This is a genomic window from Yinghuangia aomiensis, assembly GCF_039542225.1.
Lineage (GTDB): Bacteria > Actinomycetota > Actinomycetes > Streptomycetales > Streptomycetaceae > Yinghuangia > Yinghuangia aomiensis.
The window spans coordinates 55,803-106,151 of the sequence record NZ_BAABHS010000028.1; the positions used below are offsets into that span (position 1 = coordinate 55,803).

Consider the following 50,349-nt stretch of genomic DNA (forward strand, 5'->3'; position numbering starts at 1 on the left):
GGCCCGCCGCCGCACGGGCGGCAGGTCCTCACACGCCGCCCGCCGCCCACCCGTCTCCCGCTATTGCCCCACGCGGCCGTCGATGCACTCGCGCAGCAGGTCGGCATGGCCGCAGTGCCGGGCGTACTCCTCGATCCGGTGGACCATCAGTTCCCGCACCACGACCTGGTCCCGGCCCACCTTCGCACCCAGGTCGGCGAACCCGGCCACCGCGGCATCGGTCGCGGCCTGCTCCCGCGCGAGATCGCGGAACGCACCGTCCACCATGCCCTGGTCGGCCTCGGCAACGCCGTCGAAGTCCGCGCCCCGGGCGCCGTACAGCTTCGGCAGCGGGTCCCCGCCCTCGGTGATCCAATTCCGCCAGTCCACCTCGACCTCGGCGAGATGCCGCAGCAAACCGAGCAACGACATCGTCGACGGCGGCACCGACCGCCGCGCCAACTGCTCCGGGCCGAGGCCGTCGCACTTGAGGAGCAGCGTCATCCGGAAGTTCGCGAGATAGTCCAGCAGCGTGGCCCGCTCGCCCTCGGGGGCGGTCTCACTGCGGGGGTCGTCGTCCGGATCCATCCACATGTCGGGGTAGACAGTGGCCTGGGTCCATCGCTCGGGCTCTTGGCTCATGCCCGCCATCCTTCGCCGCGGGCTTTGCGGACGCCAGCGGAATATCCGCTCTCGACCGGTATGGCGGACGGTGGTTCTTGTGTCGGCGGCTACGTCGCGGACGAGCGGTAGTCCGCCACCATCAGGAGCATGATGCGCTGGATTCGGGCTCCGGCCCACGGGCGCCCCTGCCCGATCGTCCGGTAGCCCCACGCACGATAGGCGGCTTGGGCAGGCTCCGCGTCGGGGCGGGCGTTGAGGATGACGCGTCCCTGCTCGCCGAGGTCGGCGAGCAGGGACGCGCGCTGCCTTCGGGGGAGAACGGGGCACCGATGCCGGTGACGGTCTTGGCGGACGGCATCGGGGCGGATCGTCGGCACGGCGATGGTGTACCTGCGGAGGCAGACCCGGTCGTACATGTCGGACCGGGAGCACGTGCGGACGGAACCCCGCCCCTGCGCCTCTCATCCCTCCTGCGCGGCACTTCCGCGGTAACAGCTCTCCCGTCCGTCGCACCCCCGCCGCACCCACCACACTGGAGTCAACAACTACGCGCGCGAAGGAATCGGCCATGTCCGACACACCGCCACCCCCCGAAGGCCTCCAGCGGTGGACTCGGGCCCTGGCAGCCAGGTCGGCGGTCGTCGAGGGTGTTCCCGTCGCCGCCGACGGCTGGTGGTACCTCGGCCTTCGCCTGCCCGAATGGGAGAAGACCCGGATTGTCCGCATCCGCCCCGAAGCGGGCCTCGACGACGTCGAAACCGTCGTGGACCCGGCCGACTTCGTGCGTGGCGGCACCATCTCCGACTGGAGAATGGTCGGGTCGAAGGTCCTCGCCGGGATAGCCGACGGTACCGAGTTCGGCCCCTGGGTCATCGTCGATCCGGAGACCCGCCGCCCGGTGGGCGGCGGCCGCTTCGGCGAGTGCCGCGCGAGCGGTACCGCCTACGACCAACCCGAGGGCGACCGCCCAGGCCGCCTATACCACGTCGCCCACGAGAACCGACAGCTGCGCGGCGCGCTCCGGGTCATGCTGCGCGAGAACCCCCTCGCCGACACCCCCGCGCGCGACGTCCCGGTGGAGCTGGCGCCGCCCCGCTGGGGCTCGGACACGTTCATCCCGGAAATGTCCGTGCAGAAGGACGGCAAGAACCGCTGGCTGGTGGTGTCGGAGACCTCCGGCACCGGGCAGCAGCACCGCGCCGCGGTCTACGACCTCACCACCGACCCACGCCGCCCGACGCGGGTCGCGTTCGTCGACACCACCAGCGCCGGATCCAAGTCCCTCCAGATCCGCAACGGTTGGGCGTACTTCCTCACCACCGAAAGCGGCCGCCGCCCGTACGGCGCCTTGGTCCGTGCCCCGTTGCACAAGCTCGGTACCCCGCGCAGCCGCCAGACGCTCGCGACCGGCGACGCGGCAAGCGGCATCCACCTCCGTGCCTTCGCCGTCCACGACGACGGCCGCATCTCGCTGACCAGAACCCGCCACGGCCGGGACTCCCTCGTCCTGCACGGCCTCCGCGAAACCGATCGCGGCCCGCGCCTCACCCGGATCCGGGAGTTCACCTCGCCCGGCACCCCGTTCGCCTCCATCGTCGCCGCCTCGGAAGTGACGGACAGCCGCACCGGCTCCCGGCAGCTCGTCATCGCCTGGGACGACATCGGAGGCCGACGTCTCACCGCCTACCCGAACGCCGCATCCACCGCCCACGAGCTGCGCCTGACCAAAGACTTGCGCGCCCGCGGCCCGAAACCGGTCCCCACCGTCACCCGCGACATCCCGTTCCGCTTCGGCAGCCGGCCGCACCAAACCGGAGTCGTGCGCCTGACCACGCCGGTGAAGGCCCGCACCAACGGCCGGACTCCCACCGTCGTGATGCGCGACGCGTATCCGTTGTACGGGGAGGTCCAGTTCGGACGGACACCCGAACAGCACATGGTGGACGACGCCGTCCACGCGGCGGGCGGTGCGACCGCCGTCGTCTACCACGACCATCCGCGCCAGGGCGGCAGCGGCGTCGCCGAGCTGCCCCACCTCCTGATCGGCGCCGGAGAAGCCCTGGCCGAACGCGGCGCGGCGAAGCCCGGACGGATGTTCCTGATGGGCGGCTCGGGCCAAGCGGTTTCGGCCGCCGAGGCCCTGCGGTTGCGTTCCGACTTGTTCCACGGGGCCGCGCTGCGCTCGGCGTTCCTGCGCGTGGACGCCCAAGGCCTCGCCAGGGGGGTCGGCTTCTGCAATGCCGGCGCCAACTCGTTCGGTCCCGAACTGTCCGCGGCCTCCGCCTACGGGCACATGCGAGACCATGGGATCGTCCGACACCCCGGGGCGCGGCGGCCCGTCCTGCTGATGAGCTTCGGGATGCAGGACACGCGGACGTACGCCCAGGACCAGACCTTCCCGTACGCCCGTGTCGCGGCGCGCGCAGGTGCCGACGTCCGCCTCATGGAGTTCCCCGGCGGCCACTTCATGCAGTGGGCCGGAGCCCACGGCGGCGCCGAAGCCTTCGCGACCCAGATCGCCCAGGTGGAAGCCGTCCAAGGCGGATTCGCCGGGCCGCTCCCGCCCCGGCACCTGGCATCCGCGGTCGCCGTCACCGCCGGCCGGGGCATGGCCACCCCGCTCGCGCCGCCGACGCACCCGCGCACGTCGACGTTGCCGACCTTGGCAACACCAACCGGCGCACTCGACAACCGGAGCCCGGCACACACCCGCACCAAGGCCCTCGAGCACGCCTGACCGACAGCCTTGCCGCGGGCACCTCCGCCCACGCCCCGCTCGCGAACCCGACGGCCAGCAGCCGCCCGCCCCGCGCCAACGCCCCGGCGGCGTCCTCGGCCGCGGTGCCGCCCACCGGGTCGTAGATCGCGTCGACGCCCCGTCCGCCGGTGAGTTCCCGTAGCGCGGGACCGTGCCGCAGAACGCAACGGAGTTCCTCGACCGGCTCGCCCTCGGCACCTACGCGCTGGAGCCGTTCGACCGAGAGCAGTTGGCGGAACTCGCCGGACGGTGGTTCGGGGATACGCCCAGTGGGCGACTACGCGCGCAGTCGTTCCTGCACCAGAGCGCCCACACGGGCGTACGCGAGCTGAGCCGCGGCCGCGGCGCTCACCCTGGTGAGCCCCCGTTTGACCGTGGAAGCCACGGACCTCCTCCGCGCCATCCGCTCCCCCGACGACCGCGACATCGCCGCCGTCCACGTGGCCATACCCTCCGCGCCCTCAGCCCCGCCTATCCCGCCGAAGCCGCCACTCGCCTCCGCACCCTCGCGCTCGACCCCCGAACCCCACCACGCGCCCGCGTCAAAGCCGCGCACGGGCTCAGCAACTGTTCCCGCCACGCCCGCCGCGGCATCCCTGACGTCCTCCGCGCCCTCGTCGCCGACCCCGCCACCCCACCCTGCCGCCGCCGCGAAGCAGCTCGTGCCCTCGGCAAGTTCGGCTCCGACAATGCCCGCGAAGCCGCCGGCGTCCTCTTCGCCCTGGCCGACGCCGCAGGCCCCCGTACCTACGCCCGCCGCGCCGCGCTCCGTACCGCGACCCATCTCGGGCTCGGCTTCGCGCGCCAGGCGCCGGTCAGGTTCGACGCGCCGGCGTCCTCGTCCGAATGCCTTACAGAACCCTGACGTCCCGCCCTGCCTCCGCACGCGGCGGCCGATTCGGGCCTAGCGTCGCGTCCATGAAGGTTCTGGTCACCGGCGGTGCCGGGTTCATCGGATCGCACGTCTGCGAGGCCTTGCTGGCAGCAGGCCATGAGGTGCGGGTGCTCGACGCGTTGCTGCCCGCGGTCCATCGGGGCCGGCCGGCGGTGCCGGGGGACGTGGAGTTCCGGGAGGGGGACGTCCGCGATCCCGAGACCGTCGCGGCGGCGCTGCGTGGTGTGGATGCGGTCAGCCACCAGGCGGCGATGGTCGGTCTCGGGCTCGACCTCGACGACGCGCCGGACTACGTCGGCTGCAACGACCTCGCCACCGCGGTCCTCCTTGCCGCGATGGCTCGCGCCGGAGTGGACCGGCTCGTGCTCGCCGGGTCGATGGTCGTGTACGGGGAAGGCCGCTACACCTGCGGCGAGCACGGTGCCGTCGTGCCCGGTCCGCGGCCGGCCGCGGATCTGTCCGCGGGTCGGTTCGAGCCGCGTTGTCCGCGCTGCGGGGCGGAGTTGGCACCGGGACAGGTCGGCGAGGACGCGGCGCCGGACCCGCGCAACGTGTATGCCGCGACCAAGCTGGCGCAGGAGCACCTGGCCGCGGCGTGGGCGCGTACCGTCGGCGGTACGGCGACTTCGCTGCGCTATCACAACGTGTACGGGCCGCGGATGCCCCGCGATACGCCGTACTCCGGTGTCGCGTCGACCTTCCGGTCGGCGCTCGCCGCGGGCATCGCCCCGCGGGTGTTCGAAGACGGCGGTCAGCGGCGCGACTTCATCCATGTGTCGGACATCGCCGCGGCCAACGTCGCCGCGCTCACCCGCGAAGGCGACGGGACGGCAGGCTTCCGCGCCTACAACGCCGGCACCGGACGCCCGCACACCGTCGGGCAGATGGCCGCGGCCCTCGCCGAGGCGCACGGCGGCCCCACCCCGGTCGTCACCGGCCAGTTCCGGCTCGGCGACGTCCGGCACATCACCGCGTCACCCGCCCGTCTGGAAACCGAGCTGGGCTGGCGGCCGCGGGTGGCCTTCGAGGACGGCATGCGGGAGTTCGCCGCCGCACCGCTCCGCTGAACCGGACCACGACCCCGACCACGACCCCGACCATGACCCCGACCACCGGTCACGCCGGCAACCGCATCTCGAACCGGCACCCGCCCCCGACATTCACCACGTCGACCGTCCCGCGATGCGCCTCGACGATCCCGCGCACGATGGCCAGTCCGAGTCCCGCGCCGCCGTCCGGTCCCGGTGTGCGTGCGTGCGAGCCGCGCCAGCCGGTGTCGAAGACGCGCGGCAGGTCGTCTTCCGGGATGCCGCCGCACGCGTCGGTGACGGTCACCAGGACATGGTCGTCCGCGAGGCGTTCCACGCCCACGGCGACCGTGCCGTCCGACGGGGTGTGCCGGATCGCGTTCACCAGCAGGTTGGTCAGCGCCCGCGACATCTCCTTGCTGTCCACGTGCACCGGGACGGCGGCGATGCCGCTGTCCTCCAGGCGTACCGCCCGGGACCGGGCCAGGACCTCGGTCCCCGCGAGCGCGTCGCCGACCAGGTCGTAGAGCGACACCCGGGACACCGACAGCTGCAGGGCGCCCGCCTGGATGCGGGACAGTTCGAACAGGTCGTCGACCATGCCGCTGAGCCGGTCCACTTCCACGCGGATCCGCCGGTGGTAGCGCGCCGGGTCGGCGGCCACGCCGTCTTCCAGCGACTCGGCCATCGCGCGCAGTCCGGCGAGTGGGGTACGCAGGTCGTGGGAGATCCAGGCGATGAGTTCGCGGCGGGACTGCTCGACGGCGCGTTCCCGGGCCCGGGCTTCCCGCAAGCGAGCCGAGGTTCGTTCCAACTCGAAACTCAGATCGGCGAGTTCGGCTATCGCGGAGGGACGCGGCGGTGGCCGGTACGCGTCGTCGTCGTCGGCCGAGGCCGAGCCGAGGCCGTGGGCGGCCTGCTGGAGCGCGCGGACGTCGGCGACCACCGGCCGCCCCAGGACCGCAGCGGCGCCGATCGCCAGGACCGCGGCCACCGCGCAGACCGCCATCATCACCGTGAGGTCGTGCGCGGACAGGAACATGGCCTGGGCGACGCCGAGGGTGCCGGCGGCCATGGCCGCGACCGTCACCACCGACGATGCCCCGAGCGCGACGGCCACCGGGCGGCGCCCCGCGCACCGCAGCGCGACCATGCCCGCGGCAGTGACCGCAAGGCCGCACAGCCCCGCGATGAGGCAGACCAGCAGAAAGTCCTTCAGCGGCACGGCGGGTCACCCACTCGCCGCGTCGGCGGAAGCGCCGGGCCCCGCATCCCACCGGTACCCGACCCCCCACACCGTCGCCAGATGCCGCGGCACCGCCGGATCGTCCTCGACCTTCTCCCGCAGCCGCCGCACGTGCACCGTCACCGTCGACCGGTCGCCGAACTGCCAGCCCCACACCTCGTGCATCAGTTCGTCGCGGGAGAACACCCGGCCGGGATGCCGCAGGAAGAAGCACAGGAGGTCGAATTCGCGGGCGGTGAGCGACAGCTCGCTGCCGTTCCGGGTCACCCGGTGGGCGGTCACGTCCACTTCGATGCCGTCGCCGCGCAGCATGCCGGGCCCGGGCTCGGGGGGCGTTCCGGCACGACGCAGCACGGATTGGATGCGCAGGACGAGTTCGCGGGGGCTGAAGGGTTTGGTGACGTAGTCGTCGGCGCCCAGTTCCAGGCCCATGATGCGGTCGCTTTCCTCGCCGAGCGCGGTCAGCATCACCACGGGGACCGGGCCGCGGGCGCGGAGCCGGCGGCAGACCTCCAGGCCGTCCATTTCGGGCAGCATGAGGTCGAGGACGACGAGATCGGGGGCGATCTCGTCGGCCGCGGCCAGCGCGGCGGGGCCGTCCGCGGCGTGGGTGGTGCGGAATCCGGCCTGGCGGAGGTAGTCGACGACGACTTCCGCGACGGTCGGGTCGTCGTCGACCACGAGTACGGTGCCTGACATGCGGCGAGTGTACGGAGCCGGGAAGGCGCGCCGGGATCGCACGCGAGGCCCGTTCGCAATCCGTAAGACTCCCGGGCCGCGGGACGGGCGACCGGCCGGAGACCACCCGGACGTACGAATTCCGTAAGCACGCCGCAGCCCGGAATCCGCCGTCGCGCTCCGTAGCGTTGCGGTCATGGACAAGCCCCTCCAGGCCGCCCCGGCGGCCGCATCGCCCACCGCCGCGGTCGACGTGGTGCTTCCGTGCCTGGACGAGGCGGACGCGCTGCCATGGGTCCTGGACCGCATGCCGCCCGGCTACCGCGCGATCGTCGTGGACAACGGGTCGTCGGACGGCTCCGGCGACCTGGCCCGCCGGCTCGGCGCGCTGGTCGTCGACCAGCCGGTGCGCGGCTTCGGCGCCGCATGCCACGCCGGGCTGGTCGCGGCCACCGCACCGGTGGTGTGCTTCTGCGACTGCGACGCGTCCCTCGACCCGCGCGAACTCCCCTACGTCGCCGACCCGGTCCGGGACGGCGAGGCCGACCTGGTGCTGGGCCGGCGGCGTCCCGCGACGTTCGGCGCGTGGCCGCCGCACGCCCGGGTCGCCAACCGGGTGCTGGCCGGGAAACTGCGGTCGCGGACCGGCGTACGCCTGCACGATCTCGGCCCGATGCGCGCCGCCCGCCGCGAGGCGCTCCTCGCGCTCGGGCTGGCCGACCGCCGGTCCGGGTACCCGCTGGAGATGGTGGTGCGGGCCGCCGCGGCGGACTGGCGCATCCGCGAAACCGACGTGCGGTACCTGCCGCGCACCGGGCGTTCCAAAGTGACCGGCACCGTGCGCGGCACGCTGCACGCGGTCCGCGACATGAGCGCGGTGCTCGCCCGTGTCTGACCGTCCCTCCCCCGCTTCAGCCTCCGCCGCCGCCCCCACAGCCACCGGGACGACGCTGCTGGTCATCGCGAAGACCCCCGTACCCGGCCGGGTCAAGACCCGGCTCACCCCGGACCTGACGCCCGATCAGGCCGCGGACGTGGCCGAAGCCGCGCTCGCCGACACGTTCGACGCCGTCCTCGCCGCACCCGCCGCGCGCCGTGTGCTGGTCCTCGACGGGCCGCCGCGGCCGTGGTTCCCGTGCGGCCTGGAGGTCGTGCCGCAGACGGGCGGCGGGCTCGACGTGCGCCTCGCCGCCGCGTTCGCGCTGTGCACCGGGCCCGCGCTGCTGGTCGGCATGGACACGCCGCAACTGCGGCCCGACCTGCTCGCCGTCGACTGGACGGACACCGACGCGTGGTTCGGGCCCGCCGCGGACGGCGGGTTCTGGGCCCTCGGCCTCCGCCGGCCGGATCCGGCGCTGCTGCTCGGCGTCCCGATGTCCACCCCGCGGACCGGCGCCGCACAACTGGCCCGCCTCACCGGCGCGGGGCTGCGCGTCGGCCTGCTCCCCGAACTCACCGACATCGACCACGTCGCCGACCTCGCCGCCGTCGCCGCCGCCGCACCGGGCACCCGGACCGCCCGGCTGGCACGACACCTCCTGCCCGGCACTGCGGTCCCGCAGCCGCACCGCGCCCCCGCCCGGGCAACGGCGACAGCGACCGCCACGGCGACGGCATGACGAGCCCCGCCGAGCACGGCCTCCGGATTCCCGAAGGCCGACTGCCCGCACGCCGTCACCCCGCCACGGACGAACTCGCCGGCCCGGAGGACGCATCCGCGGCTCCCTACGAAGCCGCCCTGCGCACCGGCGGCGACCTCTACGTCCGCCGCGCCGACGGCACCCGCGCTCCGGTCGACGTCGCCCGCTGGAAGGCCGCCGCCGATGCCGCCGACGCGTCGCTGCTGGCACGCTGCACCGGGCCGACGCTCGACATCGGCTGCGGGCCCGGCCGGTTGGCCGCCGCGCTGGTGCGCCGCGGGATCCCGGTGCTGGGCGTCGACGTCTCCCGGGAAGCCGTCCGGCTGACCATCGCCGCGGGCGCGGCCTGCCTCCACCGTTCGGTGTTCGAGCCGCTGCCCGGCGAGGGCCGCTGGTCCGGGGCGCTGCTCGCGGACGGCAACGTCGGGATCGGCGGCGACCCCGCGGCACTGCTCGACCGGGTCGCGGCGCTGCTGCGCCGCGGCGGCGTCCTGCTCGCCGAAACCGATCCGGACGACGCGGACGTCCACGAACGGTTCGCGGTGCGCGTCGAGGACGCGCGCGGCCGGCGCGGACACCCGTTCCGCTGGGCCCGCATCGGCTCCGCGGCCCTCAGTCGACTCGCCCCCGCGCACGGGTTCACCGCCGACGAGACGTGGCGGCACAGCGGGCGGACGTTCGTGGCGCTGCACCGGAACTGACCGGGGCCGGAACCGACCGGACCGGGAACGACCAAGGCCCGGGGCCCGGGGCCCGGGGGCCGGGGGCCGGGGGCCGGGGCCCGAGGGCCGAGGGCCGAGGGCCGAGGGCCGAGGGCCGAGGGCCGAGGGCAGCGCGCCTCCAGACGCCCAGCCGCCTCCTCCCTACCGGTGCCCGGCACCCTCGCGGCGCCGCATCGCCCACTTCCGGATCACGATGACCATCCCCGTCCCGGCCGCCACCACGCCCCACACGACGGCGAGGTTGCGGCCGTAGGCCAGCGGCAGCGCGGACGGGTTGGGCGGCGGCCAAGGCCGCACGAACACGGGCAGGGCCACGAGCGTGGCCGCGACGCCGGCCGCCAGTCCGCCGAGCAGGGTGCGGCGTACCCACGGTTCGGGTCCACGGCCGCGGCCGACGCGCATCACCAGCCAGCCGGTGCCGAACACGAGTGCGGCGAAGACGACGTCGTGGGCGAGCAGGCCGCCCAGGAGCCAGCGGCCGACGCCCCACTTGTCGACGTACGAAGGCTCGTCGAGCAATCCGGCCGTGCCATAGCCGATCGCCGCCAGCCCGGCCGCGCCCAGGACGAGCCGGGACACCGTCATGGCGCGCGACACGGGGACGCGGGCCGTCTCGTCCACGGCCCGATCGGGGCCCGCCTGCTCGGTCATGCCAGCACCTCCATCCGGTCGACCCACTTCGTCTGCAGCACGCCGGGCCGGTTGGGGGCGATGATCCGGGCCGGGTAGCCGTGGTCTTCGTTCAACGTCTCTCCGTTGACCGTCAGGGCGAGCAAGGTGAGCGGATCGCGGGTGTACTCCTTGCGCATCTCCATGACCGCGTAGGCGCCGAACTTCTCGAGCGAGACCACGCGCAGCGTCGCGTCGTGCGGTGCCCCGGCGCGGTCGAGCAGGTCGCGGACGCGGACTCCCGACCAGGTCGCCGACGCGCTCCAGCCCTCGACGCACGCGATCGGCAGCTTCACCGTGTGCTGCGGCATCGCCAGCAACTCGCCGCGGGAGAGCGAGAGTTCCTGCGGTCCGAGGACGGTCAGCCGCCATTCGGGGTCGTGGATGACCGGCAGGACGCCGGCCGCGGCCGCCGTGCGGTTGACCGGCAGATGCTGCGAGCCCACCCGCGGGCGTCGGAACGCCAGCGGCGACACCTCCGCCAGCGGCGCCACCGTCTCCCCGACCGTCGCAAGCGTCACCACTCCGACGGACGCCGCCAGCCCGGCCAACAACCCGCGCCGCGACGGCCCGTCCGCGGCCGGCAACGCCTCCGGTCCGCGCCGCCAGTGCGCGGCGATCACCGGCAGCTGCACCGCGATGTGCAGCACCACCGACCCGGTCGCCACCCAGCCGATCCAGAAATGCACCGGCACGAACGGGAACGGCCACGGGTACCACTCGACGATGTTGATCAGTCCGGTGATCAGCTCGAACAGCGCCGCGGCGACCAGCACCGCGACCGTCAGCCGCTCCACGGCATGCCGGACCGACCGCGCCGGCGGCCACACATACAACCGCGGGTAGACCACCCACAGCTTCACCAGCAGCAGCGGAATCGCCGCAATACCGGTCGCCACGTGCAGGCCTTGGGTGACCCGATAGCCCCACACCGGGCGGCTCGGGATGGAAAGCCAGCTCGGCTGGTGCTGCATGTAGTGGCTGATCAGCCCGGTCACGAAGCACACCGCGAACGCGGGGCCCAGCCAACGCCCCACCACCACCGCCGTACGCGGATCGTGCAGCGCCTTGCCGAACGCGCCCTCGCGCAGCGGTCCGCGGCGCAGCGCCTCCGGAGGCTCGGGCAGCGGCACGTCACCGGGGATGCGATTCCTGCTCATGACCGCACTCAACCCCGGAAAGCACCGCCGCGTACCTCCGGCGCGCATTACCGAATCCTGACAAACGCCAAACGGAGCATCGGCAGACGCCCATCTGCTTACGAATCGCTGACGTACCTCCGCGCACGCCGATCCGGCGGCGTCGAAGTGCCAAGGTCGGACCATGCACATCAGCACGCCCGGCACCGGGACCGGGCGCACCGCCCCGCGGCCCCCCGCCGACCGCCGAAGCGCCGGGAGCCGCACCGCGTGGACCTGCGCCGCCGCGGCCTGCGCCACCGCACTCGGCGCGGTCCTCGCGTACGCCGTCCACGGCCCCTACACGCGGCCCGGCACGCCGGGCACGTACGCCGTGTACGGCGTCGCCTGGGCGCTGTTCGCGCTCGCCGCGCTCGCGGTGATCCGCCGCGTCCCGGCGCGGCGTGCCCTGTGGCTCGTGTGGATCGGCGCCGTCGCGTTCCAGATCATCGCCGTGTCGGCACCGCCGCAGACCAGCGACGACGCCTACCGCTACGCGTGGGACGGCCGCGTGCAAGCCGCCGGAATCTCCCCCTACCAGTACGCGCCGCAGGACCCGGCCGTCGCGCACCTGCGCGACGACTGGCTGTTCCCCCCGGGAGCCTGCCGCGGCTGGTTCGAACACCCGCTCCCCGACGGCGGCTGCACCCTCATCAACCGCCCCAATGTGCACACCATCTACCCGCCCGTCGCGCAAGCCTGGTACCTCGGCATCCACGCGGCCACCCCGCCCGGCCACCGCGAGCCCGTGCAGATCGCCGCCGCACTCACCGGGCTCGCCGTCACCGGCCTCCTGCTGCGGATACTGCGCCGCATCGGACGCGACCCGCGCTACGTCGTGCTGTGGGCGTGGTGCCCGATGGTGCCGCTCGAACTCGGCAACAGCGCCCACGTCGACGGACTCGGGGTGTTCCTCATGCTGCTCGGGCTGGCCGCGGTCGCCGCGCGCCGGGCGACCGCGGGCGGCGTGCTGCTCGGCGCGGCGATCGCGGTGAAGATGTTCCCGGCGGCGGCGCTGGTCGGCGCGAGCAAGCGCAAGCCGTGGCACACCTGGGGCGCGGCGGTGCTGACGGTCGCGGGCGCGTACGTCCCCTACCTCCTCGCCTCCGGCTCCGCCGTCGTCGGCTACCTGCCCGGCTACCTGCGCGAGGAACGCTACGACGACGGCGCCCGGTTCGGCCTCCTCGACCTCGCCCTGCCGGAAGCCGTCGCCCCGTTCGCCGCCGTCGCCGTCCTGGCCGCCACCGCGGCCCTGGTCGCCCGGCGCTCCGACCCCGACCGGCCCTGGAGCGCCGCGCTGACGATGACCGGCGTCCTGCTGCTCGTGATGGCCCCCAACTACCCGTGGTACGCGCTGCTGCTCGTCGCCCTGGTCGTCCTCGACGGCCGCGTCGAATGGCTCGCCGTCGGCCTCGCCGGATACGCGCTCTACTTCACGTGGCTGCTCTACCTCACCGAAGGCCAGATCCGCGCCGTCCACCAAGGCGCCTACGGACTGGCCACCGCCGCGGTCGTCGGCGCCGCCTGGCTGCGGCGCCGACGGGCCCGCGCCGGGACCTTCGCACCGCGGACGTCGGCGGACGCTGGTTCACTGGTGCCGTGACCACCGATCAATGGCAAGCCGACCGCCTCGACCTCGACGGCTACCTCGCACGCGTCGGCCTCGAACCGCAGGAGCCGACCCGGGCAGGCCTGGACGCGCTGCACGAAGCCCACGTCCGCACGTTCACCTTCGACAACATCGACGTGCTGCTCGGGCAGCACCCGGGCGTCGGCCTCGACGCCGTCCAAGGCAAGTTCGTGGGCCGCGGCCGCGGCGGCTACTGCTTCGAACACTCGACGGTCTTCGCCGCCGTGCTGGAACGCCTCGGCTACACCGTCCGCCGCCACCTCGGCCGGGTCGGCGACCCCGCCGACGGCAGCCAACAGGGCCGGACGCACATGGTCGTCGAAGTCGCCCTCGACGGACAGCGGCTGCTGTGCGACACCGGCTTCGGCATGAGCCTGCTCCGGCCGATCGCCCTCGCCGACGGCGCGGAAGACGACCACCTCGGGTGGCGCTACCGGATGGAACGGCACGACGAGCCCGCGAAGGACACCGAAGACGCCTGCACGAACACCACGTGGCGCATGCGCCGTTGGCGCGACAACGGCTGGCTCGTGATGCACGCCACCGACGAACTGCCCGTCACCCCGATGGACGTCGCCATCGGCCACCACTACACCGGCACCCACCCCGACTCGCACTTCACCCGCACCCTGGTCGTCGCCCGGCACCTGCCCGACCGGCACGTCACCGTCACCCACGACACCGTCACGGTACGGCGCGCCGGCGAACCGACCGAGCACCGCCCGCTGGCGGCGGGCGAACTCGCCGACTGGCTCGAAGTGCTCGACGTGCCGCTGACCATCGACGAGGAGCAGAACCTGCTGCGCCGGGCCGCGGACCTCGCGGCCTCCGGCTCCTGAGGACGGCCTGGCGCGGCCGGCGAGAGGTGGGGGCCCTCGCCGGCCGCGGGAGGGCCGCGCTTCATCGGCGGGAAGCACGGCCTGCTCTCAGGTCGCTCCTACCCGCACGTAACGCTCCCACAACTCGTCCCATTCGGCGTCGCTGAGGTCGCGGCCCGCCGCGGAGATCTCCGCGAGTTCGCGGAAGTACGCCTCGCGGGGTGCGCCCGGCATGACGAGGACCAGCATCGCCGCCGGTTCGTCGCCGTCGTTGCGGAACCCGTGGTCGCGGCCCTCCGGCACGTGCCGGAAGTCGCCCGCGGGCGCGGGACTCCAGCGTTCCCCGTCGTACACCTGCACGGTGCCGAAGACGACGTGGAACGACTCGGAGAACAACGTGTGGCTGTGCGGCGCCACCAAACCGCCGTGCGGCGGCAGCAGCCATTCGTGCAGGCCGAACCGGCCCTGCGTGACGTGGCCGGGCACCGCCGGCCGGGCCGAAGCTCCGCCGAACAACGCGGCGGCCGACCCGGATCCGGTCCGGGCGTGCCGTGTGTCGAGGGCGGCACGCGCTCCCGCGTACGTCATCGCCCCACCCCGAACTGCATGGTTCCCCCCAGCAGTCGCGGCGTCCTGTATCGGACGCCGAACGTCCATTACGGACGCGGAACCGCGGATGCCGGCCCGGCGACGACGGCAGACGGGGGCTGCCACACGCCGGGCCCGCACCGCGGACCGGTGGTCCTCCCCAGGCACCGGCCCTTCCGCGCGGGGATTTCTCCCCCCACCGCGCAAGGTAGCCGATCCCGGCGCAGAGGTCTACGCGCGGTGAAAGATCCTTTCCGCGCGGTCGGCGGGCCGGCCCTCGGCCCCTCCGCCCCTTGATCCCGCCACCCAATCCGGATAGGACACAAGGGATCTGACTTCCCGTCATGTGTCCGGCCCGATGGGGCCGGAGATCGGACCGTGCCATGAGCCTTGTGCAGCCGTTTCGGATCGATGTGCCGGACGCGGTTCTCGACGACCTGCGCGACCGACTCGCCCGAACTCGCTGGCCCGAGCCGGTGCCGGGCACCGGGTGGGACGCCGGGACGGACACCGAGTACCTGCGCGAGCTGTGCGCGTACTGGCGGGACGGCTACGACTGGCGCGTGCACGAGGCCGCGCTGAACGCGCACCCGAACCACGTCACCGAGATCGACAGCCAGCGCATCCACTTCGTGCACGCACGGTCCGCCGATCCGGACGCGCTGCCGCTGGTGATCAGCCACGGCTGGCCGGGGTCGGTCGCCGAGTTCGCGAAGATCGTCGGGCCGCTGACCGAGCCGGGCCCGGACGCCTTCCACGTGGTGTGCCCGTCGCTGCCGGGGTACGGCTGGTCGAGCCCGGTCCGCGAAGCCGGCTGGGGCCCGGTGCGGATGGCCGCGGCCGTCGCCGAGCTGATGGCGCGGCTCGGCTACGACCGGTACGGGGCGCAGGGCGGCGACTGGGGTTCGGTGGTGTCGACCGAGCTGGCGCTGGCGCGGCCGGAAAACGTCGTCGGACTGCACATCAACCTGCTGATCGCCGGCCCGGGTCCGGACGACGATCCGGCCGGGTTCACCGATGCCGAGCGGGCGTCGCTCGCGCGCATGCGGGACCTGGGGCGCGACGAGGCGGGCTACCTGCGACTGCAGGCGACCAAGCCGTACACGCTCGGGCACGGCCTCACCGATTCACCGGCCGGCCTGGCGTCGTGGATCGTGGAGAAGTTCCGCGGCTGGAGCGACTGCGGCGGCGACGTCGAGGCGTCGTTCACCCGGGACGAGCTGCTCACGAACATCACCCTGTACTGGGTGACGGCGACCGCCCATTCGGCCGCGCGCCTCTACTACGAGAACGCGGTGGCGGCCGCGGAGCCGCGCGAGCGGGGCCGGGTGGAGGTGCCGACCGGGTACGCGTACTTCCCCGCGGAGCGGCTGAGCACCCCGTCGCGGCGGTGGGCGGAGCGGCAGTACAACCTGGTGCACTGGACGGACATGCCGTCGGGCGGGCATTTCGCCGCGATGGAGGAGCCGGAGCTGCTCGTCGAGGACATCAGGGCGTTTTTCCGGCCACTGCGGGCCAAGACGCTCAAGGTGACCGGTTGGTAACCACCCGTAGGGGTGGGCGGTCGCACGGCGGGCCGCGCGGAGTGGGTAGGGTGGCTTGGCCCTAGACCCGACCGGGGGAAAGACGTGCTGTTCTACCACTTCATGCACCGCGTCGTCGCACCGACCTCGCGCGCGATCTGGCGTCCCCGCGTCGAAGGAGCGGACAACGTCCCGAAGACCGGCGGCGTGATCATCGCGAGCAACCACATGTCGTTCTGCGACAGCCTGGTGATCCCGCTGGTCGCGCCGCGTCAGGTCACGTTCCTGGCGAAGGCCGAGTACTTCGAGGGCACCGGGATCCGGGGCGCGGCCAGCCGCGCGTTCTTCGAGGGCCTCGGCGCGGTGCCGGTGCCGCGCTCCGAGAACCGCGGCGCGATGGCGGCGCTGGAAGCCGGCAAGGGCGTCCTCGACCAGGGGCGCGCGTTCGGGATCTACCCGGAAGGCACGCGTTCGCTGGACGGGCGGCTGTACCGCGGGCGTACCGGCGTCGCGTGGCTGGCGCTGACCGCCCGCGTGCCGGTGGTGCCGGTGGGGCTGGTGGACACCGAGAAGGTGCAGCCGATCGGCACGAAGATCCCCAAGTTCTCGCCGAAGGCGCTGGTGCGGTTCGGCGAGGCGATGGACTTCTCCGCGCACTACGACCGCAAGGACGTCGGCAAGGCCCGCCGCGAGATCACCGACGAGATCATGGAAGCGATCCAGAAGCTGTCGGGCCAGGAGACGGCGGGCGTCTACAACGAGAGGCCCGTCGAGGACGCCTGACCGGCCCTTCCCCACGGCGCAGAACCCCCAACGCGACACGCACCGCGCGAAATCCACCGGCCGCCGCATGCCCGGCGTTACAGTCGGCTCTTCCCGCCATGTCGGTTTTCCGATGCTCTCCGGTGGGATCCGGCCGATTCCGGCTGGTTTCAGCCGGTTCGGTAGGTTCGTTGACTGTTGGGGGTCGGGCATGTCTCCAGTCGTACGCGCCGCACTCGTGCAGGCCAAGTGGACGGGCGACACCACGTCGATGGTCGACCGGCACGAGGCGTACGCCCGCGAGGCCGCGGCGCAGGGCGCGCAGGTGATCGGGTTCCAGGAAGTCTTTAACGCCCCGTACTTCTGCCAGGTCCAGGAGCCCGAGCACTATCAGTGGGCCGAGCCGGTCCCGGACGGGCCGACGACCGCGCGGATGAGCGCGCTCGCGCGCGAGCTGGGCATGGTGATCGTCGTCCCGGTCTACGAGCGCGAGCAGTCCGGGTTCCTGTACAACACCGCCGCGGTGATCGACGCCGACGGCACGGTGCTCGGCAAGTACCGCAAGCACCACATCCCGCAGCTCAAGGGCTTCTGGGAGAAGTACTACTTCCGCCCGGGCAACATGGGCTGGCCGGTGTTCGACACCGCGGTCGGCAGGATCGGCGTGTACATCTGCTACGACCGGCACTTCCCGGAGGGCTGGCGGGCCCTCGGCCTGGCCGGGGCGCAGCTCGTCTACAACCCGTCGGCGACCAGCCGCGGCCTGTCGTCGTACCTGTGGCAGCTGGAGCAGCCGGCCGCCGCGGTCGCCAACGAGTACTTCATCGCGGCGATCAACCGGGTCGGCGTCGAGGAGTACGGCGACAACGACTTCTACGGCACCAGCTACTTCGTCGACCCGCGCGGGCAGTTCGTCGGCCCGGTCGCATCCGAGCACGACGAGGAACTCGTGGTCCGGGACCTGGACTTCGGGGTCATCGACGAGGTCCGCACGCAGTGGCAGTTCTACCGCGACCGCCGACCGGACGCGTACGGCCCGCTCACGGAGGCCTGACATGCGCATCCTGGTCCGCGGCGGCCTCGTGGTGACCGCCGCCGAGGAAATGTACGCCGACGTCCTCGTCGAGGGCGAACGCATCGCCGCGGTCGCGTCGCCGGAGACCGCCGAGGGCTGGCTGCGCGGCGTGGACCGGGTCGTCGACGCGACGGGCAAGTACGTGGTCCCGGGCGGCGTCGACGTGCACACCCACATGGAGATGCCGTTCGGCGGCACGGTCGCGGCCGACACGTTCGAAACCGGCACGCGCGCCGCCGCGTTCGGCGGCACCACCACGATCGTGGACTTCGCGATCCAGAAAGTCGGCGGCTCGCTCCGCGAAGGCCTCGACGCGTGGCATGCCAAAGCCGACGGCAAGTGCGCCGTCGACTACGGCTTCCACATGATCCTCGCCGACGTCAACGACGCCACGTTGAAGGAAATGGACGGGCTGGTCGGCGAAGGCGTCACCAGCTTCAAGATGTTCATGGCCTACCCCGGCGTGTTCTACAGCGACGACGGCCGGATCCTGCGCGCGATGCAGCGGGCCGCGCACAACGGCGCACTGCCGATGATGCACGCCGAGAACGGCATCGCCATCGACGTGCTGATCGCCCAGGCCCTCGCCGAAGGCCGCACCGACCCGCGCGTGCACGGCGAGGTCCGCAAGGCGCTCCTCGAAGCCGAGGCCACCCACCGGGCGATCCAGCTCGCCCGCGTCGCGGGCAGCCCCCTGTACGTCGTGCACGTGTCCGCCGCGGAAGCCGTCGCCGAGATCACCCAGGCGCGCGACCTCGGGCTCGACGTGTTCGGCGAGACCTGCCCGCAGTACCTCTTCCTGTCCACGGACGACCTCGCCCGGCCGGACTTCGAAGGCGCCAAGTACGTGTGCTCGACGCCGCTGCGGCCCGCCGAACACCAGGCGGCCTTGTGGCGCGGACTGCGCGGCAACGACCTGAGCGTGGTGTCGACCGACCACTGCCCGTTCTGCTTCACCGGCCAGAAGGACCTCGGCCGCGACGACTTCTCCAAGATCCCCAACGGGCTGCCGGGCGTCGAGAACCGCATGGACCTGCTGCACCAGGCCGTCGTCGACGGGCACATCTCGCGCCGCCGCTGGATCGAACTCGCGTGCGCCGCACCCGCACGCATGTTCGGCATGTACCCGCGCAAGGGCACCATCGCGCCGGGCGCCGACGCCGACCTCCTCGTCTACGACCCGGCCGCCAAGCACACCCTGTCCGCGGCCACGCACCACATGAACGTCGACTACTCGGCGTACGAAGGCCGCGAAGTCACCGGCCGCGCCGACCTCGTCATGTCGCGCGGCCAGGCGATCGTCGAAGGCGGCCGCTACTTCGGACGCCCCGGCGACGGACGGTACGTCGAACGCGCGACCTGCCAGTACCTGAACGGCGGCTGAGCCCCCCTTTTCCGCCGCCCCCTTCCGTCTTTCCGCCCTCCCGCCTTCCGTCTTCCGACTTCCGTCTTCCGTCCTCCGCACCCTCAGGGAAGAACCGCCATGGACTTCGGCCTGGTCCTGCAAGCCGACCCGCCCGCCGACGACGTCATCGCCCTCATGCGTACCGCCGAAGCGGCCGGGTTCACGCACGGCTGGACGTTCGACTCGGTGGTGCTGTGGCAGGAGCCGTTCGTCATCTACAGCCGCATTCTGGAAGCCACCAGCCGGATCCGCATCGGCCCCATGGTGACGAACCCGATCACCCGCGACTGGACCGTCACCGCATCCCTGTTCGCCACCCTCAACGACATGTACGGGCCGCGTACCGTCTGCGGCATCGGCCGCGGCGACTCGGCCGTCCGTGTCCCCGGCGGGCACCCGGCCACCCTCGCCCGGCTCGGCGAAGGCATGCGCGTCATCAAGGAACTCGCGGAAGGCCGCGAAGTCGACATGCACGGCACCCGCGTCCGCATCCCGTGGGTGCGCCCGGAAGCCGCGCAACTGCCGATCTGGATGGCCGGATACGGGCCGCGCGCCCTCGAACTCGTCGGCCGCCAAGCCGACGGGTTCATCCTCCAGCTCGCCGACCCGTACCTGACCGACTTCATGGTCAAGTCCGTCCGCCTCGCCGCCGAACGCGCCGGACGCGACCCCGACGCCATCACGATGTGCGTCGCCGCGCCCGCATACGTCACCGCCGACGACTCCGCCGGCGCGCTGTCCCACGCCCGCGACCAGTGCCGCTGGTTCGGCGGCATGGTCGGCAACCACGTCGCCGACCTGGTCGCCCGCTACGGCGAGCACTCGTCGGCCGTGCCCGACGAGCTGACCGCGTACATCAAGAACCGCCAGGGCTACGACTACAGCCACCACGGCCGGGCCGACAACCCGTCGACCGACTTCGTGCCGGACAACGTCATCGACCGCTTCTGCCTGATCGGCCCGGTCGAGACGCACGTGCAACGCCTCATGGAACTCCGCGAGATCGGCATCGACCAGTTCGCGGTGTACGCGATGCACGACGAGCGGGACAGCACGGTGGCGGCTTACGGAGAACGGGTCGTTCCGCTGCTGGGGTGAGGGGCGGCCGGTTGCCGGCGGCTCATTCGTCCGACGGGGTTCCGGGGCCCCAGCCGTCCCGGAACCTGCCCTGTTCGTGGTCGCGCAGCATCATCGTGTAGACCGGCGAGAGCGGGTACGGGCGCGAGAACCCGACCGCGCGGTAGCCCTGGCGGGCCCAGAACGCCACCGCGGCGGGAGCGCTCGGGCGCAGCGTGAGCGTGGTGCGGGTGCCGGTCCAGGGGCCGACGAGCGCGCGGTGCATGGCGGTGCCGAGGCGCTGCCGACGGAACTGCTTGCGGACGACGAACTCGTAGACGGCGAAGGTCTGCCGGCCGTCCTCCCGGGTCATCCGGTCGGGCAGCGGGTCGAGCATGCCGGACCACCAGCGGGTGTCGGGCTGCAGCGCGGTGCCGAGCGCGAAGCCGTACGGCACCCCGCCTTCGGTCGACCGGGCGAACACCAGGCGGAAGTACGGGTTCGCCAGGTGCTGGGCGAGCACGCCCGCGTCCCAGGCCTCGGCGTCGGCTTCGGTCCGCAGATATGGTTCCTCGGCGTACACCTCGGTATAGAGCGCGCGTATCGCGGCGCGCATCGCGGGGCGCGCGACCTCGTCGGCCGCGATGTGGTCGAGCGTCCAGGGGACGGGGGCGCTCACGGCGACTCCTTCGGGGCGGAATGTGCGCAGGACGTGGGGCGTGGACCTGCCGTGTCGCACCCCCGGGACCGGCACGATCGTAGCCGCGACGCGCCCGGTCGCGCAGTCGCGGGCGGCGCGGTCGGCGGTAGCGTTCCGGCATGATCAGAAGCGCTGTGCGGGAGGACGTCCCGACCATCGTCCGGTTCGTGTACGAACTCGCCGCCTACGAACAGGCCCCGCACGAGGCCCGGGCCACGGCGGAGGACTTCGAACGCGACCTGTTCGGCCCGGCCCCGGCCGCGCGGGTCCTGATCGCGCAGGACGACGCGACGGGCGAACCGGTGGGCTTCGCCTTGTGGTTCACGACGTACTCGACGTGGCTGGGGAAGCCGGGGATCTACCTGGAGGACTTGTTCGTCACCCCCGCGGCGCGGGGCGGCGGGCACGGCAAAGCCCTGCTGACGGAGTTGGCCCGGATCGCGGTCGAGCGGGGGTACGGGCGGGTCGAGTGGTCGGTCCTCGACTGGAACGAACCCGCGATCGGCTTCTACCGCAAGCTGGGCGCCGGGCCGCAGGACGAGTGGACGGTGTACCGGCTGACGGGGGAGGCGTTGGCGGAGTTGGGGGGCGCCTGACGCCGGTCCGGGCCTTCGCCGAGCCTTCGCTTGCCCTTTGCCGAGCCTTCGCTGAGCCTTCGCTGCGCCTTCGCGGAGCCGGTGCTAGGCCTTCAGCGGCTTCGTCCAGCGGGTCCACTGGGGTTCGGGGGCGTAGCCCTGGGCGGCCCAGGCGGAGCGGCCGAGTTCGTTGTGGTCGAGGACCATCGCGTCGCCGCGGCGGCCGCCGAGCCGGGTGAAACGCTCCTCGGCGGCGTCGAGGAGGAGCCGGCCGATGCCCTGGCGGCGCCGGGCGGGGTCGACGGCGAGGCGGTAGAGGTGGCAGCGCCAGCCGTCGAAGCCGGCGATGACGGTCCCGGCGATCGCGGCGGCGTCCGGCCCCGACGCCGGGTACGCGATCAGCACCGCCTCGGGGTCCCACGCGACGAGCCGTGCCACCCCGTCGCGATCGTCGGTGATGCTCGTGCCCTCCGCCGCGTGCGCCCAGAAGGCGAGGAGCGCGTCGGCGTCGGCGGGGGTGGCGGTGCGGACGGCGTACGAGGTCATGGCCTCACCAAAGGCAGGAGCACGTCGTCGACGATCTGCTCGACGAACGCGTCGTCGACCGTGCCCGGGGCGGTCAGGTTCTGGTAGATCACCATGGCCGGTCCCACGCGCGCCGTCAAAGGAGTTGCCGCGCCGCGCCGTACCTCGCCGCGCTCCTCGCCCGCGACCAGCACGTCGAGCAGCATGCTCCGGCTCGGCTCCGACACCCGTTCGCGCACCAGCGCGTGCGTCGGGTCGGCATGCCCCTTGACGGCCTGCAGCGCGGGATCCGCCGTCGCCGTGCACGCGGACTTCAGGAACCCCAGCACCGCGATCAGGTCGGCACGCAGATCACCGACGAACTCCACCGCCGAGGCATCCGGAAGCCGGTCGCTGAGCGCGTCCCGCAGCAGCGCTTCCTTGTCCGGCCAGCGCCGGTACAGCGGCGCCTTGCCCGTACGGGCCGCCGCGGCCACCCCGTCCATGCTGAACCCGGCGTAGCCGACTTCCGCGAGTTGCTGGAACACCGCCTGGTAGATGGCCTGTTCGAGTTCGCGGCCGCGGCGGCGCGTGGGCGTCCCCGCGGAGGCGCGGGCCGCGCCGGCACCGCCGGTGGTGGCTGCCACGCGGTCACCTCGCTTCGGATCGTCGGGCGGGATCTGCCGCTTGCCGGGATCCAGTATCGCGGAGGACTTGTAAGAGACCGAAGAGTCTCCTAAAGTCGAGGCACGCGAAGAGACTACATCGTCTCTTAACCGCGGCGCTGCGGCGTCGGCTGCCCGGCCGGCACAGCGTCGCCTTCCCGCCCTGCCATGCCCAGCCATGCCCAGCCACGCCCTGCCCCGGCCTCTCGGCCACGGAAAGACCGGTCCGCCCTCCGGGCCGACCACCGGGCCGGCCGGGCCACCTTCACCCACCCACCGCTCGGGGATTCCGCCATGCCTGCATCCGACCCGCCCGGCACCGCATCCGCCCTCTCCGCGTCCGCCCCCACCGCATCCCGGTCCCGCGTCCCCACCGACAAACCGTCCGCGGACCCCACTCCACCGCGCCCGTCGCTCGTGCTCGCCGTCGTCACCGGCGTCATGCTCCTCATCGGCATCGACGCCACCGTCGTGAACCTGGCGCTGCCCGACATGACCCGCGCCGTCCACCTCTCCCCCACCGCCGGGGCCTGGGTCCTCAACGCCTACACCCTCGCGTTCGGCGGACTCCTCCTGCTCGGCGGCCGCCTCGGCGACGTGTTCGGCCGACGCCGCGCGTTCCTCACCGGCATCGCCCTGTTCACCGCCGCGTCCCTGCTGGCCGGCTGCGCTCCCTGGGCCTGGTGGCTGATCACCGCACGGGTGGTGCAAGGCATCGGCGGAGCGCTGGCCGGCCCCAGCACGATGGCGTTGATCCTCACGACCTTCCCCGGCCCGGCCCGGGCCCGGGCGCTCGCCTGGTACTCCGCGGTGCTGGGCGGCGGCGCGACCGCCGGACTCATCCTGGGCGGCGTCCTCACCGATCTCGCCTCGTGGCGCTGGGTGTTCCTCGTCAACGTGCCACTCGGCATCCTGCTGACCGCAACCGCCGTCCGCGTCCTGCCCGACCCGGCGCGGCAGCACTCCACTCCCGGCCGGCTCGACATCGCCGGCGCGATCACCGGCACCCTGGCGGCGACGGCGTTCGTCTACGCATGCCTCCGCGCCGCCTCCGACGGCTGGTCCGACCCCGCCACCCTCGTCGCCCTCGGGACCGCCGCGCTGACGGCCCCGGCCTTCCTCGCCGTCGAACGACGCGCACCGCAGCCCCTCATGCCGCTCCGGCTCGCCTTCCGCGGCCCCCTCGCCCGCGCGCTGCCGGTCATCGCCCTCCTGGCGGCCGCGGTCTTCGGCACCCTGTTCTTCCTGGGCCGCTACCTCCAGGAAGTACGCGGCTACAGCCCTGTGGCCTCCGGCCTGCTCCTGGTCCCGATGCTGGCCGCGCAGTTCGCCGCCGCCCGCCTGTCGCCGATCCTTTCCCGGCGCTTCGGGCCGACCCGGCTGATCGTCTCCGGCGCGGCCGGCGTCGCCGCAGGCCTGGGCGGCTTCACCCTGCTGGGCCCGCACGACGGCTATGCGGCCGGACTGCTGTGGCCGATGGTCCTGCTCGGCTTGGGCATCGGCATGTCGATGCCCACCCTCAACACGTACGCCCTCGCCGCGGTCTCCCCCGCCGACTCCGGCGCGGCGTCCGGGCTGCTGCAAACCTCCCAGTGGCAAGGCGGCGGCGTCGGCCTGGCCGCGTGGGTCACCGTCTACGGAACCGAGACCCGCGGCGGCGGCACCATGACGTCCGGCATCGCAACAGCCTTGGGCGCGGCCGGAATCTGCGCCGCGGTCGGCTGCCTGCTCGCGATCGTGCTGCTGCGCCGCGGCACCCGCGACGTGCCGTAGTACCGCTACGGGTTTTGGAACCCTCCGAGGACCAGGGGACCGAACGTGAGTGTGCGGAACGCCGCTTGGTCGCGCGTCCGGGATACCGGTGGGGCTTCGGCATGCCACGGGACACGTCGGAGTGGGAGCATGGGCGACCGGGACGAGTCCTCGGGGTTGCCGTGGCGCAAACGGTCTTGCGCCGAGGGAGCCGGAACAGACTGCCGACACAGGAGATGCCCGAGTCCGATGCTGCGACCTGCCGGCACGGTACCCATGCTTGCCGACAGCCGAGCCCGCGACCTGTGGCGCAAGGCCCATCGCGGAGATGTGTCGGATGTCCGCGAGGGTTCGAACAACAAGGTTCACCTGGTCGAGGACGGCGGGCGGCAGTTCGCCCTGAAAGAGCTCAAAAGCCAGGCGGTCGCCTACCCGCTCGAAGACCCCTGCACGAGTTCCGAGGGGAAGATCCAGCAGGTGCTCCAGGAGCACGTGCCGGGAGTCGTCCCGGTGCGTCATGTCGGAGGCCGCGGTTTCCCCGGCTTCATCATGGATGCCGTCTCGGGAAGGTCCGTCGACACCCTGAAGGAAGTATCCGACCAGCCGACGCCGTTTCCCCGGGAAGTCGTTCCGGACATGGCGCGCTTCATCGGCGGGCTGGCCCGCGCCGGGGGTGCCGTCCAGCCACAGTTGACCTGGGGCGGGCCGTACGCCGATGTGGCGAACACGCATGAGGCGCTGACGCTCCACGGCGCGCTCTCCCGCGGGTATCACGAGCGTTTCCGTGCCGAGTTCCGCCCCATCGTCAAAGCTCTCGGACTGTCCGAAGGACTGCTCGGGTCTGTCGACGGACTGATGCGGAAACACGAGTCGGGGCCGGCGCCCCTCGGCCACCGCCTCGCGCCGGCGCAGATGATCAGGGATGCCGGCGGCACCACCTGGAACTTCGACTTCGCGGGAATCCGCAGAGACGATCCCGCCTACCTCGCCTACCGATGCCTGGATCGCTGGAACCCCAGCGAAACCAGCGAGCAACGGTGGGACATCGTGCGGGAGATGCTCTCCGGGCTGCCCAACGGCGGCCGCGACCCGTCGGAGTCGGACAGGCAGCTCATCGAATCTCTCGTCGTCGGCGGTCACGTAGCCACATGGGGCCTGGCCATGGCCACCAGGCTCGCCCGTGGCACGGACCTTGCCGGGGACATGGAACCGGCCACCATGCGCCGGTATGCCCAACGCGTCAACGAACTGCACGCGCTGCGGGGAACGACCCCGGTCGAACCGGACAAGGTCCGCGAAGTGTTCCACGATCACCTGGCGAAGAGCCGGCAGGCCGTCGCGAACGTGGCGCGGGCGCCTCTCTCGCGCGCGCGGCCGGCCGCGGTACCACCCTCGACCGCACCGGAGCCGCGGCCGCGGACCGTCCGGCAGGCGACGGACGTGGCGGGCATGGGGATCGCCGGAATCCCGGCCCACCGGAACTACCTCAAGGTGAACCTGCCTGCCGTCGGCCGGGCGACCGGCGCGGCGATGCCGCGCCCCCCGGTCGGCGTCGAGCACGGGAGTCCGCGGGAACCGGCGCGCGGCACTTTCCGTCCGGCGTCCGCGCCGCCGGTCAAGAGCCTGGCGAAGGGCGCCTGACGGGACCGGCTAACCGAGCGTCCGGTCGGTCCCGTCCGCGGGGAGGGCGACGGCACGGTCCGGCGACTCGGTGAGCCCGGTCAGCAGCCGGGTGTGGATCTCGCGTCCGGCGTCGCTCAGCACCGCGTCGTGGATCAGCAGGGCTTCGCGCGGAGCGACTTCGCGGACGTAGTCGACCGCCTCGGCCACCTTGAGCCACGGCGCGGCCGCGGGCGTCAGCAGCGTGGCGACGGGCTCCTCGGGGACGGTCAGCGCGTCCCCGGGGTGGAACACCAGCCCGTCCACGAGGAATCCGACGTTGTCGACGAGCGGGATGTCACGGTGGATCGTCGCGTGCTTCTCGCCGTACACGTGCACCGGAACGCCTTGCGCGCCGCCGACGGAGAACATGTCCCCGTGCGTCACCGCGTGCACCCGCCCGCCGAGGTCGGCGAACTGCGCGGCGACGGCCGGGTTCGTCCACACCTCAAGCTCGGGGTTCGCCGCGAGTGCGGCCCGCAACCGGTCGGGCACCACGTGATCGAAGTGCTCGTGCGTGACCAGGACCGCATCCGCGCCGTCGACGGCCCCGGGGTCGCTGAACGCGCCGGGATCGATGACCAAGGTGACGCCCTTGGCACGCAGACGGACGCAGGAATGGCCGAGCTTGGTGAACTCCATGGCCGTACGGTACGCCCCGGATCCGGCTCTGGATCGCATGCGGGACGGTCCGTCGCGGAGGCGTGTCCGGCGGCGGGCCGAGGCGGTCGGCGTGGTGCGGTCGCACGCGACTTCGTGGTCCGGGCATTCGACGCGGCCGAAGGCCGGCGTCGGCCGTGGTGTGGTGCGGCGGCAGTGACATGTATATGGCGTCGGCGTCGATGCCCACGGGGTTGGCGGCCGGGTAGCTGTCTTCGACCGTGGCCCAGCCGATGCCGGGGCCGCCTTCCTCTCGTGGTCGGAGATCGCGGACGATCAGCCGCCCGCCCGCCCGCCTGGCGCTGTGCGGCAGTCTGCACTGCCTGGTTCGAGGACCGCATCTTCGAATTCGGGCAGCAGGAGGGGCGGTCCGGCGCGATCGTTCCTCTGAGCGTGAGGGATCCGTTCGCCCGGCTTGCGTCGACGTCGACCCGGACGCCGGGGCACCACCATCGCCGTGATCTCGCCGCCGCTGTCCTGCTCGCCGACTGCGCTCCGTGGGGCTGGTGGCTTCTCACCGCGGGGGTGGCGCAGCGTCAGTGCCGTCGGCTTCGGCTTCGGCTTCGGCTTCGGCTTCGGCTTCGGCTTCGGCTTCGACGGTCGGCGGTGCCGCCTGTACCGCCGTGCCGTCGGCCGTGGCTGCGGTTCGTCAGCCGATCCGGTTCCACACCCACGCGATCTCGTTGATGGCGACGACCGCGACGACGCCCAGCCCGCCGATCACCGCGGTCGCAAGCCCGGCCACCGCCCAGCCGCTCGCGGCGATTTCCGGTTCCCGGGTCCGCGCCACGGGTACGGCCTGCGCCACGCCCAACCCGCAGCCGACACACGCCATCAGCAGTCCGAGAAACCCCCAGATCCCGGCGCCTCCGCCGCCGCCGGGGAGCCCTTGCCAGAGCAGGGCGACCCCGCCGAGGGCCAGGACCCAGGCCACCGCCAGGACGCCGAGGTGGACCAGCGGCGACCGCCGGGACATGAGCCGACCGAACGCGGCCGCGGGGGCCTGGACGCGGGCGGGGAGGGGGATGGAGTCGGCGAGGGCCGGGAGGGGTGGGTGGGGGGTGTCTTGGGAGGTGGAGGGGTCGCCGTCGGTGGTGGTTGCGTCGTCGGAAGCTTCGTCGGCCTCGTGGTCGGCCGCGGCTTGGTCGTCGGCGTCGTCCTCGGTCTCGGTCTCGGTCTCGGTCTCGCGGTCGGCGTCGACGTCGTCGAGGTCCGCATGAGCATCGTCGGCGGCGTCGGCCTCGGCCGCGGTGTCATCGTCGGCTTCGGCACCACCCGGGGTGGCTTCGACGGGGGCGCCGGTGGTCGCCTCGACCGGGTCGGCGACTTCGTCCGTCGACGCGGAGGACGCGTCGGCGGTGTCGGTCGAGGCGGCGTCCGCTGCGACGTCGGCTGCGGTCGCGCGTGTTGCGACGTCGGCTTCGACCGCAGCCTGCGCGAACCCGGCGGGGTGGGCTACAGCCGCGGTGCCGTCAAGGTGTGGCTCGCTGCTGTCTTCCCGCGACACGGAAGACCCATCGACCGCATCGACCGGGCTGACGTGCGGTTCGGTGTCCGCCGTCGACGTGGCTCCCGGTGCCGCACCACTCCTGGACCCGCCTTGCGCAGCCGCAACGTTCGTCGCGGCGGACGACCCCGCATCGTCGTCGTCCACCGGCACGACGGGTGGCGCCGAATCCTCCGTGCGCGCGGCCTGAGCGACGGCTCCCTTCGCCGATGCCGCGGGCCGTCCGACGTCGTCCGTGGGGGGATCGTCGGCCGTTGCCCGCGTCTTTTCGGCGCCGGCCTGCGCGCCGCGCGGACTCCCTGCCTCGACGGATTCCGCTGTCGGAGCGCCTTCACAGCCTGACGTATCGACGGCCGCCGAACGCGACTTGCGAGCGGACGACTTGCGCCGCCGCCCAGCCGGTGCCTCCACGGCCGAGTTGCGCGACTCGCGCGCTCCGACAGCGGACTCGGCCGATGTCGGAGCCGAACTCGACGCCGACCACTCGACCGTTTCGGGCACGGCCGCCGTCGACCGCGAACCATCCGCCGACGTCGCGGCGTTCGTCGACGACGCCCCGTCCGTCACCGTCGGGCCCTCCGTTGACTGTGCCCCGTCCCCCGACGCGGCCACGCCGCCATCCGCCGGTACGTCACCACCTGCGGGCGTGTCCGCCGTCGGTGCCTCCCGCCCCGCCGTCCGCGCCGAGTTCTTGGGCGCCTTCGAACGCCGGGTCCGCGGCTTGGGTTCCTCGGCCGACTCGGCCTGGGGGTGCGGTGACTGTTCGTCCGCGGTGGTCGTCGCCGCGCGCCGCGATTTGCGCGTGCGGGTGGGCGGGGCGGGGCGGTTCTCCACCTCTTCGGACACGGGACCTCCCGACGGGGGCGGTGGACCGCGCGCAACCAGCCCTGCACAGAGCCGAGTACGCGCCGCCACCGACGCTAGGGGGCAGCCCGCCTTCCCATCGAGCCCGACACACCCCAATACAGGGGTATATCACCCGAAATTCACGAATTACCCTGAATTACCCTCAAAGGGAATGGCTTCCGGTCGCCGGCCTGCGGCAAGCAGCCCGGACGGGCGAGGACCAGGCCGCCAAGCGTTCACCGTGCAGCCGCAGAGCCGGTGGCGGCGGTGGCCGACCGGGGCCCGACGACGACCACGGGGGCGACGACCCGGGCATGCGTCCGCGGAAATCGTCAAGCGCCTATCACCGCCCGTGGCGCCCGACTCGCTCTTTCCTCCCCCGGCCCCACGGCGATGCCTACCGGGTGGCGATCCCGACGACGGTCGACCCCCGCGTCCCCGCGGGCTCCAGAGCCTGCGGCGCGAGCGGCAGGAAGGGCCGCGCCGAGGACATCACCAGTGCGGCAGGCCGGGCGTGCGGTCGCCACCGGAAACGCCGCGCATGCGACGTGCCCCACGTCCGGGGAGCGGTGGCACCACTCGCGCCACCAACGGCGTGCGAACGCCGTTGGCTATCCCCGCGGAGCCGTTCCCCGACCAGGGCGATCCCGCCGCCCGGGGTCGACCCCATCCCAGCGGCCTACGACGCGAGTGCCGCGGAGCCCAGCCCAGCCCACAGCAACGGCGACGGCGACGGCGATCCGCCCAACGGTCGCCCCCGCTCTTTCCTCCGGAGCGTGCGGCGCACGTCGTCCGACGGGACGGGCCCGGGAGACACCGCAGGCCTCACGAGCCCCGACCCCGGCGCCCGGCCGCGGTCGGGCGCCCGGCCGGCCTCGTCAGCGGTACATCTCGTCGTCCTCCGGCGGTTCCACCATGTCCCACGGCGGGGGCTCGTCCCACGGGGCGCCGTCGTCCGCGCCGAGGACGGGGGCTCCTCCGCCGCGCGGCGGGCGTGGTGCGGTGCGGGCGGGGGCCGGGCGGCCGGTGCCGTCGGCACCGGCGTTGCCTGCCGCAGGTGCGGCCGACGCGTCCACGGCACGCCCGGCACTCACCGCGTGCGCGGCGCTCAACTCCCCTGCGCCGACAGCATCCTCCGCCGACCGCGGCGCGCCGATAGCCGCCCGGGAGGCACCCGCGGCCCCGGCACTCGCTCCGGCGCCCCCGAGCCGTCCCGCCGTCGCCGAGTCCCCGGCCGCAGCCGCCGACCCGGCGTCCGCCCGCGGGCCGCGCCCCTCGGCTGCGTCGTCAGTCCCGGCAAGGCCGGGCCGCCCCGACGGGACCGAGCCCCCGCCACCGGTCACCGGCGCCCCCGAGGCACTCGGGCTCACGGCCCCGTCCTCCGCCGGCTCCCCCAGCTCTCCCAGCGCCTCCAGAATCTGCTCCCCGTACTTCGCGAGCTTGTTCTCGCCCACTCCGCCGATCGTCGCGAGTTCGGCGAGGGTGCGGGGGCGGCCGGCGGCGATGTCGCGGAGGGTGGCGTCGTGGAAGATCACGTAGGCCGGGACGCCTTGTTCCTTGGCGGTCGCGCCGCGCCAGGCGCGGAGGTGTTCGAAGACCGGGACGGCTTCCGCCGGGAAGTCCTCCGGGGTGCCCTTCGTGCGCGAGCCGCCCGCGGATTTCGTCCGGGCCGTCTTCCCTGCCGCGGTGCGCTGGGTTTCGCGGCGGAGCATGACCTGGTGGCGGCCGCCGAGGACGTCGGCGCTGGCGTCGGTGAGGACGAGGGTGCCGTAGTCGCCTTCGACCGCGATGAGGCCCTGGGCGAGGAGTTGGCGGACGACGCCGCGCCAGGTGGCGTCGTCGAGGTCCGCGCCGATGCCGAAGACGCTGAGGGCGTCGTGGTCGAACTGGATGACCTTCGCGGTCTTCTTGCCGCGGAGGATGTCGATGATCTGGCCGGCGCCGAACTTCTGGCGGCGTTCGCGGGACAGGCGGACGACGGTGGACAGGAGCTTCTGCGCGGGGACGGTGCCGTCCCAGGACTCCGGCGGGGTCAGGCAGGTGTCGCAGTTGCCGCAGGCGGGGGCGCCGGTCTGTCCGAAGTAGGCGAGGAGGCGGGCGCGCCGGCACTCGACGGTTTCGCACAGCGCGAGCATGGCGTCGACGTGGGCGCTGAGCTTGCGCCGGTGGGCGGCGTCGCCCTCGGAGTCGTCGATCATCTTGCGCTGCTGGACGACGTCCTGGAGCCCGTAGGCGAGCCAGGCCGTGGACGGGAGTCCGTCGCGGCCCGCGCGGCCGGTTTCCTGGTAGTAGCCCTCGACGGACTTGGGCAGGTCGAGGTGGGCGACGAACCGCACGTCGGGTTTGTCGATGCCCATGCCGAAGGCGATGGTGGCGACCATGACGACGCCGTCTTCGCGCAGGAAGCGGGCCTGGTTGGCGGCGCGGGTGCGGGTGTCGAGTCCGGCGTGGTACGGCAGCGCGGTCACACCGCTCGCGACGAGGAAGTCGGCGGTCTTCTCCACGGAGGCGCGCGACAGGCAGTAGACGATGCCCGCGTCGTCGGGGTGCTCCTCGCGGATCAGGCGCAGCAGCTGCTTCTTCGGGTCCTGCTTCGACTCGATGCGGTACTGGATGTTGGGCCGGTCGAAGCTGGCGACGAAGTGCCGGGCGCCGTCGAGCTGGAGGCGCTGGGTGATTTCCTTGTGGGTGGCGGGCGTTGCGGTCGCGGTGAGGGCGATGCGCGGGACGTCGGGCCAGCGTTCGTGCAGGTGCGACAGCGCGAGGTAGTCGGGGCGGAAGTCGTGGCCCCATTGCGCGACGCAGTGTGCTTCGTCGATCGCGAACAGGGCGATCTTGCCGCGGTCGAGGAGGCGCAGGGTGCCTTCCACCTGGAGGCGTTCCGGGGCGAGGTAGAGCAGGTCCAATTCGCCGGAGAGGAAGGCGTTTTCGACGCGGCGGCGGTCGTCGGGGCCCTGGGTGGAGTTGAGGAATCCGGCGCGGACGCCCAGGGCGGTGAGGGTGTCGACCTGGTCCTGCATGAGGGCGATGAGCGGCGAGACGACGACGCCGACGCCGTCGCGGACCAGCGCGGGGATCTGGTAGCACAGCGATTTGCCGCCGCCGGTGGGCATCAGGACGAGGGCGTCGCCGCCGCGGGCGACGTGGGTGACGATCTCGTGCTGGTCGCCGCGGAACGCGTCGTAGCCGAAGACGCGCTGGAGCACGCCGTGCACGGATTCGGACACCGGGTCGCCGGGTGTCGGCCCGGCGGCCGTCGCCTCGTGCGGGGGCGGGTCTTCGGGGGCGGTGGGGTCGGGCGTGCTGCGCATCTGGGCATTCTAGGCAGCCGCCCGGACACCCGGCGGGGGCTTTCGGCGGCCGGATCGAACAGTTCGAACCGCGAGGCCGACGTCCCACCCGCCGCACCCGCCACACCGGCCGCGGCCGGGCGCCCGCACGGGCGCCCGGCCGCGATCGCAACACCGGAGGAATCCGGCAACGTCCGTCAGTGGACGGTCAGTCCGCCGTCCGCGCTGATGACCGCGCCGGTGATGTAGCTGCCCGCGTCGGAGGCCAGGAGCAGGGCCGGGCCGACCATCTCGTCGGCGTCGGCCATGCGGCCGAGCGGCGAGGACTTCTTCATGGACTCCACACGTTCGGGGGTGTTGTTGCGGACCATGTCGGTGTCGACGGTGCCGGGCGCGAGCGCGTTGACGCGGATGCCCTCGGCGGCGAGGGCACCGGCCGCGGAGCGGGTGTAGGCGAGCAGCCCGGACTTGGCCTGGGCGTACATCGACGTCGGCTCCGAGCGCAGGAAGACGCCGGCGCTGATGACGTTGATGACGGACGCGCTGCGGCTCTGCCGCAGGTGGGGCAGCGCGTACTGGACGAGGAAGATCGGGCCGCGCAGGTTGACCTGCATGGACTTGTCCCAGGCCTCGGGCGTGTAGTGCCCGATCGGGAGGGTCAGCGGGTTGGCGGCGTTGTTGACGACGATGTCGATGCCGCCGAAGTGCTCGACGGTGCGGTCGACGAGCTTCTGCAGGTCGTCCAGCTCGCCCATGTGCGCGGCGACGGCCAGTGCGGTGCCGCCGGCGGCTTCGATGTCCTTGACGGCGGCTTCGCAGGATTCCGCCTTGCGGCTGGCGACGACGACCTTGGCGCCGCGGGCGGCGAAGCCCTTGGCGATGGCCAGGCCGATGCCGCGGCTGCCGCCGGTGATGACGGCGACCCGTCCGGTCAGGTCGAACGGGTCGGCGGCGTGCTGGTCGGTCATCGATCCTCCGGCGGGTACGTTCCGTACGACTTACCGTCGAAAGAAAACTCGTTTTCTTGGAGAAGGTCAAGGGTTTCGCGCCCGCACACCCCGCGCCGGGCCCGTCGACCCTGCGTAATGAGACATTACTGTCTCATCTGAGGTAGGATTGATTCATGTCGACCGATCGCGAAACCGTCCTGCGCGAGGCCACCGCCCTGCTGATCCGCCGGCCCGCCGCCGCGATGGACGACATCGCGCGCGCCGCCGGAATCAGCCGCGCGACCCTCCACCGCATGTACGCCGGACGCGACGCCCTCGTCCGCGCCATCGGCGCCCGCGCCCTGGAGCAGGTCTCCGCCGCCGTCGACGCCGCCCGCATCGAGGACGGCCCCGCCGACGAGGCCCTGCGCCGCGTGGTCGACGAACTCATGCCCATCGCCGAGTTCCTCGGCATCCTCTACGGCGAGAACGCACTGTGCGAGGTCCCGGAGATCGACGCCGCCTGGCAGCGTATCGACAACCGGGTCAACGCCGTCGTCCGGCAGGGCCAAGCCGACGGCGTCCTTCGCCTGGACCTGCCCGCGGCGTGGATCACCGAAGCCGTCTTCTCCCTCGCCGTCGGCGCCGGATGGGCGGTCCGCGACGGCCGCCTCGCCCGCCGCGAAGCCCCGCGCGGCGTCGCCGAACTCCTCCTCGGCGGCGTCGGCCGGACCCGCGGCTGAACGCCGCGGACACCACCCGGCCGCGCGGCCGCGGGCCTCAGATGTCGGCGACGTGCGCCACGTTCTCCCGGTCCACCGGATCCGCACTCGGCTCCCCCGCGAACCACGCGTCCAGCATCTCGCCGAGCAGCGGCTCCGACGTCAACCGCAGGCTGAGCGCGAGCACGTTGGCATCCGCCCACTTCCGCGCCCCGTCCGCCATCACCGCATCTGTGCACAACGCCGCACGCACACCGGGCACCTTGTTCGCCGCGATCGACGCCCCCGCCCCCGTCCAGCACGCCACGACCGCCTGATCGGCACGCCCCTCCACGACAGCGCGCGCCGCGGCCTCCGAACACCACGCCCAGTCGGCACGCTCACCCGGCACCAGCGCCCCGTACAACTGCACCTCGTGCCCGCGGCGCGCGAGTTCCGCACCGATCAGCTCCGCGACGCCCGCGACCTCGTCCGCCGATACCGCGATCCGCATACCGCCGCACCTCCCTCGACCGGCGGCGCACCGCCGCCGTGGGTCCACCGTGCCACACTCGGACCGTGGCCACGGCCGCGCGGAACTCCCCCGCATACGCCCAATGCCGCGCGTCGTCCGCCGGCCGCGACGGGTCGTGCCGTGGTCGGCTGCGTCCAGCCACGCGCCCTGCTCAGTGCTGCGCGCCCGGGTTCTTCGCCAGGTACGCGTCGACCTTCGCCCGTTCGAAGCTGTAGACGGGGCTGGCCTGTTCCACCGGGACGAAGGTGGCGGTGGCGAGTTCGTCGTACACATCGACGCGGGTGTAGCCGACCCCGGTGACGCCCTGGTAGCTGCCCTTCGGCGGGAACACGTCCGCCCGGTACGCCACCGCCGGCGCCGACCACACCGGAACACCCGCCAGCGCGCCGCACGTCGCGTGGTGGTTGTGGCCGGTCAGCACGATCTTGACGTCGGTGTCCTTGATGACCGCGCCGAGGCGCTCCGGGTTCTCCAGCGACAGCCGCTCCAGGAACGCCAGCGGCGTCGGGATCGGCGGGTGGTGCAGGGCCAGCACCGTGCCGGCCGCGGCGGGCTCGGCGAGTTCCGCGCGCAGCCATTCCAGCTGGGACTCCTCGAGGCCGCCGCCGTGGGTGCCCGGGACGGTGCTGTCGAGGACGACGACGCGGACGTCGCCCGCGTGGTGCACGTAGTCGTGCGGCTCGCCGTGCGGCACCGCCTCCAGGAGTCCCTCGCGGAAGGCCTCGCGCTTGTCGTGGTTGCCCATCGCGAACAGCGCCGGCGTACCGATGCGCCCGGCGGCGGCCTCGACCAGCTCGCGCAGGCGGCGGTACGCGCGGATGTCGCCGGTGTCCGCCAGGTCACCGGTGAAGATCAGCGCCGCGGGGTCCAGATCCGCCCTCTCGACCGCGGCGAGCGCGCGTTCCATCTGGTCGAGCGTGTCGAGCGTGCCCATGAGCAGCTCGCCCTCGGGAACGATGTGCACGTCGCTGAACTGCACGAGGGTGTGGCGGGGAGTACGCACGGGCGGTCCTCACTCGGAACTGGGACGAGAAGGCGGTGACACGTGTCACGGCGCGGCAAGTCCATCCAGAAGAGTGTGACCAGGTCAAGGGTCGCACTATGCGTCCGCGGCCAGGGCGGACCGGTGTCCGGCGCGCCGACCCGGCCGGTTACCGTTTCCCGATGGAGTTCCGCGCGCTCGGCTACCAGCACCCCGACGTCCGCAAGCTCTGCGACGAGGTCCAGCAGATCTACACCGAACGCTACGGCGACCCCGACCAGGGCCCGGTCGACGAGTCCGACTTCGCCCCGCCGTCCGGCCTGTTCCTCGTCGTGTACCAGGACGGCCGCGCGCTCGCGTGCGGCGGCTGGCGCGTCGCCGACCCCGCCGAGCCCGGCCTGTCCGCGGGCGACGCGGAACTCAAGCGCATGTACGTCCGCCCCGACGCCCGCGGCCGCGGCCTCGCCCGCGCGGTCCTCGCCGAGGTGGAACACCGCGCCCGCGAGGCAGGCCGCACCCGCATGATCCTGGAGACCGGCACCCTCCAGCCCGAGGCCATCGCCCTCTACCGCTCCAGCGGCTACACCGACATCCCCGGCTTCGGCTACTACCGCAACAGCCCGCTGAGCGTCTGCATGGCCAAGGAACTGGGGTAACGCCCCCGTCCGGAAGCGATTCCGACCCGGCTCCCGGAGCAGCAGCCCGGCGGCACCTCACACCTGGACCGGACGGTCCCCGTGATCCCGCAGCGGATACTCCTGCGCCCCGGTCACGTGCCGCGACGCCAGCGCGTACGCCCCGTCGCGGTCGCCCGCCGCGATCAGCTCGATCAGCCGGCCGTGCACCCGCAGACCCGCCTCCCGCACCGGGCGCCCCGTGTCCGCGAGCGCCGCATGCGCCCACACCTGCTCCTGGCGCGCCCACAGCACCTCGACCGCGCCCAGCAGGATCTGCATCGTCGCATTGCCGCAACGCGCCACCAGCGCCTCGTGGAAGTCGCGGTTCGCCCGCAGGAACGCCTGCCCGTCGTCGAGCGCATCCGCCATCCGCGCATGCACGTCCGCGAGGAACGGCACCACCGCCACGGCCCGGTCCGCGCGTTCCGCGCACAACGCGGCACACACCGGCTCCAGTTGCCGCAACGCCCCGGCCAGGTCCTCCAACGGGACGTGCCGCGCGTGCATCACCATGCCGAACATGTGCGCCGCGTCCGCGGGCTGCGGCACATGCACGACCGCACCGCCGGTGTTGCCGCGCCGCACCGTGATCAGACCCTCGGTCTCCAGGATCCGGAACGCCTGCCGCACCGTCGTGCGGCCGACGCCGAACTCGGCCATCAGGTCGTCCTGCTTCGGCAGCGTCCCGCCGTCCGGGATGACGCCGTCGAGGATGCGGGCCCGCAGCCGGTCGGCGACGGCGTCGGCGACACTGTGGTGCCGCACCGCCTGCTCGTCGCCGGAACCGACGGCCCGCACCGCGCCCGGGGTCACCCCTCCGCCGTTTCCGCGACCGGCCCCGCGATCGCGCGCTCGACGCCCAGCAGTTCCTCGCCGGACAGCTCCACCACCGCGGCCGCGTTCGCCGCCGCCTGCGCCGCGCTCGTCGCCCCGACCAGGACCGACGGCACACCCGGCTGCGCGGCGAGCCACGACAGCGCCAGCTCCAGCACGCTGCGGCCGATCTGCCGCCCGTACGCCTCCAGCCGCTCCACCGCGGCGAAGTTGTCCTCGGTCGCCGCCCCCGCAAGCCGCGGAATCGCCGCGAACCGGGTGCCGTCCGGGAACCCCTCGCCGCGCCGGTACTTGCCGGTCAGCAGCCCCGACGCCAGCGGGAAGTACGGGATCACCCCGAGGTTCAGATGCCGCGCCGCCGGCACGACCTCCCGCTCGATTTCGCGGTTCAGCAGGCTCCACTCCTGCTGCGTGGCGATGAACCGGGCGCCGCCGCTCGCCCGCGCGATGTGGTCCGCGTCCACCAGCTGCCAGCCGGTCAGGTTCGAGTTGGCCAGGTAGCGGACCTTGCCCTGCCGCACCAGGTCGTCCAGCGCCGAGAGGGTCTCCTCGATCGGCGTGTCCGGGTCCGGGAAATGCAGGTAGTACAGGTCGATGTGGTCCATGCCCAGCCGCCGCAGGCTCGCCTCGCAGGCCCGCATCACATGCCGCCGCGACCCGCCGCCGCCGTACGGGCCACGCGCCGGCGCGCCGAACTTGCTGGCCACCACCACGTCCTCGCGGTGCGTGCCGAGCGCCTTGCCGAGCATCTCCTCGGAACGCCCGCCGCCGCCGTAGACGTCCGCGGTGTCGAAGAACGTGACGCCCGCGTCCAGCGCCGCGCCGACCACCCGGTCGGCCTCGTCGGCGTCGATGCGCATGCCGAAGTTGTTGCAGCCGAGCCCGACCGCCGAGACCTTCAGCCCCGACCCGCCGACCGTGGAGTACCGCACCCGCGCCTCGCTCTCCGCCGTGTCCCCTCGCGCGTCGCCCCGCCTCCGACGGACGGTGCGGGCCCGACACCTTGCCCCACCATCATAGCCATGATAGCTATGAAAGTAGAGTTGACGGCCCGTCAGAACCAACCGGGCCGGCCACCCCGACCCAGCACCCGGGCACGCACCCGACGATCCCACCGCGAGGCCGCCGCATGCGCAAGATTCCCTACGCCGGAAGCGTCCACGACCAAGCCGAAATCGACGCCATGCTGGCCATCCTCAACGGCCCGCCCAGCGCCATGACCATCGGCCGCAACGTCGCCGCCATGGAACAGAAGGTCGCCGCGCTCTTCGGCAAGAGCCACGGCCTCATGTGCAACTCCGGCTCCTCCGCGCTCTACCTCGCCATCGAACTGCTGCGCCTGCAGCCCGGCGACGAGATCATCACCTCCACGCTCACCTTCTCCACCGACATCGCCCCGATGGTGAAGGCCGGCATCGTCCCCGTCCTCGCCGACGTCGACCCGGACAGCTTCCAGATCGACGTCGACCGCCTCGAAGGCCTCATCGGCCCCCGCACCAAAGCCATCCTCACCCCCAACCTGGCCGGCAACGCCCCCGACTGGGACCGCATCCGCGAGATCGCCGACCGGCACAACCTCGTCGTCGTCGAAGACTCCTGCGACGCCCTCGGCGCCACCCTCCGCGGCACCCCCACCGGCACCCGCGCCGACATCTCCGTCACCAGCTTCGCGATGAGCCACATCATCACCTGCGCCGGCAACGGCGGCATGGTCCTCGTCGACGACGAAGCCCTCCGCGACCGCGGCCTCATGCTGCGCCGCTGGGGCCGCCGCTCCGAACTCCAGCTCTTCGGCTCCAAGAAGGGCAACCGCGACTTCTTCGAAGAGATCGACGGCGTCCTGTACGACAACCTGTTCATCTTCGACGAGATCGGCTGGAACTTCGAACCGTCCGAACTCGGCGCCGCGTTCGGCCTCGCCCAGCTCGAGAAGCTCCCCACCTTCCTCGCCACCCGGCAGCGCCACTTCGCCGCCCACCACGCGTTCTTCTCGAAGCACCCCGAGGCGTTCATCCCGCCGCGCCAGACCGACGGCCTGGAGACCGGCTGGCTCAACTTCCCCGCGATCATCAACCCGGAGGCCGGCTTCACCCGCGGCGAACTCCAGCAGTACCTCGAAGAACGCGGCATCTCCACGCGCACCGTCTGGTCCGGCAACATCCTCCGCCAGCCCGGCTTCAAGGACATCGCCCACCGCGCCGACCCGGCGGGCTACCCGAACGCCGACCGCGTCATGGAGTACGCCTTCATCGTCCCGCTGAACCACCGCATGGACGACGAGGACACCGCCTACATCCACGAACAGGTCGAGGCGTTCCTGGCGAGCCGCTGAGCGGGCGCCCGGGCCGCTCCGCCGCGGCCCGGGCCACGCGCGCGTACTGCCGGCCGACTGCGGTGCGGCCCGCTTGAAGGCCGCACGCTCGTCCGGAAACAGCTTTGCGCAAAGTCACTTTCCGCCTAGCTATTTCCGGAAGGGCACACCCGCCTCGCCGCGGCTCACGCCCCGCCCCGCACCTCCTTCTCGAACCAGTGGTGGGCATACGGCTCGTCGTTGAACGCCGGAATCTCGCGGAAGCCGTACGCCCGGTACAGGCCGATCGCCTCGTCGAGCACCTTGTTGGTGTCCAGGCGCAGCACCGTGCGCTCCGCCGCGGCCGCGCGTGCCTCCAACTCGGCCAGGAAGCGTCGCCCCAGCCCCAGCCCCCGGGCGCTCGGCGCCACCCACATGCGCTTCACCTCCGCCGGCAACCCCGCGGGCAGCTTCAAGCCGCCGCACCCCACCGGCTCCCCGTACTGCCGCGCCACCAGGAACACCCCACGCGGTGGCCGCAGTTCACCCGCATCCGGCAGCAGACTCCGCAGCGGGTCGAACCCCGTGTCGAACCGCTCCCCCAGCTCCGCATAGAAGCTGCGCAGGCAGAAGACCGCGTCGGGATGTTCCGGATCGACCTCGTCGATCGACACCGTCCCGGCCGTCAACAACCGGTCGACCTCGGCCATCGCCGCCACCAGCCGCTCCCGCTGCCCGGCGTTCAACGGCGCCAGCAACGACGCGGCGACCTCGTCGCTCCGCCGATCGAGCACGTCGCGCTCACCCCGCCCCGCCTCGGTCAACCGCACCGTCCGCACCCGCCGGTCGGCCTCCGCCGACTCGACCGTCACCAGTCCGGCCGCCTCCAGCGAACGCAGCAGCCGGCTCACATACCCGGAATCCAGCCCCAGCCGCTCCCGCAACTGCCGGACGTCCCGCCCGTCCTCGCCGATCTCCCACAGCAGGCGGGCTTCCCCGATCGGCCGGTCCCGCCCGAGATACCGGTCGTGCAGCACCCCCACCCGCGCGGTCACGGTGCGGTTGAAGCGGCGGACGTCGTCGATGTGCGCAGCGTCAGTCATTCTCTGACTTTAGTCAGAGATTTCCCGGCGCGCAGCCCGCGCCCACAAAAAACGGCGGGGCCGGTGGTTCCCCACCGACCCCGCCGCCCGCTCCTGCATCGACCGCATCACCGCATCAGCTGCGGAGTTCCTTCGCCGCCTCGGTCAGGTCCTTCGCCGTGTCGATCGCCCGCCAGTAGGCCCCCTGCGGAATCGGGAAGCCGGCCAGGCGGTGCTCGCGAGCCAGCCGCGGGAAGGTGGTGCGCTCGTGATCGCCCACCTCCGGCAGCATGGCGGTGAACTCCGGCGCGAAGACGTACACGCCCGCGTTGATCAGGTACGGCGACGGCGGCGCCTCGATGAAGTCCAGGACGTGGCCGAACTTGTCGGTGTCCACGACACCCCACGGAATGCGCGGCCGGGCCAGCGCCAGGGTCGCCACCGCGTGGCGCTCCTCGTGGAACGCGGCCATCTCGCGCAGCGAGAAGCGCGTCCAGATGTCCCCGTTGGTCGCGTACCAGGGCTCCTCCGGCCGCGGCAGCGCCGCCGCCGCGAACCGCAGGCCCCCGCCGCGCCCGAGCGGCTCCGTCTCCACGACCGTGGTGACGGACAACGGCAGTTCGGCGCTCTTCAGCCAGTCCTGCAGCACCTCCGCGAGGTGCCCGCAGGACACGACGACATTCGTGACGCCTTCCGCGGCAAGCCACTCCAGTTGGTGCCCGATGATCGGCGTCCCGGTACCGGGGATCTCCACCATCGGCTTGGGCCGGTCATCGGTGTAGGGCCGCAGCCGCGACCCCTGGCCGCCGGCCAGGATCACGGCTTGCGTCACGGGCGCGGCACCGGACCGCGCGCTGAGCTGTGCGGAAGTCATGCCCGTAACCCTAGCGATCCCCCCGCCACCCACCCACCCATCACCCACCCATCACCCACCCGAGCGCAACTCCCCCGAAGCGCCCCACCAGCCGACCCAATGCCGACCTCGCCGCCCACCCGACCGCAGCCCACCCGACCGCTGCCCACGCCAACCTCCGCCCTCGCGCGCCCCGATCGCCGACGAGCCCACCCGACGACAGCCACCACAGCCGAAGCCCGTCCAGCGTTCACCCTCCGCCGCCCCCGATCGCACCCGCCACTCCCACCCACCCCAAAGTCCCACCCGCCCAAAAGCGACTCTCACCCCGACCCGGCCTCTTGTCGGTGCGAGGTTGTGGAATGTTGCCCGGAATCCCGCGCAAGGGCCGGTTATCCGTGACGATGACGTGCGGACTCTTACGGCATGTGGCCCCGGTCACTAGCATCCGGAGTCAGGCGAGTAATCGCGGGCGGGTACGCGGCGTGGACCGTGACCGGTGGGGACCGGTGCTACCGCGGCGGACTCTCGGGGGGCGTACGGGGTTGGGGGTCTCGGCATGGCAAAACGACGTCTCGGTGGCGCATTGGCCGCGAGCAGCATGTGGCTCGTTTCCGGCTGCTTCGGATCCGGCGCGGAATGCTGCGCGCACGGCCCCACCTCGCCACCCGTCCAACGCCCCGCCACCGTCGCCCCGCTCACCCCGCCAACGCCCGGCTCCCCCGCCGCGCCCCGCCGCGCCACCGGCTGCGAACTCGTCACCGCCGCCGAAGTCCGCGACGCCGTCGGCGTCGAATCCGTCACGTCGAGTCCCGACGACGACGGCCGCGCCTGCCAGTTCTTCACCTCGAACGGCGCCCTCCTCCTCACCGTCCGGGTAGGCGACCTCCCGCGCGCCCTCCTCGGCGGTCCCGAACAGGTCGCCCGCCTCACCGCCGCCCGCGCCGCGACGACCGAACCGGTCCCCAACCTCGCCGAAGCCGCCCTGTACTACGCCGACCCGCAGACCGGCTCCGGCCTGGTCCTGGCGACCAGCCGGGACGACCGCGTCACCAGCGTGGACATCAGCACGCCCGGCCCCGGCTCACCCGTCACCCACGACGCCCTGATCAGCCTGGGCCGCGCGGCCGTCCGAGCCCTCCCGTAAACCGGATCGGATCCCGTCGGATCCCCTCACCGCCCGAAGAACTCCCCCAACGCCGCCCCCAGCACCTCCGGCGCGACCTCGTGCGTCTGCCCCGCCAACGTCCCGTACCCCGCCCCCGGCACCGCATCCGCCACCGCCCGCGTCGGCGCCCGCAGCACCTCCGGACTGGCCCCACCGTCGAGCGCCAGCACCGGGATTGCGATCTTGCCGAGCACATCCGCCGGCACCGCCCCGCCCGTCTCGGTTCCGAGCGCGGCCGCGTCATACGCCAACGTCGGCGCCACCGCCTCGAACGCGGGCCACGCCGGCGAGTTCCGCATCTGGTCGATCATCATCTCCGGCGCACCCGTCAGCGCCATGAACAGCGCCGCCGCGTCCCCGCGACGGCCTTCGGCCAACGCCGGAGCCAGCTCCGCCGCATACCGCGCGAACCGTTCCCGCTGGGCCGGGTCGACCCCGAACGGCGGCTCGTACACCGCCAGTTTGGCCATGTCGACACCCGCGGCCGCAGCGCGCAAGGCCAGCGCCCCGCCCGACGACAGGGCGACGGCATACGCGGACCCGCCCGCCGCGCCGATCACCGCCGCCAGGTCCTCGATCTCCCGTTCGAACGCGAACGGCGCCGTGTCGCTGCTCTCCCCGCGCCCCCGCCGGTCGTACGTGTACACGGTGAAGCGGTCCGCGAGCGCCGCGGCAATGCCCGGCCCGGGGCCGAACGCGCGGTGGCACAGCGCCCCGTCGACGAAGACCACGGCGGGACCGGCACCCGTCGCGGTGCAGGCGATCACGGTGCCGTCGGCGGAAACAACGGTGGTCATGGGGTGGGTTCCTCTCCTGCGGTGTGTCGTTCTCCCGGATGAAGACCGGGATCCGACCGAGAACTCATCGGCCCGGAACGGCCGAGTCCCCGGGCCGGTTCCGTACCCCCATTTCGTCCGTCACACCGCATATCACCCCATCGCAACCAACCGGTCCGAGCCACACTCCCGGGCACGCGGCTTAACCCCGTGCGGGTGGCATCTGCCACGATGGCGGGCCAGGAGGGGCCCCGGACGGGGCTCGGCCGGAAGGGAGCCGCCGGAACATGCCGTCCCCAGACACCCATGCCGGGTCGCGCGCCGGTTCAGTGGAGGATCCGGGTGCGCTGGTGCTGCTGGCGAACCGCACGAGTTCGCGGACCAGCGCGACCGGCGGGCCCGCGCTGCCGTTGCGCGACGGCGTGCGCGCGTACTTCGAGGGGCTTCCGGACGCCGCCGCGGACCGGTACGCACAGGTCGTCGCCTCCCCCGAGGAAGCCGAAGTCGCGGTCCTGCGCGCCATACCCGACCGGCACAACCGGTGGCCCGCCGACGACGTCGACCGCGTCCTGGATCTCGCGGCGACCGTGCCGACGATCGTGGTGCTGCGGTTGGCCGGGCCCGCGCCCGTCCCCGAGTTCGCCGGGGACTGCGCCGCCGTCCTGGTCGACCTCGGGGTCGCCGACGCGACGGTCGCCGAGGTGGTCTTCGGGCGCCACGCCCCGGGCGGACACCTCCCCTTCGCCCTGGCGGACCCGGACGGCGACGACGGCACCGCCCCGGCAGACGGCTATCCCGCGGGCTTCGGCCTGACCTACTGACCGCCGGCCCGCCGCGCGGTCACGGCCCCGACCGGCCCCGCTGCACCGCCGCCTCGCCCGGGGACACCGGGCCCGCCGGCAGCGCGGGCGGCGCCGACGGCACCACACCCGGCTGCGCCCCGGCCCCGTCCGGCACCAGCGGCTCCGGCATGGCGGCCTTCCGCACCCGCTCCGCGTTCATCGCGTCGACCGCGCCGCGTGCGTCGCCGATCGTCCCGAAGTCGACCGCGACGAAGTTGACCGGCCGACCGCGCTGCTGTTCGCACTGCTTGGCGCGGTCGAGGACGAACTGCTTGGCGTTGATCCGTCCCGCGTCGATGCGGCTGCCGCCCTTGGCGGTGATGAAGTGGTTCATGAGGAACAGCCGCTTGTCGGTGCCGCCGCGGTTGGGGGCGCACGAGAGGTTCTCGGGGGAGGTGAAGGTGAACGGCGTTTCCATGCCGTACTTGTAGAACTGCCGGTAGTGCGGGTCCGGCCCGTCGGTGCGTTCCGCGAACACCACCAGGCGGTGGTTTTTCGCGATCATTTCGCGCAGGGTCGGCCAGGGCGCGTTCGGGTCGGCGGGCGGGGTGGCCATGAACCGGTCGACGCCGGCTTCGCGCATGGCGTCCATGGTCTGCTCGCCGGTGATGTCGTCCTGCAGGATCAGGGTCACGACCTCGTTGGGGTTGCGGTCGAGCCACTGGCCGATCGCCTGCATGGTGCCGACCAGCGGGATGGCGCCGCCGCGGCACACCGAGTGGCACAGCCACAGGCCGGGGCGCGCGGGCGCGAACCGGTCTATGACACCGGCCACGATGGCCTGTTCCTCGGGGGACATCTCCGACCCGGCGAGGCGCGGCGCGATTTCCTCCGGGGTCTCCCACGTGTACGTGTCCATGAGCAGGGCCCGGGCGCCGAGGTCGAGTTGGGTGACCGGGTCGGGGTCCTGGAGCGGGCTGATGAAGCGGTCCGCGGTGGACGACATGGAGTTGTGGGTGGCGAGGTAGGCGACTTCGTCGTAGTGGCGGTCGCACAGGTGGGCCATGCCGTTGCAGCGGCGTTCCTTGGCGGGGTCGCCGACGGTCGGGACGGGCAGGAAGATCGTCAGCGCGAGGGCGCCGGCGGCGCCCGCGGCGGCGACGCCCGAGATGGTGCGGCGGCGGGACCGCGGCAGCGGGGCCTTGCCGCGTTCGCGGCGGCGGACGGCCAGGTTCGCGGCGACGACGAGCCCGGCGCCGGCGAGCACCGGCACGGCGGACGACGTGATCCACACCTTGACGATGTCGCGGATCGCGGCTTCCTGGAGGTCGTCGGCGAGTGAGCGGACGGACGGCGCCCAGCCGCCGCGGTCGGCGGGCAGCAGGTGCGGGACGGCGGCCCAGGCGATCAGGCAGACCGCGGCGGCGAGCATGCCGCCCGCGGCGAGCGCGTACCCGGGTCCGGCCATGCGGGCGAGGCCGCGGCGCGGCGCGGTGCGCCACAGCACGTAGAGGCCGCCGACGGTGAACAGGCACGCGACGGTGAGCATCTTGCCGAGGCCGAGGACGGTGAACGCGCGCAGTTGCGGGAGCGGGCCGAGGTTGACGGTGGTGTCCTGGGCCTTGATGTCGATGACGAGGTCCCAGGGCCGGTCGTGGCTGAGCGAGGCGAGGCCTTGCTGGGCGTCTTCGACCTTGTCGCCGAACAGGGTGGGCACAACGGCGACCAGGACGCCGCCGAGGTCGCCTTGGCGCAGAGACGCGATGACGGGCTCGCGGAGTGCGGCGCGGCGGTCTTCGGGGAGGCGTTCGAGGATGAGGTCGGCGATCTCCGGCGCGGCTTCGGGGGCGAGGTCGAGCGCGGGGAGGCTCTCCGGGGGTTGGCCGGCGGCGAGCGCGTCGAGGGCGCGTTGCACGGAGGCGACGAAGGCGGGGGCGTTGGCCTCGGTGACGCTGGGGACGCCGCCGGTGAGGTCGCCGACGAAGACCTCGGCGACGCCGCCGAGGTTGTTGATGATGGGTTTGAGGTCGACGTAGAAGTGCAGGTCGGATTCGTCGCCGCGCAGGTAGGAGACGGTGCGGCCGATCTGGTCGTCGGCGATGCCGCGGAGGGTCGCCGGCGGGAGGACGAGGCGCAGGTTGGCCGTGATCTGGTTGGGCGGGATGGGGAGCCGGGCCAGCAGGTCGTTGGTCAGGTGCGCCATCTCGGGGTCGACGAGTACCTGGTCGTAGAGCCGGTCGTAGGCGTCCTCGCGTTCCAGGACGGAGTCGTACCAGGCGCGGTCGAGCACGGTGCTGCGGGCGACGCCCAGGCCGGTGATGACGGCGACGCCCATGGCGACGACGATGTACGCGGCCGTGCGGATGGCGCGGAGACGGCGCCGGGCACGGCGGTCGTCCGCCTCCCGGGACTCCTGCGTACCAACCGTGACATTCACCCCTTCAGCAGAGCAAAGCCCTGAATAGACGAAAACCCTACCAACCGGAATTATCGCCCGCGGCGGCGGGCCCCCGGTCGACGCAACGCCGCGGTGGCGCGGATCATGCCCGCGGTCCGCAGCCGGTCGTGCGTATTCGTTCGCGTGCTCGCTCGCCCGGGTTTCATTCCTGGTTTCGCATGTACGGGTGGCGCGGGAGTGGCGCGTGGGCACTGCGGAGACCGTTACGATCCCCCTGGAAACACCGGCAACTTGCGTCCCTGGCAAGGGAGCGCAGGACTCGAGGGGGCACCCGTGGACGACCGCGCTCCGAACCCGTCGCCGTTGCATGGGGATGCGCCCGAGGAGTGGGCGCCCACCGGCATCGACGTGACCGTACCGAGTATCGCCCGCGTGTACGACGCGGTTCTCGGCGGCAAGGACAACTTCCCGGTCGACCGGGCGATCGCCCAGCAGTCGCAGGACATCGTGCCGGAGATCGGCGATGTCGCACGCTACAACCGGGACATCCTGGGGCGCGCGGTACGCACGATGGCGAAGGCCGGCATCACGCAGTTCCTCGACCTGGGTTCGGGCCTGCCGACGGTGCAGAACACGCACCAGGTGGCGCAGGAGGTGAACCCGGACGCGAAGATCGTGTACGTCGACATCGACCCGATCGTGCTGGCGCACGGCCGGGCGATCCTGGCCGAGAACGCGAACACCACCGTCGTCACGGCGGACCTGCGCGACCCGAAGGCCGTGCTCGACCTGCCGGCGGTGCGGGAGTTCATCGACTTCGACCAGCCGATCGGCCTGATGCTCGTCGGCGTCATCCACCACCTGGGTGACGACGAGGGCCCGGAGGCGATCGTGCGCGACTACCTGGCCGCGCTGCCCGCGGGCAGCTACTTCCTGCTGACGCACTTCTGCGCGTCGAGCCCGGACGCGCTTGACCTCGAGGGCGCGCTGCTGACCAGCCTGGGCACCGGGCGGTTCCGCACGCTGGAGGAGATCACCGCGTACTTCGAGGGCACCGAACTCCTGGAGCCGGGCGTGGTCTACCTGCCGGAGTGGCGTCCGGACGAGCCGGTCCCGGCGTCGCTGACGGTCGGCCAGCGGCTGATGGCGGGCGGGCTCGCGATCAAGCACTGACCCGGCGAGAGCCCTTGCGGCGAAGCCACCGGAACCACCGGGAGTCCCGAACTCCCCCAGGCGGCGCACCCCACGGTGCGCCGCCTTTGCGTCGCGGCGCCGGCAGGCGTGGCGTACGACGGCGTTCCTGTCGCCGTGGCTCATCGGGTTCGCGGTGTTCTTCGCCTACCCGCTCGCTGCGACCGTGTACTACTCGTTCACGCACTACGACCTGATCAACCCGCCGCAGTGGGTGGGGCTGCGGAACTGGCGGTACGTGTTCCAGGACTACCCGTACCTGGGCAAGGCGCTGCGGAACACCGTGTGGCTGGTGCTGATCATGGTGCCGCTGCGGGTGCTGTTCGGGCTGGGCGTGGGCCTGGTCGCGGTGCGGCTGAAGCGCGGCGCGAACCTGTTCCGGACACTGTGCTACCTGCCGTTCCTGGCGCCGCCGGTGGCCGCGACGATCGGCTTCGTGTTCCTGCTGAACCCGGCGACCGGGCCGGTGGACCACATCCTCACGCAGGTGCATATCCCGACGGTCGGCTGGTTCAACGACCCGTCGTGGTCGAAGCCGGCGCTGACGCTGCTCGCGGTGTGGGGCGTGGGCGATCTGATGGTCATCTTCGTGGCGGCGCTGGTGGACGTGCCGCGCGAGCAGTACGAGGCGGCGTCCCTCGACGGCGCGGGCCCGTGGCAGCGGTTCCGGTACGTGACGTGGCCGGCGATCACCCCGATCGTGCTGTTCGCGGTCGTCACCGGGGTGATCCAGACGATGCAGTACTACACACAGGCGATGGTCGCGGGGAAGGTCGCGAGCGGCATCATCGGCGCGCCCGGGCAGAGCTTCGAGCCGGGCTATCCGCAGGGTTCGACGCTGACGCTCCCCCAACTCGTGTACGAGGAAGGGTTCTCCACGTTCGACACGGGTGTGGCGTGCGTGCTGTCCCTGCTGCTGTTCGCGATCGCCATGGCGGTCACCACGTTGCTGCTGCGCCGGCGCGCGGGCCTGATGGGGACGGAGGACTAGCGATGGCGGTGCCGACCGGGCCGGCGCGGGTGGAACGTCCGCGGATGCCGACGCGTACGCGGGTCCACCGGGCGCTGCACTGGATCGCGGTGCATGCGATCGCCGTGGCGGCCGTCCTCTTCTTTGTGCTGCCCTTCGTCTTCCTGTTCCTCACCTCGGTCATGACGGACCGTCAGACACTGACGCCGGATCTGTGGCCGCACGAGTGGCGGTGGAGCAACTACGCGGACGTCTTCCGCACGCCCGGCTTTGGGACGTGGTGGCGCAACACGATGGTCTACGCCTGCCTCGGGACGACGCTGTGCCTGCTGTCGAGCGTGCCGGTGGCGTACGCGCTCGCCCGGTTCCGCTTCCGGTTCCGCGGGGTGGCGCTGGTGCTGGTGATCGCGACGATGATGCTGCCGCCGCAGGTGGTGGTGATCCCGATGTACATCTTCTGGTCGGAGAACCTGGGGTTGTCGGGCACGCTGTGGCCGCTGATCATCCCGCTGGCGTTCGGCGACGCGTTCTCGATCTTCCTGCTGCGGCAGTTCCTGCTGACCGTGCCCAAGGAGTACGTGGACGCGGCGCGCGTCGACGGCTGCGGCGACCTCGGCATCCTGCTGCGGGTCGTGGTGCCGATGATCCGCCCGGCGATCGCGGCCGTCGCGCTGTTCCAGTTCTTCTACTGCTGGAACGACTACTTCGGACCGCAGGTGTACACGTCCGAGAACCCGGGCGCGTGGACGCTGTCGTACGGCCTCAAGTCGTTCAAGGGCGCGCACCACACCAACTGGAACATGACGATGGCGGCGACGCTGCTCGTCATGGCCCCGGTGATCCTCGTGTTCTTCTTCGCGCAGAAGGCCTTCATCGAAGGCGTGACGCTGACCGGTGTGAAGGGGTGAGATGCGGTTGAAGCTGGCGGTGATAGGCGGAGGATCGACGTACACGCCCGAACTCGCGGACGGGCTCGCTGCCTTGCCCGTCGACGAACTCGTCCTCGTCGACCCGGCGGCGGAGCGCGCCGCGCTGGTGGCCGGGATGGTACGGCGGATGCCGGCACGCCAGGGGCATCCGGCGCGCGTGGTGGTGACCGCGTCGGTCGAGCACGGCGCGGCGGATGCCGACGCGGTCCTGCTGCATGTTGATGCTGCGGACGGTCACGTCCACGGCGTCCCCCGCCTCGTACGGCCGCCCGGCCTCATTCCCCGCCGCCAAGCCCGGGTCGTCGACGGGCACCAGCCCGACGATTCCCTCGCTCAGCCGCACGAACGTGCCGATCGGAAGGATCTTGTCGACGACACCCGGGACCGTGTCGTGCAATCGCGACCGGGCAAACGCCACCAGGGGATCCGGTTCCAGCTCCTTCATCGACAACGACACACGCTGCCGAACCTCGTCGACGTCCAAGACCACCACGGCCACGTGCTGCCCCACCTCGACGAGGTCCGAGAACCGCTCGAAATGCGTCCACGTGAAGTTGGCGGCGCTCACCATGCCGTGGAACCCGCCCAGATCCACGAAGACGCCGAACCGCTCGATCGCCGAAACGACTCCGTATCGCACCTCACCGACGTGCAGCACCATCACACTCTGATCCGTGTCGTCCACACGCCCAACCTAGACGAGTCTTTCCGAATGCCTGCGGGCATGGAGCGAGGGTGTCCAGGATCCGTTTGTGACGACAGACCTCGACACCCTCGCGATCGCACTGTACGTGAAACTCGACGACGACTGGGCGGACTT

46 protein-coding genes and 3 pseudogenes are annotated in these 50,349 nt (G+C 72.5%); 25 read left to right on the plus strand and 24 right to left on the minus strand.

What is annotated here, in order from left to right:
- Positions 1 to 60: 60 nt before the first annotated feature.
- Both ABEA93_RS31010 and ABEA93_RS31015 read right to left on the minus strand, forming a co-directional pair.
- Positions 61 to 630 carry a DinB family protein gene (locus ABEA93_RS31010; RefSeq protein WP_345679177.1) on the minus strand — a complete coding sequence of 190 codons (570 nt, stop codon included), beginning with the start codon at positions 628 to 630 and terminating at the stop codon, positions 61 to 63.
- Positions 631 to 710: 80 nt separating this feature from the next.
- Positions 711 to 1,019, minus strand: a complete 309-nt coding sequence (locus tag ABEA93_RS31015) for a hypothetical protein (protein ID WP_345679178.1) — start codon at positions 1,017 to 1,019, stop codon at positions 711 to 713.
- Positions 1,020 to 1,171: 152 nt separating this feature from the next.
- Between ABEA93_RS31015 and ABEA93_RS31020 the strand changes: the two genes are divergently transcribed.
- The gene (locus ABEA93_RS31020; protein WP_345679179.1) at positions 1,172 to 3,340 is read left to right on the plus strand and encodes an alpha/beta hydrolase family protein; all 2,169 of its coding nucleotides are present in this window, start codon (positions 1,172 to 1,174) and stop codon (positions 3,338 to 3,340) included.
- A gap of 55 nt (positions 3,341 to 3,395) precedes the next feature.
- Here the strand turns inward: ABEA93_RS31020 and ABEA93_RS31025 are convergent.
- Positions 3,396 to 3,455: pseudogene (locus ABEA93_RS31025) on the minus strand (hypothetical protein); the annotation flags it as partial.
- Between the two features lie 57 nt (positions 3,456 to 3,512).
- On the opposite strand from ABEA93_RS31025, the gene ABEA93_RS31030 reads away from it, so the two are divergent.
- The gene (locus ABEA93_RS31030; protein ID WP_345679180.1) at positions 3,513 to 4,226 is read left to right on the plus strand and encodes a hypothetical protein; all 714 of its coding nucleotides are present in this window, start codon (positions 3,513 to 3,515) and stop codon (positions 4,224 to 4,226) included.
- Positions 4,227 to 4,279: 53 nt separating this feature from the next.
- Positions 4,280 to 5,323 (plus strand): NAD-dependent epimerase/dehydratase family protein, encoded by a 1,044-nt coding sequence (locus ABEA93_RS31035; RefSeq protein WP_345679181.1) that lies wholly within the window; start codon positions 4,280 to 4,282, stop codon positions 5,321 to 5,323.
- A gap of 49 nt (positions 5,324 to 5,372) precedes the next feature.
- Here ABEA93_RS31035 and ABEA93_RS31040 read toward each other — a convergent pair whose 3' ends face one another.
- Positions 5,373 to 6,503: a sensor histidine kinase gene (locus tag ABEA93_RS31040; protein WP_345679221.1), complete on the minus strand. Its 1,131-nt coding sequence runs from the start codon at positions 6,501 to 6,503 to the stop codon at positions 5,373 to 5,375.
- Between the two features lie 12 nt (positions 6,504 to 6,515).
- Positions 6,516 to 7,229: a response regulator transcription factor gene (locus ABEA93_RS31045; RefSeq protein ID WP_345679182.1), complete on the minus strand. Its 714-nt coding sequence runs from the start codon at positions 7,227 to 7,229 to the stop codon at positions 6,516 to 6,518.
- 175 nt (positions 7,230 to 7,404) lie between these two features.
- On the opposite strand from ABEA93_RS31045, the gene ABEA93_RS31050 reads away from it, so the two are divergent.
- From ABEA93_RS31050 to ABEA93_RS31060, 3 genes are read left to right on the plus strand one after another with little or no spacing between them, the layout of a single operon-like run.
- Positions 7,405 to 8,103, plus strand: a complete 699-nt coding sequence (locus tag ABEA93_RS31050) for a glycosyltransferase family 2 protein (RefSeq protein WP_345679183.1) — start codon at positions 7,405 to 7,407, stop codon at positions 8,101 to 8,103.
- Entirely contained in the window at positions 8,096 to 8,827 is a 732-nt protein-coding gene (locus ABEA93_RS31055; protein WP_345679184.1) for a TIGR04282 family arsenosugar biosynthesis glycosyltransferase, read from the plus strand. The genes ABEA93_RS31050 and ABEA93_RS31055 overlap by 8 nt, the downstream gene beginning before the upstream one ends.
- Positions 8,824 to 9,549, plus strand: a complete 726-nt coding sequence (locus ABEA93_RS31060; RefSeq protein ID WP_345679185.1) for a methyltransferase domain-containing protein — start codon at positions 8,824 to 8,826, stop codon at positions 9,547 to 9,549. The genes ABEA93_RS31055 and ABEA93_RS31060 overlap by 4 nt, the downstream gene beginning before the upstream one ends.
- A 162-nt stretch (positions 9,550 to 9,711) precedes the next feature.
- On the opposite strand, the gene ABEA93_RS31065 is transcribed toward ABEA93_RS31060, so the two are convergent.
- Together ABEA93_RS31065 and ABEA93_RS31070 are read right to left on the minus strand one after the other, a co-directional pair.
- Positions 9,712 to 10,221, minus strand: coding sequence for a hypothetical protein (locus ABEA93_RS31065; RefSeq protein WP_345679186.1), 510 nt, complete (start codon positions 10,219 to 10,221; stop codon positions 9,712 to 9,714).
- Complete coding sequence (locus ABEA93_RS31070; RefSeq protein ID WP_345679187.1) at positions 10,218 to 11,399, minus strand: molybdopterin-dependent oxidoreductase; 1,182 nt, start codon at positions 11,397 to 11,399, stop codon at positions 10,218 to 10,220. The genes ABEA93_RS31065 and ABEA93_RS31070 overlap by 4 nt, the downstream gene beginning before the upstream one ends.
- A gap of 163 nt (positions 11,400 to 11,562) precedes the next feature.
- On the opposite strand from ABEA93_RS31070, the gene ABEA93_RS31075 reads away from it, so the two are divergent.
- Together ABEA93_RS31075 and ABEA93_RS31080 are read left to right on the plus strand one after the other, a co-directional pair.
- Positions 11,563 to 13,020, plus strand: a complete 1,458-nt coding sequence (locus tag ABEA93_RS31075) for a glycosyltransferase family 87 protein (protein ID WP_345679188.1) — start codon at positions 11,563 to 11,565, stop codon at positions 13,018 to 13,020.
- Positions 13,017 to 13,886 (plus strand): arylamine N-acetyltransferase family protein, encoded by an 870-nt coding sequence (locus tag ABEA93_RS31080; protein ID WP_345679189.1) that lies wholly within the window; start codon positions 13,017 to 13,019, stop codon positions 13,884 to 13,886. Before ABEA93_RS31075 ends, ABEA93_RS31080 begins: the two co-directional genes overlap by 4 nt.
- A gap of 87 nt (positions 13,887 to 13,973) precedes the next feature.
- Here the strand turns inward: ABEA93_RS31080 and ABEA93_RS31085 are convergent, their stop codons facing one another.
- On the minus strand, positions 13,974 to 14,453 hold the full coding sequence (locus ABEA93_RS31085) for a cupin domain-containing protein (protein ID WP_345679190.1): 480 nt from the start codon (positions 14,451 to 14,453) through the stop codon (positions 13,974 to 13,976).
- A gap of 383 nt (positions 14,454 to 14,836) precedes the next feature.
- On the opposite strand from ABEA93_RS31085, the gene ABEA93_RS31090 reads away from it, so the two are divergent.
- The 5 genes from ABEA93_RS31090 to ABEA93_RS31110 all read left to right on the plus strand — a co-directional run bounded on the left by ABEA93_RS31090 (position 14,837) and on the right by ABEA93_RS31110 (position 20,316).
- Positions 14,837 to 15,997 (plus strand): epoxide hydrolase family protein, encoded by a 1,161-nt coding sequence (locus tag ABEA93_RS31090; protein WP_345679191.1) that lies wholly within the window; start codon positions 14,837 to 14,839, stop codon positions 15,995 to 15,997.
- A gap of 84 nt (positions 15,998 to 16,081) precedes the next feature.
- The gene (locus ABEA93_RS31095) at positions 16,082 to 16,759 is read left to right on the plus strand and encodes a lysophospholipid acyltransferase family protein (RefSeq protein ID WP_345679192.1); all 678 of its coding nucleotides are present in this window, start codon (positions 16,082 to 16,084) and stop codon (positions 16,757 to 16,759) included.
- A gap of 190 nt (positions 16,760 to 16,949) precedes the next feature.
- Positions 16,950 to 17,792 (plus strand): nitrilase-related carbon-nitrogen hydrolase, encoded by an 843-nt coding sequence (locus ABEA93_RS31100; RefSeq protein ID WP_345679193.1) that lies wholly within the window; start codon positions 16,950 to 16,952, stop codon positions 17,790 to 17,792.
- Position 17,793: 1 nt separating this feature from the next.
- Entirely contained in the window at positions 17,794 to 19,197 is a 1,404-nt protein-coding gene (gene hydA, locus ABEA93_RS31105; protein WP_345679194.1) for a dihydropyrimidinase, read from the plus strand.
- Between the two features lie 99 nt (positions 19,198 to 19,296).
- The gene (locus ABEA93_RS31110; RefSeq protein WP_345679195.1) at positions 19,297 to 20,316 is read left to right on the plus strand and encodes a TIGR03842 family LLM class F420-dependent oxidoreductase; all 1,020 of its coding nucleotides are present in this window, start codon (positions 19,297 to 19,299) and stop codon (positions 20,314 to 20,316) included.
- A 22-nt stretch (positions 20,317 to 20,338) separates the two neighbouring features.
- Here ABEA93_RS31110 and ABEA93_RS31115 read toward each other — a convergent pair whose 3' ends face one another.
- On the minus strand, positions 20,339 to 20,953 hold the full coding sequence (locus ABEA93_RS31115) for a GNAT family N-acetyltransferase (RefSeq protein WP_345679196.1): 615 nt from the start codon (positions 20,951 to 20,953) through the stop codon (positions 20,339 to 20,341).
- Positions 20,954 to 21,093: 140 nt separating this feature from the next.
- On the opposite strand from ABEA93_RS31115, the gene ABEA93_RS31120 reads away from it, so the two are divergent.
- Positions 21,094 to 21,570 carry a GNAT family N-acetyltransferase gene (locus ABEA93_RS31120; protein ID WP_345679197.1) on the plus strand — a complete coding sequence of 159 codons (477 nt, stop codon included), beginning with the start codon at positions 21,094 to 21,096 and terminating at the stop codon, positions 21,568 to 21,570.
- Positions 21,571 to 21,654: 84 nt separating this feature from the next.
- On the opposite strand, the gene ABEA93_RS31125 is transcribed toward ABEA93_RS31120, so the two are convergent.
- Positions 21,655 to 22,095 carry a GNAT family N-acetyltransferase gene (locus ABEA93_RS31125; RefSeq protein ID WP_345679198.1) on the minus strand — a complete coding sequence of 147 codons (441 nt, stop codon included), beginning with the start codon at positions 22,093 to 22,095 and terminating at the stop codon, positions 21,655 to 21,657.
- Positions 22,092 to 22,700 (minus strand): TetR/AcrR family transcriptional regulator, encoded by a 609-nt coding sequence (locus ABEA93_RS31130; protein ID WP_345679199.1) that lies wholly within the window; start codon positions 22,698 to 22,700, stop codon positions 22,092 to 22,094. Before ABEA93_RS31130 ends, ABEA93_RS31125 begins: the two co-directional genes overlap by 4 nt.
- 312 nt (positions 22,701 to 23,012) lie before the next feature.
- Here ABEA93_RS31130 and ABEA93_RS31135 point away from each other — a divergent pair, with 312 nt between their 5' ends.
- Both ABEA93_RS31135 and ABEA93_RS31140 read left to right on the plus strand, forming a co-directional pair.
- Entirely contained in the window at positions 23,013 to 24,491 is a 1,479-nt protein-coding gene (locus tag ABEA93_RS31135; RefSeq protein ID WP_345679200.1) for an MFS transporter, read from the plus strand.
- Between the two features lie 129 nt (positions 24,492 to 24,620).
- Positions 24,621 to 26,111, plus strand: a complete 1,491-nt coding sequence (locus ABEA93_RS31140) for a hypothetical protein (protein ID WP_345679201.1) — start codon at positions 24,621 to 24,623, stop codon at positions 26,109 to 26,111.
- A 9-nt stretch (positions 26,112 to 26,120) separates the two neighbouring features.
- Here ABEA93_RS31140 and ABEA93_RS31145 read toward each other — a convergent pair whose 3' ends face one another.
- The 4 genes from ABEA93_RS31145 to ABEA93_RS31160 all read right to left on the minus strand — a co-directional run bounded on the left by ABEA93_RS31145 (position 26,121) and on the right by ABEA93_RS31160 (position 33,400).
- Positions 26,121 to 26,771 (minus strand): MBL fold metallo-hydrolase, encoded by a 651-nt coding sequence (locus ABEA93_RS31145; RefSeq protein WP_345679202.1) that lies wholly within the window; start codon positions 26,769 to 26,771, stop codon positions 26,121 to 26,123.
- A gap of 667 nt (positions 26,772 to 27,438) precedes the next feature.
- Positions 27,439 to 28,296: a hypothetical protein gene (locus ABEA93_RS31150; RefSeq protein ID WP_345679203.1), complete on the minus strand. Its 858-nt coding sequence runs from the start codon at positions 28,294 to 28,296 to the stop codon at positions 27,439 to 27,441.
- 1,724 nt (positions 28,297 to 30,020) lie between these two features.
- Complete coding sequence (gene recQ / locus ABEA93_RS31155) at positions 30,021 to 32,453, minus strand: DNA helicase RecQ (RefSeq protein WP_345679204.1); 2,433 nt, start codon at positions 32,451 to 32,453, stop codon at positions 30,021 to 30,023.
- 176 nt (positions 32,454 to 32,629) lie between these two features.
- Complete coding sequence (locus ABEA93_RS31160) at positions 32,630 to 33,400, minus strand: SDR family NAD(P)-dependent oxidoreductase (protein WP_345679205.1); 771 nt, start codon at positions 33,398 to 33,400, stop codon at positions 32,630 to 32,632.
- A gap of 155 nt (positions 33,401 to 33,555) precedes the next feature.
- Here ABEA93_RS31160 and ABEA93_RS31165 point away from each other — a divergent pair, with 155 nt between their 5' ends.
- Positions 33,556 to 34,104: a TetR/AcrR family transcriptional regulator gene (locus ABEA93_RS31165; protein ID WP_345679206.1), complete on the plus strand. Its 549-nt coding sequence runs from the start codon at positions 33,556 to 33,558 to the stop codon at positions 34,102 to 34,104.
- A 37-nt stretch (positions 34,105 to 34,141) separates the two neighbouring features.
- Here ABEA93_RS31165 and ABEA93_RS31170 read toward each other — a convergent pair whose 3' ends face one another.
- Together ABEA93_RS31170 and ABEA93_RS31175 are read right to left on the minus strand one after the other, a co-directional pair.
- Positions 34,142 to 34,576 carry an RpiB/LacA/LacB family sugar-phosphate isomerase gene (locus ABEA93_RS31170; RefSeq protein ID WP_345679207.1) on the minus strand — a complete coding sequence of 145 codons (435 nt, stop codon included), beginning with the start codon at positions 34,574 to 34,576 and terminating at the stop codon, positions 34,142 to 34,144.
- A 172-nt stretch (positions 34,577 to 34,748) separates the two neighbouring features.
- Entirely contained in the window at positions 34,749 to 35,600 is an 852-nt protein-coding gene (locus tag ABEA93_RS31175; RefSeq protein ID WP_345679208.1) for a metallophosphoesterase, read from the minus strand.
- A 161-nt stretch (positions 35,601 to 35,761) separates the two neighbouring features.
- Between ABEA93_RS31175 and ABEA93_RS31180 the strand changes: the two genes are divergently transcribed.
- Positions 35,762 to 36,235, plus strand: coding sequence for a GNAT family N-acetyltransferase (locus tag ABEA93_RS31180; RefSeq protein WP_345679209.1), 474 nt, complete (start codon positions 35,762 to 35,764; stop codon positions 36,233 to 36,235).
- Positions 36,236 to 36,292: 57 nt separating this feature from the next.
- On the opposite strand, the gene ABEA93_RS31185 is transcribed toward ABEA93_RS31180, so the two are convergent.
- Together ABEA93_RS31185 and ABEA93_RS31190 are read right to left on the minus strand one after the other, a co-directional pair.
- Complete coding sequence (locus ABEA93_RS31185) at positions 36,293 to 37,069, minus strand: FadR/GntR family transcriptional regulator (RefSeq protein WP_345679210.1); 777 nt, start codon at positions 37,067 to 37,069, stop codon at positions 36,293 to 36,295.
- The gene (locus ABEA93_RS31190; protein WP_345679211.1) at positions 37,066 to 38,022 is read right to left on the minus strand and encodes an aldo/keto reductase; all 957 of its coding nucleotides are present in this window, start codon (positions 38,020 to 38,022) and stop codon (positions 37,066 to 37,068) included. Before ABEA93_RS31190 ends, ABEA93_RS31185 begins: the two co-directional genes overlap by 4 nt.
- A 197-nt stretch (positions 38,023 to 38,219) precedes the next feature.
- Here ABEA93_RS31190 and ABEA93_RS31195 point away from each other — a divergent pair, with 197 nt between their 5' ends.
- Positions 38,220 to 39,422, plus strand: coding sequence for a DegT/DnrJ/EryC1/StrS family aminotransferase (locus ABEA93_RS31195; RefSeq protein ID WP_345679212.1), 1,203 nt, complete (start codon positions 38,220 to 38,222; stop codon positions 39,420 to 39,422).
- 164 nt (positions 39,423 to 39,586) lie between these two features.
- Here ABEA93_RS31195 and ABEA93_RS31200 read toward each other — a convergent pair whose 3' ends face one another.
- Both ABEA93_RS31200 and ABEA93_RS31205 read right to left on the minus strand, forming a co-directional pair.
- Positions 39,587 to 40,483 carry a bifunctional helix-turn-helix transcriptional regulator/GNAT family N-acetyltransferase gene (locus ABEA93_RS31200; RefSeq protein ID WP_345679213.1) on the minus strand — a complete coding sequence of 299 codons (897 nt, stop codon included), beginning with the start codon at positions 40,481 to 40,483 and terminating at the stop codon, positions 39,587 to 39,589.
- Between the two features lie 115 nt (positions 40,484 to 40,598).
- Complete coding sequence (locus ABEA93_RS31205) at positions 40,599 to 41,336, minus strand: nucleotidyltransferase family protein (RefSeq protein ID WP_345679214.1); 738 nt, start codon at positions 41,334 to 41,336, stop codon at positions 40,599 to 40,601.
- A gap of 538 nt (positions 41,337 to 41,874) precedes the next feature.
- Between ABEA93_RS31205 and ABEA93_RS31210 the strand changes: the two genes are divergently transcribed.
- Positions 41,875 to 42,462, plus strand: a complete 588-nt coding sequence (locus tag ABEA93_RS31210; protein ID WP_345679215.1) for a hypothetical protein — start codon at positions 41,875 to 41,877, stop codon at positions 42,460 to 42,462.
- A 26-nt stretch (positions 42,463 to 42,488) separates the two neighbouring features.
- Here ABEA93_RS31210 and ABEA93_RS31215 read toward each other — a convergent pair whose 3' ends face one another.
- A complete protein-coding gene (locus ABEA93_RS31215; protein ID WP_345679216.1) occupies positions 42,489 to 43,280 on the minus strand; it encodes an alpha/beta fold hydrolase in 792 nt (263 codons plus the stop codon).
- A 266-nt stretch (positions 43,281 to 43,546) separates the two neighbouring features.
- Between ABEA93_RS31215 and ABEA93_RS31220 the strand changes: the two genes are divergently transcribed.
- Positions 43,547 to 44,080 carry a glycoside hydrolase family 3 C-terminal domain-containing protein gene (locus ABEA93_RS31220; RefSeq protein WP_345679217.1) on the plus strand — a complete coding sequence of 178 codons (534 nt, stop codon included), beginning with the start codon at positions 43,547 to 43,549 and terminating at the stop codon, positions 44,078 to 44,080.
- A gap of 19 nt (positions 44,081 to 44,099) precedes the next feature.
- Here the strand turns inward: ABEA93_RS31220 and ABEA93_RS31225 are convergent, their stop codons facing one another.
- Complete coding sequence (locus ABEA93_RS31225; protein ID WP_345679218.1) at positions 44,100 to 46,478, minus strand: phosphoinositide-specific phospholipase C-related protein; 2,379 nt, start codon at positions 46,476 to 46,478, stop codon at positions 44,100 to 44,102.
- Between the two features lie 294 nt (positions 46,479 to 46,772).
- Here ABEA93_RS31225 and ABEA93_RS31230 point away from each other — a divergent pair, with 294 nt between their 5' ends.
- The 4 genes and pseudogenes from ABEA93_RS31230 to ABEA93_RS31245 all read left to right on the plus strand — a co-directional run.
- The gene (locus ABEA93_RS31230; protein WP_345679219.1) at positions 46,773 to 47,612 is read left to right on the plus strand and encodes an SAM-dependent methyltransferase; all 840 of its coding nucleotides are present in this window, start codon (positions 46,773 to 46,775) and stop codon (positions 47,610 to 47,612) included.
- Between the two features lie 127 nt (positions 47,613 to 47,739).
- Positions 47,740 to 48,621: a carbohydrate ABC transporter permease gene (locus ABEA93_RS31235; protein ID WP_345679222.1), complete on the plus strand. Its 882-nt coding sequence runs from the start codon at positions 47,740 to 47,742 to the stop codon at positions 48,619 to 48,621.
- A gap of 44 nt (positions 48,622 to 48,665) precedes the next feature.
- A complete protein-coding gene (locus tag ABEA93_RS31240) occupies positions 48,666 to 49,508 on the plus strand; it encodes a carbohydrate ABC transporter permease (RefSeq protein ID WP_345679220.1) in 843 nt (280 codons plus the stop codon).
- A gap of 7 nt (positions 49,509 to 49,515) precedes the next feature.
- Positions 49,516 to 49,749, plus strand: a pseudogene (locus ABEA93_RS31245) (family 4 glycosyl hydrolase); the annotation flags it as partial.
- 231 nt (positions 49,750 to 49,980) lie between these two features.
- Here ABEA93_RS31245 and ABEA93_RS31250 read toward each other — a convergent pair.
- Positions 49,981 to 50,190, minus strand: a pseudogene (locus ABEA93_RS31250) (S1 RNA-binding domain-containing protein); the annotation flags it as partial.
- Positions 50,191 to 50,349: the final 159 nt, after the last annotated feature.

Coding starts and splice junctions, on each gene's coding strand:
- ABEA93_RS31205 (WP_345679214.1), bottom strand. CDS start 41,336: ATGACTTCCGCACAGCTCAGCGCGCGGTCCGGTGCCGCGCCCGTGACG.
- ABEA93_RS31240 (WP_345679220.1), top strand. CDS start 48,666: ATGCCGACGCGTACGCGGGTCCACCGGGCGCTGCACTGGATCGCGGTG.
- ABEA93_RS31195 (WP_345679212.1), top strand. CDS start 38,220: ATGCGCAAGATTCCCTACGCCGGAAGCGTCCACGACCAAGCCGAAATC.
- ABEA93_RS31210 (WP_345679215.1), top strand. CDS start 41,875: ATGGCAAAACGACGTCTCGGTGGCGCATTGGCCGCGAGCAGCATGTGG.
- ABEA93_RS31110 (WP_345679195.1), top strand. CDS start 19,297: ATGGACTTCGGCCTGGTCCTGCAAGCCGACCCGCCCGCCGACGACGTC.
- ABEA93_RS31045 (WP_345679182.1), bottom strand. CDS start 7,229: ATGTCAGGCACCGTACTCGTGGTCGACGACGACCCGACCGTCGCGGAA.
- ABEA93_RS31065 (WP_345679186.1), bottom strand. CDS start 10,221: ATGACCGAGCAGGCGGGCCCCGATCGGGCCGTGGACGAGACGGCCCGC.
- ABEA93_RS31035 (WP_345679181.1), top strand. CDS start 4,280: ATGAAGGTTCTGGTCACCGGCGGTGCCGGGTTCATCGGATCGCACGTC.
- ABEA93_RS31135 (WP_345679200.1), top strand. CDS start 23,013: ATGCCTGCATCCGACCCGCCCGGCACCGCATCCGCCCTCTCCGCGTCC.
- ABEA93_RS31160 (WP_345679205.1), bottom strand. CDS start 33,400: ATGACCGACCAGCACGCCGCCGACCCGTTCGACCTGACCGGACGGGTC.
- ABEA93_RS31020 (WP_345679179.1), top strand. CDS start 1,172: ATGTCCGACACACCGCCACCCCCCGAAGGCCTCCAGCGGTGGACTCGG.
- hydA (WP_345679194.1), top strand. CDS start 17,794: ATGCGCATCCTGGTCCGCGGCGGCCTCGTGGTGACCGCCGCCGAGGAA.
- ABEA93_RS31180 (WP_345679209.1), top strand. CDS start 35,762: ATGGAGTTCCGCGCGCTCGGCTACCAGCACCCCGACGTCCGCAAGCTC.
- ABEA93_RS31140 (WP_345679201.1), top strand. CDS start 24,621: ATGGGCGACCGGGACGAGTCCTCGGGGTTGCCGTGGCGCAAACGGTCT.
- ABEA93_RS31165 (WP_345679206.1), top strand. CDS start 33,556: ATGTCGACCGATCGCGAAACCGTCCTGCGCGAGGCCACCGCCCTGCTG.
- ABEA93_RS31070 (WP_345679187.1), bottom strand. CDS start 11,399: ATGAGCAGGAATCGCATCCCCGGTGACGTGCCGCTGCCCGAGCCTCCG.
- ABEA93_RS31145 (WP_345679202.1), bottom strand. CDS start 26,771: ATGGAGTTCACCAAGCTCGGCCATTCCTGCGTCCGTCTGCGTGCCAAG.
- ABEA93_RS31200 (WP_345679213.1), bottom strand. CDS start 40,483: ATGACTGACGCTGCGCACATCGACGACGTCCGCCGCTTCAACCGCACC.
- ABEA93_RS31215 (WP_345679216.1), bottom strand. CDS start 43,280: ATGACCACCGTTGTTTCCGCCGACGGCACCGTGATCGCCTGCACCGCG.
- ABEA93_RS31170 (WP_345679207.1), bottom strand. CDS start 34,576: ATGCGGATCGCGGTATCGGCGGACGAGGTCGCGGGCGTCGCGGAGCTG.
- ABEA93_RS31125 (WP_345679198.1), bottom strand. CDS start 22,095: ATGACCTCGTACGCCGTCCGCACCGCCACCCCCGCCGACGCCGACGCG.
- ABEA93_RS31075 (WP_345679188.1), top strand. CDS start 11,563: ATGCACATCAGCACGCCCGGCACCGGGACCGGGCGCACCGCCCCGCGG.
- ABEA93_RS31010 (WP_345679177.1), bottom strand. CDS start 630: ATGGCGGGCATGAGCCAAGAGCCCGAGCGATGGACCCAGGCCACTGTC.
- ABEA93_RS31085 (WP_345679190.1), bottom strand. CDS start 14,453: ATGACGTACGCGGGAGCGCGTGCCGCCCTCGACACACGGCACGCCCGG.
- ABEA93_RS31060 (WP_345679185.1), top strand. CDS start 8,824: ATGACGAGCCCCGCCGAGCACGGCCTCCGGATTCCCGAAGGCCGACTG.
- recQ (WP_345679204.1), bottom strand. CDS start 32,453: ATGCGCAGCACGCCCGACCCCACCGCCCCCGAAGACCCGCCCCCGCAC.
- ABEA93_RS31120 (WP_345679197.1), top strand. CDS start 21,094: ATGATCAGAAGCGCTGTGCGGGAGGACGTCCCGACCATCGTCCGGTTC.
- ABEA93_RS31050 (WP_345679183.1), top strand. CDS start 7,405: ATGGACAAGCCCCTCCAGGCCGCCCCGGCGGCCGCATCGCCCACCGCC.
- ABEA93_RS31100 (WP_345679193.1), top strand. CDS start 16,950: ATGTCTCCAGTCGTACGCGCCGCACTCGTGCAGGCCAAGTGGACGGGC.
- ABEA93_RS31015 (WP_345679178.1), bottom strand. CDS start 1,019: ATGTACGACCGGGTCTGCCTCCGCAGGTACACCATCGCCGTGCCGACG.
- ABEA93_RS31220 (WP_345679217.1), top strand. CDS start 43,547: ATGCCGTCCCCAGACACCCATGCCGGGTCGCGCGCCGGTTCAGTGGAG.
- ABEA93_RS31090 (WP_345679191.1), top strand. CDS start 14,837: ATGAGCCTTGTGCAGCCGTTTCGGATCGATGTGCCGGACGCGGTTCTC.